This is a genomic window from Lentzea sp. NBRC 102530 (assembly GCF_030269365.1).
Lineage (GTDB): Bacteria > Actinomycetota > Actinomycetes > Mycobacteriales > Pseudonocardiaceae > Lentzea.
The window spans coordinates 57,348-112,322 of record NZ_BSTF01000014.1 but is presented as its reverse complement, the minus strand read 5'-3'; the positions used below and the strand labels follow the sequence as shown (position 1 = coordinate 112,322).

General features: G+C 69.9%; 60 protein-coding genes (1 of these 60 cut by a window edge). 33 read left to right on the top strand and 27 right to left on the bottom strand.

Translation table 11 applies throughout. From position 1 onward, the window contains the following. The first annotated feature begins 153 nt into the window (after nucleotides 1-153). Nucleotides 154-1,545 (top strand): WS/DGAT/MGAT family O-acyltransferase, encoded by a 1,392-nt coding sequence (locus QSK25_RS32390; RefSeq protein ID WP_285643937.1) that lies wholly within the window; start codon nucleotides 154-156, stop codon nucleotides 1,543-1,545. After that, entirely contained in the window at nucleotides 1,542-2,033 is a 492-nt protein-coding gene (locus QSK25_RS32385) for a DUF6912 family protein (RefSeq protein WP_285643936.1), read from the top strand. Before QSK25_RS32390 ends, QSK25_RS32385 begins: the two co-directional genes overlap by 4 nt. Here QSK25_RS32385 and QSK25_RS32380 read toward each other — a convergent pair. Continuing rightward, the gene (locus QSK25_RS32380; RefSeq protein WP_285643934.1) at nucleotides 2,030-2,857 is read right to left on the bottom strand and encodes a GNAT family N-acetyltransferase; all 828 of its coding nucleotides are present in this window, start codon (nucleotides 2,855-2,857) and stop codon (nucleotides 2,030-2,032) included. The two genes, QSK25_RS32385 and QSK25_RS32380, sit on opposite strands and share 4 nt — an antisense overlap. A 2-nt stretch (nucleotides 2,858-2,859) precedes the next feature. After that, a complete protein-coding gene (locus tag QSK25_RS32375; protein ID WP_285644157.1) occupies nucleotides 2,860-3,237 on the bottom strand; it encodes a VOC family protein in 378 nt (125 codons plus the stop codon). 45 nt (nucleotides 3,238-3,282) lie between these two features. Between QSK25_RS32375 and pruA the strand changes: the two genes are divergently transcribed. Beyond that, nucleotides 3,283-4,914, top strand: coding sequence for an L-glutamate gamma-semialdehyde dehydrogenase (gene pruA / locus QSK25_RS32370; protein ID WP_285643933.1), 1,632 nt, complete (start codon nucleotides 3,283-3,285; stop codon nucleotides 4,912-4,914). On the opposite strand, the gene QSK25_RS32365 is transcribed toward pruA, so the two are convergent. From QSK25_RS32365 to aroA, 4 genes are read right to left on the bottom strand one after another with little or no spacing between them, the layout of a single operon-like run. Then, a complete protein-coding gene (locus tag QSK25_RS32365; protein WP_285643932.1) occupies nucleotides 4,908-5,636 on the bottom strand; it encodes an NAD-dependent epimerase/dehydratase family protein in 729 nt (242 codons plus the stop codon). The genes pruA and QSK25_RS32365 overlap by 7 nt on opposite strands. A gap of 36 nt (nucleotides 5,637-5,672) precedes the next feature. After that, nucleotides 5,673-6,140 carry a hypothetical protein gene (locus QSK25_RS32360; RefSeq protein ID WP_285643931.1) on the bottom strand — a complete coding sequence of 156 codons (468 nt, stop codon included), beginning with the start codon at nucleotides 6,138-6,140 and terminating at the stop codon, nucleotides 5,673-5,675. 29 nt (nucleotides 6,141-6,169) lie between these two features. Further along, complete coding sequence (gene rsgA / locus QSK25_RS32355) at nucleotides 6,170-7,168, bottom strand: ribosome small subunit-dependent GTPase A (RefSeq protein WP_285643929.1); 999 nt, start codon at nucleotides 7,166-7,168, stop codon at nucleotides 6,170-6,172. Nucleotides 7,169-7,171: 3 nt separating this feature from the next. Next, the gene (gene aroA / locus QSK25_RS32350; RefSeq protein ID WP_285643926.1) at nucleotides 7,172-8,440 is read right to left on the bottom strand and encodes a 3-phosphoshikimate 1-carboxyvinyltransferase; all 1,269 of its coding nucleotides are present in this window, start codon (nucleotides 8,438-8,440) and stop codon (nucleotides 7,172-7,174) included. An 85-nt stretch (nucleotides 8,441-8,525) separates the two neighbouring features. Here aroA and QSK25_RS32345 point away from each other — a divergent pair, with 85 nt between their 5' ends. Genes QSK25_RS32345 through QSK25_RS32335 form a run of 3 tightly spaced genes read left to right on the top strand, consistent with a single transcriptional unit; the run spans nucleotide 8,526 to nucleotide 10,411 of the window. After that, complete coding sequence (locus QSK25_RS32345; protein WP_285643925.1) at nucleotides 8,526-9,215, top strand: SOS response-associated peptidase; 690 nt, start codon at nucleotides 8,526-8,528, stop codon at nucleotides 9,213-9,215. Continuing rightward, the gene (locus tag QSK25_RS32340; protein WP_285643924.1) at nucleotides 9,212-9,823 is read left to right on the top strand and encodes an alpha/beta hydrolase family protein; all 612 of its coding nucleotides are present in this window, start codon (nucleotides 9,212-9,214) and stop codon (nucleotides 9,821-9,823) included. Before QSK25_RS32345 ends, QSK25_RS32340 begins: the two co-directional genes overlap by 4 nt. A gap of 42 nt (nucleotides 9,824-9,865) precedes the next feature. Continuing rightward, nucleotides 9,866-10,411 (top strand): DinB family protein, encoded by a 546-nt coding sequence (locus QSK25_RS32335; RefSeq protein WP_285643923.1) that lies wholly within the window; start codon nucleotides 9,866-9,868, stop codon nucleotides 10,409-10,411. Nucleotides 10,412-10,448: 37 nt separating this feature from the next. Here the strand turns inward: QSK25_RS32335 and QSK25_RS32330 are convergent, their stop codons facing one another. Further along, nucleotides 10,449-13,106 (bottom strand): hypothetical protein, encoded by a 2,658-nt coding sequence (locus QSK25_RS32330; RefSeq protein WP_285643921.1) that lies wholly within the window; start codon nucleotides 13,104-13,106, stop codon nucleotides 10,449-10,451. Between the two features lie 153 nt (nucleotides 13,107-13,259). Between QSK25_RS32330 and QSK25_RS32325 the strand changes: the two genes are divergently transcribed. After that, the gene (locus QSK25_RS32325; RefSeq protein WP_285643919.1) at nucleotides 13,260-13,586 is read left to right on the top strand and encodes a DUF4232 domain-containing protein; all 327 of its coding nucleotides are present in this window, start codon (nucleotides 13,260-13,262) and stop codon (nucleotides 13,584-13,586) included. Here the strand turns inward: QSK25_RS32325 and ybaK are convergent. Further along, the gene (gene ybaK, locus QSK25_RS32320) at nucleotides 13,583-14,059 is read right to left on the bottom strand and encodes a Cys-tRNA(Pro) deacylase (protein ID WP_285643917.1); all 477 of its coding nucleotides are present in this window, start codon (nucleotides 14,057-14,059) and stop codon (nucleotides 13,583-13,585) included. The two genes, QSK25_RS32325 and ybaK, sit on opposite strands and share 4 nt — an antisense overlap. 50 nt (nucleotides 14,060-14,109) lie before the next feature. Here ybaK and QSK25_RS32315 point away from each other — a divergent pair, with 50 nt between their 5' ends. Beyond that, entirely contained in the window at nucleotides 14,110-14,784 is a 675-nt protein-coding gene (locus tag QSK25_RS32315) for a sigma-70 family RNA polymerase sigma factor (protein WP_245821883.1), read from the top strand. Further along, nucleotides 14,781-15,041: a mycothiol system anti-sigma-R factor gene (gene rsrA, locus QSK25_RS32310; protein WP_352236629.1), complete on the top strand. Its 261-nt coding sequence runs from the start codon at nucleotides 14,781-14,783 to the stop codon at nucleotides 15,039-15,041. Before QSK25_RS32315 ends, rsrA begins: the two co-directional genes overlap by 4 nt. 65 nt (nucleotides 15,042-15,106) lie before the next feature. Here rsrA and QSK25_RS45635 read toward each other — a convergent pair whose 3' ends face one another. Then, nucleotides 15,107-15,181, bottom strand: a complete 75-nt coding sequence (locus QSK25_RS45635) for a 50S ribosomal protein bL37 (protein WP_369809028.1) — start codon at nucleotides 15,179-15,181, stop codon at nucleotides 15,107-15,109. Between the two features lie 126 nt (nucleotides 15,182-15,307). On the opposite strand from QSK25_RS45635, the gene QSK25_RS32305 reads away from it, so the two are divergent. Continuing rightward, nucleotides 15,308-16,786, top strand: a complete 1,479-nt coding sequence (locus QSK25_RS32305; protein WP_285644156.1) for a PAS domain-containing sensor histidine kinase — start codon at nucleotides 15,308-15,310, stop codon at nucleotides 16,784-16,786. 142 nt (nucleotides 16,787-16,928) lie between these two features. Here QSK25_RS32305 and QSK25_RS32300 read toward each other — a convergent pair whose 3' ends face one another. Next, nucleotides 16,929-17,183: a WhiB family transcriptional regulator gene (locus tag QSK25_RS32300; protein WP_015104912.1), complete on the bottom strand. Its 255-nt coding sequence runs from the start codon at nucleotides 17,181-17,183 to the stop codon at nucleotides 16,929-16,931. A gap of 245 nt (nucleotides 17,184-17,428) precedes the next feature. Next, nucleotides 17,429-18,361 (bottom strand): diacylglycerol/lipid kinase family protein, encoded by a 933-nt coding sequence (locus QSK25_RS32295; protein WP_285643901.1) that lies wholly within the window; start codon nucleotides 18,359-18,361, stop codon nucleotides 17,429-17,431. A gap of 253 nt (nucleotides 18,362-18,614) precedes the next feature. Between QSK25_RS32295 and QSK25_RS32290 the strand changes: the two genes are divergently transcribed. The 3 genes from QSK25_RS32290 to QSK25_RS32280 all read left to right on the top strand — a co-directional run bounded on the left by QSK25_RS32290 (nucleotide 18,615) and on the right by QSK25_RS32280 (nucleotide 20,786). Beyond that, entirely contained in the window at nucleotides 18,615-19,034 is a 420-nt protein-coding gene (locus tag QSK25_RS32290) for a hypothetical protein (protein ID WP_285643899.1), read from the top strand. Between the two features lie 82 nt (nucleotides 19,035-19,116). Further along, on the top strand, nucleotides 19,117-19,830 hold the full coding sequence (locus QSK25_RS32285) for a S1 family peptidase (RefSeq protein ID WP_285643897.1): 714 nt from the start codon (nucleotides 19,117-19,119) through the stop codon (nucleotides 19,828-19,830). 110 nt (nucleotides 19,831-19,940) lie between these two features. Beyond that, entirely contained in the window at nucleotides 19,941-20,786 is an 846-nt protein-coding gene (locus QSK25_RS32280) for an SAM-dependent methyltransferase (RefSeq protein ID WP_352236626.1), read from the top strand. Between the two features lie 73 nt (nucleotides 20,787-20,859). Here the strand turns inward: QSK25_RS32280 and QSK25_RS32275 are convergent, their stop codons facing one another. The 3 genes from QSK25_RS32275 to QSK25_RS32265 form a co-directional block, all read right to left on the bottom strand. Beyond that, nucleotides 20,860-21,285, bottom strand: a complete 426-nt coding sequence (locus QSK25_RS32275; RefSeq protein WP_285643893.1) for a DUF5684 domain-containing protein — start codon at nucleotides 21,283-21,285, stop codon at nucleotides 20,860-20,862. A gap of 127 nt (nucleotides 21,286-21,412) precedes the next feature. Continuing rightward, nucleotides 21,413-21,883: a GNAT family N-acetyltransferase gene (locus QSK25_RS32270; protein ID WP_285643891.1), complete on the bottom strand. Its 471-nt coding sequence runs from the start codon at nucleotides 21,881-21,883 to the stop codon at nucleotides 21,413-21,415. Continuing rightward, a complete protein-coding gene (locus QSK25_RS32265; RefSeq protein WP_285643889.1) occupies nucleotides 21,883-22,479 on the bottom strand; it encodes a histidine phosphatase family protein in 597 nt (198 codons plus the stop codon). Before QSK25_RS32265 ends, QSK25_RS32270 begins: the two co-directional genes overlap by 1 nt. A 68-nt stretch (nucleotides 22,480-22,547) precedes the next feature. On the opposite strand from QSK25_RS32265, the gene QSK25_RS32260 reads away from it, so the two are divergent. Both QSK25_RS32260 and QSK25_RS32255 read left to right on the top strand, forming a co-directional pair. Beyond that, a complete protein-coding gene (locus QSK25_RS32260; RefSeq protein ID WP_285643887.1) occupies nucleotides 22,548-22,709 on the top strand; it encodes a hypothetical protein in 162 nt (53 codons plus the stop codon). A 292-nt stretch (nucleotides 22,710-23,001) separates the two neighbouring features. Beyond that, the gene (locus QSK25_RS32255; protein ID WP_285643885.1) at nucleotides 23,002-25,662 is read left to right on the top strand and encodes an alpha/beta hydrolase family protein; all 2,661 of its coding nucleotides are present in this window, start codon (nucleotides 23,002-23,004) and stop codon (nucleotides 25,660-25,662) included. Here the strand turns inward: QSK25_RS32255 and QSK25_RS32250 are convergent. Continuing rightward, the gene (locus tag QSK25_RS32250; RefSeq protein ID WP_285643881.1) at nucleotides 25,646-26,512 is read right to left on the bottom strand and encodes a helix-turn-helix transcriptional regulator; all 867 of its coding nucleotides are present in this window, start codon (nucleotides 26,510-26,512) and stop codon (nucleotides 25,646-25,648) included. The two genes, QSK25_RS32255 and QSK25_RS32250, sit on opposite strands and share 17 nt — an antisense overlap. A gap of 152 nt (nucleotides 26,513-26,664) precedes the next feature. Here QSK25_RS32250 and QSK25_RS32245 point away from each other — a divergent pair, with 152 nt between their 5' ends. Then, nucleotides 26,665-27,501 carry an oxidoreductase gene (locus QSK25_RS32245; RefSeq protein ID WP_285643879.1) on the top strand — a complete coding sequence of 279 codons (837 nt, stop codon included), beginning with the start codon at nucleotides 26,665-26,667 and terminating at the stop codon, nucleotides 27,499-27,501. Here QSK25_RS32245 and QSK25_RS32240 read toward each other — a convergent pair. Together QSK25_RS32240 and QSK25_RS32235 are read right to left on the bottom strand one after the other, a co-directional pair. Further along, nucleotides 27,495-27,908, bottom strand: coding sequence for a tetratricopeptide repeat protein (locus QSK25_RS32240; protein WP_285643877.1), 414 nt, complete (start codon nucleotides 27,906-27,908; stop codon nucleotides 27,495-27,497). The genes QSK25_RS32245 and QSK25_RS32240 overlap by 7 nt on opposite strands. Further along, nucleotides 27,839-28,132: a hypothetical protein gene (locus tag QSK25_RS32235; protein WP_285643875.1), complete on the bottom strand. Its 294-nt coding sequence runs from the start codon at nucleotides 28,130-28,132 to the stop codon at nucleotides 27,839-27,841. Before QSK25_RS32235 ends, QSK25_RS32240 begins: the two co-directional genes overlap by 70 nt. 82 nt (nucleotides 28,133-28,214) lie before the next feature. On the opposite strand from QSK25_RS32235, the gene QSK25_RS32230 reads away from it, so the two are divergent. Together QSK25_RS32230 and QSK25_RS32225 are read left to right on the top strand one after the other, a co-directional pair. Then, entirely contained in the window at nucleotides 28,215-28,802 is a 588-nt protein-coding gene (locus QSK25_RS32230) for a cadmium resistance transporter (RefSeq protein ID WP_285643873.1), read from the top strand. 52 nt (nucleotides 28,803-28,854) lie between these two features. Then, a complete protein-coding gene (locus QSK25_RS32225; RefSeq protein ID WP_285643871.1) occupies nucleotides 28,855-29,202 on the top strand; it encodes a DUF4333 domain-containing protein in 348 nt (115 codons plus the stop codon). Here the strand turns inward: QSK25_RS32225 and QSK25_RS32220 are convergent. Together QSK25_RS32220 and QSK25_RS32215 are read right to left on the bottom strand one after the other, a co-directional pair. After that, nucleotides 29,132-29,611, bottom strand: a complete 480-nt coding sequence (locus tag QSK25_RS32220) for an aquaporin (protein ID WP_285643869.1) — start codon at nucleotides 29,609-29,611, stop codon at nucleotides 29,132-29,134. The genes QSK25_RS32225 and QSK25_RS32220 overlap by 71 nt on opposite strands. Further along, nucleotides 29,608-29,964: an ArsR/SmtB family transcription factor gene (locus QSK25_RS32215; RefSeq protein WP_285643868.1), complete on the bottom strand. Its 357-nt coding sequence runs from the start codon at nucleotides 29,962-29,964 to the stop codon at nucleotides 29,608-29,610. The genes QSK25_RS32220 and QSK25_RS32215 overlap by 4 nt, the downstream gene beginning before the upstream one ends. A gap of 78 nt (nucleotides 29,965-30,042) precedes the next feature. Here QSK25_RS32215 and arsM point away from each other — a divergent pair, with 78 nt between their 5' ends. Next, complete coding sequence (gene arsM, locus QSK25_RS32210; protein WP_285643866.1) at nucleotides 30,043-30,834, top strand: arsenite methyltransferase; 792 nt, start codon at nucleotides 30,043-30,045, stop codon at nucleotides 30,832-30,834. 11 nt (nucleotides 30,835-30,845) lie between these two features. Here arsM and QSK25_RS32205 read toward each other — a convergent pair whose 3' ends face one another. Together QSK25_RS32205 and sodN are read right to left on the bottom strand one after the other, a co-directional pair. Further along, nucleotides 30,846-31,601 (bottom strand): class I SAM-dependent methyltransferase, encoded by a 756-nt coding sequence (locus QSK25_RS32205; RefSeq protein WP_285643864.1) that lies wholly within the window; start codon nucleotides 31,599-31,601, stop codon nucleotides 30,846-30,848. A gap of 233 nt (nucleotides 31,602-31,834) precedes the next feature. Next, a complete protein-coding gene (sodN, locus tag QSK25_RS32200) occupies nucleotides 31,835-32,242 on the bottom strand; it encodes a superoxide dismutase, Ni (RefSeq protein ID WP_030476597.1) in 408 nt (135 codons plus the stop codon). Nucleotides 32,243-32,339: 97 nt separating this feature from the next. Between sodN and QSK25_RS32195 the strand changes: the two genes are divergently transcribed. Beyond that, complete coding sequence (locus tag QSK25_RS32195; protein WP_285644155.1) at nucleotides 32,340-32,621, top strand: S24 family peptidase; 282 nt, start codon at nucleotides 32,340-32,342, stop codon at nucleotides 32,619-32,621. A gap of 3 nt (nucleotides 32,622-32,624) precedes the next feature. On the opposite strand, the gene QSK25_RS32190 is transcribed toward QSK25_RS32195, so the two are convergent. After that, the gene (locus QSK25_RS32190; RefSeq protein ID WP_285643862.1) at nucleotides 32,625-33,224 is read right to left on the bottom strand and encodes a dTDP-4-dehydrorhamnose 3,5-epimerase family protein; all 600 of its coding nucleotides are present in this window, start codon (nucleotides 33,222-33,224) and stop codon (nucleotides 32,625-32,627) included. Between the two features lie 335 nt (nucleotides 33,225-33,559). Here QSK25_RS32190 and QSK25_RS32185 point away from each other — a divergent pair, with 335 nt between their 5' ends. Further along, the gene (locus QSK25_RS32185) at nucleotides 33,560-34,756 is read left to right on the top strand and encodes an NAD(P)-dependent malic enzyme (RefSeq protein WP_285643860.1); all 1,197 of its coding nucleotides are present in this window, start codon (nucleotides 33,560-33,562) and stop codon (nucleotides 34,754-34,756) included. Nucleotides 34,757-34,981: 225 nt separating this feature from the next. Continuing rightward, nucleotides 34,982-38,161, top strand: coding sequence for a bifunctional diguanylate cyclase/phosphodiesterase (locus QSK25_RS32180; protein WP_285643858.1), 3,180 nt, complete (start codon nucleotides 34,982-34,984; stop codon nucleotides 38,159-38,161). Here the strand turns inward: QSK25_RS32180 and QSK25_RS32175 are convergent. Next, the gene (locus QSK25_RS32175; RefSeq protein ID WP_285643856.1) at nucleotides 38,123-39,673 is read right to left on the bottom strand and encodes a bis-aminopropyl spermidine synthase family protein; all 1,551 of its coding nucleotides are present in this window, start codon (nucleotides 39,671-39,673) and stop codon (nucleotides 38,123-38,125) included. The two genes, QSK25_RS32180 and QSK25_RS32175, sit on opposite strands and share 39 nt — an antisense overlap. Before the next feature lie 133 nt (nucleotides 39,674-39,806). On the opposite strand from QSK25_RS32175, the gene QSK25_RS32170 reads away from it, so the two are divergent. Genes QSK25_RS32170 through QSK25_RS32160 form a run of 3 tightly spaced genes read left to right on the top strand, consistent with a single transcriptional unit; the run spans nucleotide 39,807 to nucleotide 42,197 of the window. Beyond that, a complete protein-coding gene (locus QSK25_RS32170; RefSeq protein ID WP_285643854.1) occupies nucleotides 39,807-40,889 on the top strand; it encodes an ABC transporter ATP-binding protein in 1,083 nt (360 codons plus the stop codon). Continuing rightward, complete coding sequence (locus tag QSK25_RS32165) at nucleotides 40,886-41,524, top strand: ABC transporter permease (protein ID WP_285643853.1); 639 nt, start codon at nucleotides 40,886-40,888, stop codon at nucleotides 41,522-41,524. The genes QSK25_RS32170 and QSK25_RS32165 overlap by 4 nt, the downstream gene beginning before the upstream one ends. A gap of 7 nt (nucleotides 41,525-41,531) precedes the next feature. Beyond that, nucleotides 41,532-42,197 (top strand): ABC transporter permease, encoded by a 666-nt coding sequence (locus QSK25_RS32160; protein WP_285643851.1) that lies wholly within the window; start codon nucleotides 41,532-41,534, stop codon nucleotides 42,195-42,197. A 28-nt stretch (nucleotides 42,198-42,225) separates the two neighbouring features. Here the strand turns inward: QSK25_RS32160 and QSK25_RS32155 are convergent, their stop codons facing one another. Beyond that, complete coding sequence (locus tag QSK25_RS32155) at nucleotides 42,226-43,422, bottom strand: RNA-guided endonuclease InsQ/TnpB family protein (protein ID WP_285643849.1); 1,197 nt, start codon at nucleotides 43,420-43,422, stop codon at nucleotides 42,226-42,228. 80 nt (nucleotides 43,423-43,502) lie between these two features. On the opposite strand from QSK25_RS32155, the gene QSK25_RS32150 reads away from it, so the two are divergent. Next, nucleotides 43,503-44,402, top strand: coding sequence for an ABC transporter substrate-binding protein (locus tag QSK25_RS32150; protein WP_285643847.1), 900 nt, complete (start codon nucleotides 43,503-43,505; stop codon nucleotides 44,400-44,402). Nucleotides 44,403-44,433: 31 nt separating this feature from the next. Here QSK25_RS32150 and QSK25_RS32145 read toward each other — a convergent pair whose 3' ends face one another. The 3 genes from QSK25_RS32145 to QSK25_RS32135 all read right to left on the bottom strand — a co-directional run bounded on the left by QSK25_RS32145 (nucleotide 44,434) and on the right by QSK25_RS32135 (nucleotide 46,677). Beyond that, nucleotides 44,434-45,306, bottom strand: coding sequence for a haloalkane dehalogenase (locus tag QSK25_RS32145; protein WP_285643845.1), 873 nt, complete (start codon nucleotides 45,304-45,306; stop codon nucleotides 44,434-44,436). A gap of 126 nt (nucleotides 45,307-45,432) precedes the next feature. Further along, nucleotides 45,433-45,855, bottom strand: a complete 423-nt coding sequence (locus QSK25_RS32140; RefSeq protein ID WP_285643843.1) for a MarR family winged helix-turn-helix transcriptional regulator — start codon at nucleotides 45,853-45,855, stop codon at nucleotides 45,433-45,435. A gap of 36 nt (nucleotides 45,856-45,891) precedes the next feature. Next, nucleotides 45,892-46,677: an IclR family transcriptional regulator gene (locus QSK25_RS32135; RefSeq protein WP_285643841.1), complete on the bottom strand. Its 786-nt coding sequence runs from the start codon at nucleotides 46,675-46,677 to the stop codon at nucleotides 45,892-45,894. Nucleotides 46,678-46,790: 113 nt separating this feature from the next. On the opposite strand from QSK25_RS32135, the gene QSK25_RS32130 reads away from it, so the two are divergent. The 7 genes from QSK25_RS32130 to hutI all read left to right on the top strand — a co-directional run. After that, nucleotides 46,791-47,318 (top strand): SigE family RNA polymerase sigma factor, encoded by a 528-nt coding sequence (locus QSK25_RS32130; RefSeq protein ID WP_285643839.1) that lies wholly within the window; start codon nucleotides 46,791-46,793, stop codon nucleotides 47,316-47,318. Beyond that, nucleotides 47,315-48,250 (top strand): hypothetical protein, encoded by a 936-nt coding sequence (locus tag QSK25_RS32125; RefSeq protein WP_285643837.1) that lies wholly within the window; start codon nucleotides 47,315-47,317, stop codon nucleotides 48,248-48,250. The genes QSK25_RS32130 and QSK25_RS32125 overlap by 4 nt, the downstream gene beginning before the upstream one ends. Nucleotides 48,251-48,323: 73 nt before the next feature. Next, nucleotides 48,324-49,829, top strand: coding sequence for a histidine ammonia-lyase (hutH, locus tag QSK25_RS32120; protein WP_285643835.1), 1,506 nt, complete (start codon nucleotides 48,324-48,326; stop codon nucleotides 49,827-49,829). Continuing rightward, nucleotides 49,829-51,469 carry a urocanate hydratase gene (hutU, locus tag QSK25_RS32115; protein WP_285643833.1) on the top strand — a complete coding sequence of 547 codons (1,641 nt, stop codon included), beginning with the start codon at nucleotides 49,829-49,831 and terminating at the stop codon, nucleotides 51,467-51,469. Before hutH ends, hutU begins: the two co-directional genes overlap by 1 nt. Next, on the top strand, nucleotides 51,469-52,638 hold the full coding sequence (locus QSK25_RS32110; RefSeq protein ID WP_285643832.1) for an allantoate amidohydrolase: 1,170 nt from the start codon (nucleotides 51,469-51,471) through the stop codon (nucleotides 52,636-52,638). Before hutU ends, QSK25_RS32110 begins: the two co-directional genes overlap by 1 nt. Next, a complete protein-coding gene (locus tag QSK25_RS32105) occupies nucleotides 52,635-53,909 on the top strand; it encodes a formimidoylglutamate deiminase (protein ID WP_285643831.1) in 1,275 nt (424 codons plus the stop codon). Before QSK25_RS32110 ends, QSK25_RS32105 begins: the two co-directional genes overlap by 4 nt. Then, on the top strand, nucleotides 53,906-54,975 hold the 5' portion of the coding sequence (gene hutI / locus QSK25_RS32100; protein WP_285643829.1) for an imidazolonepropionase. The gene runs 64 nt beyond the window's last position; only the first 1,070 of its 1,134 coding nucleotides appear in the window; its start codon is at nucleotides 53,906-53,908; the stop codon falls past the right edge of the window. Before QSK25_RS32105 ends, hutI begins: the two co-directional genes overlap by 4 nt.

Sequence of the window (54,975 nt, the reverse complement as noted above, 5' to 3'; positions counted from 1 at the left end):
TGCCGGTGTATTCGTGGTCAGACGGGTGTGTCGTGGTGCCGCCCCCACGTCGTCGTACTGGTTGTCCGGGGGCGTGGGGGCGGTGCCGCGACGCGCCCTGCTGGGCGCGGATACGCCGTCCACGTCCCGAGTCACGCCACTAGGCTGGGCCGCATGCCGGACCGACTGTCAGCGCTGGACGCCTCGTTCTTGTACATGGAGGGCTCCACGACGCCGATGCACGTCGGTGGCGTGGCCGTCTTCCGCAGGCCCAAGGCGGGCTTCGACTACGACAAGCTCGTCGATCTCATCGAGCAGCGCCTGAGCCTCGTGCCGCGCTACCGCCAGAAGGTCGTGCACGTCCCCGGCCGCATCGCGCGCCCGGTCTGGGTGGACGACCCGGACTTCGACGTCACCTACCACGTGCGCCGCAGCGCCCTGCCCAGGCCGGGCAACGACGGCCAGCTGCACGATCTGGTCGCGCGCCTGATGTCGCGGCCGCTGGACCACTCCCGCCCGCTGTGGGAGATCTACCTGGTCGAAGGCCTGGAGAAGAACCAGACGGCGGTCATCACCAAGACCCACCAGGCCATGATCGACGGCATCGCGTCGCTGGAGATCGGCCAGGTCATGCTGGACGTCTCGCCCACGCCGCGCACCAACGTCGAGAACCTCTGGATGCCGCAGCCCGAACCGGGCTCGCTGCAGCTCGTGGCCGACGCCGTCACCGACATCGTGCAACGGCCCGGCGAGCTCGTGGAGAACGCCCGCAGCGCCGTCCTCGACACGGTCAACACCGTCGAGAAGGTCTTCAACGCGTTCGGCATCCTCGCCCAGGCCGTCCGCACCGCCGCGACGCCCGCGCCCGGCACGCCGTTGAACGTCCGCATCACCTCGCCGCAGCGCCGGTTCGCCGTCGCGCGCGCCCAGCTCGACGACCTGCGCGCCATCCGCAAGGCGCACGGCGGCACGGTCAACGACGTGGTGCTCGCGGCCCTGTCCGGAGCCCTGCGCAACTGGCTGCTCAGCCGCGGCGAGAACGTCACCGGCAGCACCACGATCCGCGCGATGGCACCCCTGAGCGTCCGCGAGGCCGACCCGGACTCCGGCAACAACGTGAGCGCGTACCTGGTCGACCTGCCCGTCGGCGAACCCAACCCGGTCGTGCGCCTGCACCACGTGAGCCACGCGATGCGCGCCCACCAGGAGTCCGGTCAGTCCGTCGCCGCCGACGCGCTGGTGAAGGTCTCCGGCTTCGCCCCGCCGACGCTGCACGCGCTGGGCGCGAGGGTCGCCAGCTCGTTCAGCCGCCGGCTGTTCAACGTGATGATCACGAACGTTCCCGGCCCGCAGGTGCCCCTGTACGCGGCAGGGGCGAGAATGACCGAGATCTTCCCGGTCGTCCCGCTCGCCAAGAACCAGGCGCTGGCCATCGGGGTGACGTCGTACGACGGCGGTGTGTACTTCGGGCTGAACGGCGACCGCGACGCCATGTCCGATGTGGACGTTCTCGCGACCATGGTCGAGGAGTCGGTGGAGGAACTGATGGGGACGGCGAGCGCATGAGGGTCTACATCCCGGCCACGGTGCCGATGCTGCGCACGTTCGTCGACAGCGGCGAACTGGCTCCGGTGACCGGTACGGCGTTCGCGCTGACGCCGGCGTTGCGCGAGTCCTACGCGGCGGGCGACACCGAGGAACTCGAGTACGCGGCGATGCTCGACGCCGCACGGGCCTCGTTGCGGCTGCTGGCGGCCGACGAGAAGGCGGAGCCCCGGCGCGCGGTGCTCGCGGTCGACGCGGACGACGTGACGCTGCGGCCCGACCTCGACTTCTCGGTCGTGAAGGTCGGCGGCTCGTTCACGCTGAAGGACGTCGCGTCGGTGCACCTGGACACGGCGGAGGCCGAGCAGGACGTGCGCGCGGCCGTCGAGGTCGTGGACGCGGCGGACATGGGCGACCCGGACGCCGAGTTCACCCTGGGCAGCGCCGAGGACCACGAACTGGCCTGGTACGCGGCGCAGGAGCTGCCGTTCGTGCTGGAACTGCTCTAGTCACGCCGCTGGTCGTGCACCTCGGGCAGCGCGGTGAACCCCGCTGCCCGATAGGTGGCGACCGCGCCGGCGTTCGACGAAGGCGTGCACACGAGCGCGCTCGACGAACCCAGCTCCCGCAACGCGGCCGCGCCGGCGACGGTGATCGCCGTGCCGAACCCCTTGCCCCGGTGGTCGCGGTGCACGCCCATCGGTTCGATCAGCCCCGGCCTGCCGGGCCCCGCCGACCACACGACGATCGCCGCCACGGCGACGCCCCGGTCCAGAGCGACCAGGCTGCGGGCGTCCGCGTACGGCGAACCGGTCGCCATCGCGTGCCAGCGCTCCTCGGTGAACGTCGACTTCTCGAACGACGCCCGGATCACGGCGGCGTGCACGTCGGCCCGGTCGTGTCCGATGACGTCGACCGACACGCCGGGATCGATAAGCTGGGCACCGAGATCGAGGCGCAACGGCGTCCACGGCACGTCGGACTGCCAGCCGCGCTCGAACATCAGCTCCTGGAACCGCGTGCCGCGCGGGGATTCGACGTAGACCGTCCCGGCGGGAAGGACACCGCGTTCGGGAGTGCAGATGTCGTCCGCCAGCCGCTCCGCCAGTTCGGAGTCCTGCCGCAGTTCGGGCGCGATCGTGCACCGCAGCAGGTCGGCGCCGTCCAGCAACCCGACGGCGGCGATCTTCCCGCCGACGCGCCAGACCCGGACCGCGTCCTCGGCCGCCTTCGCCCCGAAACGGCGGTACCAGCCGAGATCACCGGGGTGGAGCTGGAACGGCTGGTCGTCGCGCTGCCATTCCCGCAACGCGCGCACGGCCTCGTCGAACACGGTCACATTCCTTCCGCGGGCTCCCAGAGCTCGATCCGGTTGCCCTCGGGATCGACGCACCAGCCGAACATGCCGAACTCCGAGTCCTCGGTGTCGGGCAGCACCTCGACGCCGCGCGCCTTGAGCTTGGCCATCAGCGACGCCAGGTCGTCCACCCGCAGGTTCAGCATCGTGCGCTGGTGGGGTTCGCCGATGTAGTCCGTGTCGTGCGCGAACAACGCCATCGTCGTCGTACCGGGGTGCTCGTTCGTCGCCGTGTCGAGCCAGTGGAAGGTGACGGTGCCCTTCTCGCTCATCGGCACGCCCAGGTTGTCGCGGTACCAGGCGGCCAAGCGCGCAGGGTCTCTAGAACGCAGGAAAACCCCGCCGATGCCTGTCACCCGCGCCACCCGACGGACCCTACTACCGCGTGCCACGATGGGGGAATGGACGCTGTCACGTCTGCACCCGAACCGGTCAACGAGCCCGTGCGCACCTACGCACCCGGCAGCGCCGAACGGGCCAGTCTGAAGGCACGCATCGATGAGCTCGAAGGCACCACGCACGAGCTGACCATGACCATCGCCGGTGAACAGCGCATGGGCGGCGGCGAACGCCTGAACGTCGTGCAGCCGCACGACCACAGGCACGTTCTCGGTGTCACGGCCCAGGCCACCAACTCCGACGTCGCCGACGCCATGCGGGCCGCCCAGCACGCCGCACCGGGCTGGCAGGAGCTGCCGTTCGACGAACGCGCCGCCGTGCTGCTGCGCGCGGCCGACCTGCTCGCCGGTCCGTGGCGCGACACGCTCAACGCCGCCACGATCCTCGGCCAGTCGAAGTCCGTGCAGCAGGCCGAGATCGACGCGGCGTGCGAGCTCATCGACTTCCTGCGCTACAACGTCCACTTCGGCCGCCGCATCCTCGAAGAGCAGCCCGTGTCGTCGCCGGGCGTGTGGAACCGGATGGACCACCGTCCGCTCGACGGGTTCGTCGTGGCGATCACGCCGTTCAACTTCACCGCCATCGCGGGCAACCTGCCGCTCGCGCCCGCGTTGATGGGCAACACGGTGCTGTGGAAGCCGTCGCCGACGCAGCAGCTGGCCGCGCACTTCACGATGCGGCTGCTCGAAGAGGCCGGGCTGCCACCGGGCGTGATCAACCTCGTGACCGGTGACGGGCAGGCCCTGAGTCAGGTGGCGTTGCGGGACAGGTTCTTCGCTGGCCTGCACTTCACCGGTTCGACCCGCACGTTCAAGGCGTTGTGGCAGACCATGGCGGGCAACCTCGACAACTACCGCGCCTACCCGCGCGTGGTCGGCGAGACCGGCGGCAAGGACTTCGTGCTGGCACACGCTTCCGCTGATCCGCGGGCCCTCGTCACGGGCCTGGTGCGTGGTGCTTTCGAGTACCAGGGCCAGAAGTGCTCGGCGGCGTCCCGCGCGTACGTCGCCCGGTCGTTGTGGGAGGGCGGGGTCCGCGAGCAGCTGCTCGACGTCACGAAGTCGTTGTCCTACGGCGATGTCACGGACCTGTCGGCGTTCGGCGGTGCCGTGATCGACGCACGCGCGTTCGCGAAGCACGAGGAAGCGCTGCTGATGGCGTCCGCGTCCACTTCGGTCGAGGTGCTGGCGGGTGGCACGTGCGACGACTCGACGGGCTACTTCGTCGCCCCGACCGTCCTGCTCGGCACCGACCCGCACCACGACATCTTCACGACGGAGTACTTCGGCCCGATCCTCGCCGTGCACGTCTACGAGGACGCGGACTTCCCGAAGATGATGGAAACCATCGACACGTCAACGCCGTACGCGCTCACCGGTGCCGTGTTCGCCCGTGACCGCGTTGCCGTCGAACAGGCTCATCGCGCGCTGCGGTTCGCCGCGGGCAACTTCTACGTCAACGACAAGCCGACCGGCGCGGTGGTGGGGCAGCAGCCGTTCGGCGGGTCACGCAGTTCCGGCACCAACGACAAGGCGGGCTCGATCTACAACCTGCAACGGTGGACGAGCCCGCGTGCCATCAAGGAGACCCTGGTGCCGCCCACGGACCACAGGTATCCGCACATGGGTCAGTGACGGGGCTGCCAGCCGGTGGCCTCGGTGAGCTTCGTGCTCACCACCCGCTGCGACCTGCCGAAGACCTCGAACGACGCGGCGAACCTGCCGAAGAACTTCGGCAGGCGCGTGATCCCGCTGTCGCGCTTGAGAACCGGCGTACCGACGTTGTAGATCCCGGCGGGCGCGTCGAGGGCGGCGATCGCGGCCGCCGCGGCGTCCGCGGGGTGCACGACCGTCATCCAGCCGTCGCCGACGAGCACCGGCGGCGACTGCGCCTGGCCGCCGATCAGCAGGCCGTAGCGCAGGAACACGCCGCCGGGGTGCCTGAGCACGTTGTGCTGCGCCGTGACCGAGCTCGCGATGTGCCCGACGGGCTTCAGCGGCGCGTTCTCGTCGAGTTCGCGGTCACCGCCGTCCGCGTAGACGAACGAGATGCCCTCCTGCACGATCCGCCCGACACCGGCCCTGGTCGCCGCCTGCACCAGCGCGGCGCTGCCCTCGGTGCGGATGCGGTCGTTCTCCGCCCACGCGCTGGCCAGCACGGCCTTGGCGCTCAGCGGGATGCGGGTCGCGAGGTTGATGACGGCGTCGTAGCCCGTCAACGCCCGCGCGAGCCGGTCGGCGTCGAACATCGAGGTCGTGTGCCGGTCCAGCACCCCGACCTCGTGTCCCGCCGCCTCCAGCTGGGGCACTGCTTCCCGTCCGAGGACGCCCGACGCACCGATCACGAATACCTTCATGACCATTGGACGGGACAGCGCGTCAGGTTGTGACGGCTACTTCGGCAGCCTTTCGAAAGCCCTGACGGCGAGGCCCTGGACGACGTGCCCGACGGCGTTGCGATCGGTGCTGCGCTGCACGACCTGGAACCGGACGAGCTGCCGTTCCCGCACCTCCAGAACGGCGTCGCAGGTCACGACACCTGAGGAGTCCTTGCACCTGGTGGTCAGCGGACGGTTGTTGCTCTCGCCGGGGCCGCCCGCGATCGCGCTGCCGTAGCCGCCGTCCTTCAGCAGCCCGCCCGACTCGTCCGCGAAGGCCGCCTCCACCAGCGTCAGCTTCGCCGTCAGCGAGTCGAACGTGAAGTCGCAGGTCTGCCCCGACCTGGCCGGGGTGCCGTCCAACGAGCCCGCGTCGCCGTCCGCGAGCACCGTGCAGGGGTCGACCGTCCTGAACTCCGGGGCGGACGGTCCGGTCGAGCAGGCGGCGAGGGCGAGGAGCAGCACTGGAGCCAGTCGGATCATGCCTCGAGTCTTCCTCACGACGCCGTCGCTCAATCCGTGTAGTCGTCGAGGCCCGCGCGCGAGGCCAGCAGCCGCCGCAACGACGTGAGCCGGCCCGGCGCGTCCGGCACCAGTTCGTCCAGCATGCAGTCCGGGTCCTCGGGCGCGCCGAGGTGACCGCAGCCGGGCGGGCACTCCTCGGCCGCCTCCGCGAAGTCCGGGAACGCCTTCACGATGTCGTCCGGCGTGATGTGCGCGAGGCCGAACGAGCGGATGCCCGGCGTGTCCACGACCCAGCCGCCGCCCGGCAGCCGCAGCGCCACGGCCTGGGTCGAGGTGTGCCGGCCCTTGCCGACGCCGGACACCACGCCCACCGCGCGGTTCGCGTCCGGCACGAGTTTGTTGACCAGCGTGGACTTGCCGACGCCGGAGTGGCCGATCAGGCAGGAGACCGTGTCGGCCAGGCGCGCGCGGAGTTCGGCGGGCTCCTCGTCGGAGCGCGTCACGACCACCGGCACGTCGAGTTCGGTGTAGAGCGCGAGCAGCGAGTCCGGGGAGGCCAGGTCCGACTTCGTCAGGCACAGCACCGGTTCCAGGCCGCCCGCGTACGCGGCGACCAGGCAGCGGTCGATGAAACCCGTGCGCGGCGGGGGATCGGCGAGGGCCACGACCATGATGAGCTGGGAGGCGTTGGCGACGACGACCCGTTCGAACGGGTCGGTGTCGTCCGCGGTCCGGCGCAGCACCGAGGTGCGTTCCTCGACGCGCACGATGCGGGCCAGCGTGTCCGGCTGGCCCGACGTGTCACCGACGATGCCCACCCGGTCGCCGACCACGACGGGCGTGCGGCCCAGTTCGCGCGCACGCATCGCCGTGACGACGACGTCGGAGTCCAACGCGCACGTCCACCGGCCCCGGTCGACGCCGATGACCATCGCGGTCTCGGCGTCGGCGTGCTCCGGCCGTCTCTTGCTGCGCGGCCGCGTCCCCTTGCCGGGGCGCACCCGCACGTCGGACTCGTCGAGCTTGCGCCAGTCCCGCTTGCCCACGGTCTACGCGCCCCCGGTGAGCATGGCGTCCCACATGCCCGGGAAGTCCGGGATGGTCTTGGTGGTGCTGCCGATGTCGTCCACCTCGATGCCCGGCACCACCAGGCCGATGATCGCGCCCGCCGTCGCCATCCGGTGGTCGGCGTAGGCCTGCCACACCCCGCCGTGCAACGGCCTCGGGTCGATGACCAGGCCGTCCTCGGTCTCGGTGGCGTCGCCACCGACCGCGTTGATCTCGTTGACCAGCGCGGCGATCCGGTCCGTCTCGTGGCCGCGGATGTGCGCGACGCCGCGGATGGTCGTGCGGCCCTCGGCCAGGGTGGCCAGTGCGGCGACGGTCGGCGTCAGTTCGCTCTCGTCGTGCAGGTCGATGTCCACACCGGACAGCTTCGCGGGGCCGCGCACGGTCAGGCCGCGCTCGGAGACCTCGACGGTGCACCCCATGCGCTCCAGGATCCCGCGCACCGCGTCGCCCGGCTGGGTCGTGGTGGCGGGCCAGTGCGGGACCGTCACCTCGCCGCCGGTCACCGCGGCCGCCGCGAGGAACACCGTCGCGTTCGACAGGTCCGGCTCGACGTGCCAGGTCCGCGCCTTGATCACGCCGGGCTCGACGCGCCACGTCGTGGTGCCGTCGGTCTCCACCTCGACGCCGACCGAGCGCAGCGTCTGGACCGTCATGTCGATGTGCGGCAACGAGGGCACCGGCTTGCCGGAGTGCCGGACCGTCACGCCCTCGTCGAACCGCGCGGCCGACAGCAGCAGGCCCGAGACGAACTGCGACGACCCCGAGGCGTCGATCGTCACCTCGCCACCGGGCACCGAACCCGTGCCGTGCAACGTGAACGGCAGCGAGTCGCCGTCGACCTCCGCGCCGAGCGACCGCAGCGCACCCAGCACGGTGCTCATCGGCCGGATGCGGGCGTGCGGGTCGCCGTCGAACCTGATCTCGCCCTCGGCCAGCGCGGCGGCGGGCGGCAGGAAGCGCATGACCGTGCCCGCGAGGCCGCAGTCGACGTCGGCCGGACCGCGCAGCAGCCCGGGCAGCACGTCCCAGCCGCCGTCCTCGCGGTCGGTGAACCCGATGCCGAGCGACGTCAGCGCCTTCGCCATCAGCACCGTGTCGCGGCTGCGCAACGGGGCGTGGACCGTCGACGGCCCGTCGGCCAGCGCCGCGAGCACCAGGACGCGGTTCGTGATCGACTTCGAGCCGGGCACCGGCACGGTCGAGTGGACTGGGCCGGACGCGCTGGGGGCTGACCAGTGCTGAGTCATGCGGCAATGATCCCGCACGCCGACCGGGCAGGCTCGCACAGGTGTTCCCGGCGTGGGACGATTGGGACTTCGGAGGTGATCGGTTTTGTGTGGTAGGTACGCCTCCACCAAGGACCCGGCGCTGCTGGCGGCCGAGTTCGACGCGGTGGACGGGACCGGCGACGAGGCACCGGGTGCGGACTACAACATCGCCCCCACCAAGCACGTCATGGCCGTGGTCGAGCGCAAGCCGGAAGACGAAGACGTGGAGCGCAGCGTCCGCGTCATGCGCTGGGGTCTCGTGCCGCACTGGGCCAAGGACCTGTCCGGCGCCGCCAAGATGATCAACGCGCGGGCCGAGACCGTTCTCAGCAAGCCCGCGTACAAGCAGTCGGTCACCAAGCGGCGCTGCATCATCCCCGCAGCCGGGTGGTACGAGTGGCAGGCCGCCGAGGGGCGCAAGCAGCCCTACTTCATGACGCTCGGGGACGACACCTCGCTGGCGATGGCGGGCATCTGGTCCGTGTGGTGGAAGGACGACGTGCCGACGGTCACGTGCGCGGTGCTCACCACGGAGTCCACCGGCGCGCTGACCGAGATCCACAACCGCATGCCGTTGCTGCTGCCGCAGGACCGCTGGTCGGCGTGGCTCGACCCGGCGTCGCTCGACCCGTCCGGGCTGCTGGCCCCGGACGAGTCCCTCGTCAAGGCGCTCGAACTGCGCCCCGTCTCGACGGCGGTGGGCAGCGTGAAGAACAACGACCCCTCCCTGCTCGAACGCGTAGACCTGTCGTGACCACGCTGTTGGTGGACACGCCGCACGGCCCGGCCAGGGCCTCCCTGCACTGTGCCCACGAACCGCGTGCCGCCCTCCTCCTCGGCCACGGTGCCGGCGGCGGGGTGGAGGCCCCGGACCTGGTCGCCGCGTGCCACGCCGCCAACGCGGTGGGCGTGCACGTGGCTTTGATCGAACAGCCCTACCGCGTCGCGGGCCGCCGTGCCCCGGCTCCGGCGGGCCAACTCGACACGGCCTGGATGTCCGTGGTCGAGGACCTCGGCGAACGCTGGTTCGACGGCCTGCCGCTGGTGTTCGGGGGCAGGTCGTCGGGCGCCCGCGTGGCCTGCCGCACCTCGGTCGAGGGCCAGGCCGTCGCCGTGCTCTGCCTGGCGTTCCCGGTGCACCCGCCGGGCAAGCCGGAGAAGTCCCGGATGGCGGAGCTGGACGGCGTCGAGGTCGCGACCCTGGTCGTGCAGGGCGAGAACGACCCGTTCGGCCAGCCGCCCGGGGCCACGCACCGCGAGGTCGTGCTGCTCAAGGGCGACCACTCGCTGAAGGCCTCGGTGGCCGACGTGGGCCGGTCCGTGGGCGAGTGGCTGGACCGCGTGCTGCGCCCGCTCGACTAAATCGCCTGCTCGAAGCAGAGCACGGCATTACTGTGCCGCCCCATGACGCTTCTCGATGACCAAGGCAGGCCCGAACCCCCGACGGACGGCGACGAACTCGCCACCCTGAACGGTTTCCTCGACTTCCAGCGCGCCACCCTCGCGTGGAAGATCAGCGGCCTGACCGCGGCCCAGCTCGCCGAGACCACCGCCAAGTCCGAGATGACCCTGGGCGGCCTGGTCAAACACCTCGCCTACGTCGAGCAGCAGTGGTTCCACGTCGTCCTGCACGACCGCGAACCCCTCGAACCGTGGGCGAGCGTCGACTGGAAGGCCGACTACGACTGGGACTGGCACTCGGCGGGGGACCACACGCCCGAGGAGCTCACCGCGCTCTGGCAGGCCGAGGTGGACCGCGCCCGCGCGGCCGTCGCGGAGGCCCTGCAGGCCGGCGACCTGGGGCAGCCGGCGAAGCGCAAGCCGTGGCGCGGTGACGACCGCACGGTGAGCCTGCGCTGGATCCTCACGCACATGGTGGAGGAGTACAGCCGCCACAACGGCCACGCCGACCTGCTCCGCGAGGCGATCGACGGCCAGACCGGCGAGTGAGCCGCACCGGTCGTGCACCGGTGCGGCTCGGCAGCGCCTACTCGTCCTCGGGGCCCGCCACGAAGAACGTGTAGTAGCGGGTCAGCGACCTCTGTCCGTCACTGCTGCGGTGCCGGACGCTGATCTCGTGGTAGCCGCTGGTCGTCGGCGCCCACCGGAGCACACCGGTGTCGTCCGCGGCCGCGGTGACCGTGCCGCGGACCTCCCCGTCCCAGTTCGAGATCGTGTACTCGTAGCTCTCGACGTCGAACGAGTTCGGGTGGAACGTGAAGGTGCCCTCGACACCGACCTCGCCGCCCGTGTCGTACTCGGGGAAGTCCGTCGAGGTGATCCGCGGCTGGCTGTACACGCTGAACGAGTGGTACTCGTTGCGCGACGACCTGCCCTCGGTGTCCCGGCTGAACACGACCCACTGGTAGGACTCCGACTCGCGCGGCGGCGTCCACACGAACTCCGCCCTGCCGTCCGGCCCGGCCGGCACGACGACCTGCGGGCCGTAGTTCAGCGAGTAGACGAACTCCTTCACGTTCGGCTGCTGCGCGGTGAAGGTGATCTTGCCGGGGTACCGGCCGCGGTCGTTCTGGCCGTAGAACTCCGAGGTGATCACCGGCTTGTCCTCGACCAGCAGGTCCTGCGCACGCGTGCCGGTGTCGACGCCGGCCGCGTTGGTCGCGAACACCCACACGAAGTGCTCGCCGCTGAGCACCGGCGTCCACGGCACGGACGCCTTGCCGGCGGCGTCGGCGGTGACGGTCCGCCGCGTCGCGTCCTCGTCGGTCCAGTACGTGTACAAGACCGGGTTGCGCATGATCGTGCTGAACGCGAGCTGACCGGTCTGGCCCGCCTTCTCCGCGCCGGTCCGCGCGACGGTGGGCTCGGCGCTGTCGACCCAGAGCGACACCTGGCGCTCCAGCGTCGGCTCCGCGTCGCCGCTGATGCTGCGCACCCGCACCGCGCTGTGGCCGGGCACCGCACGCCACGTCACCGCGGCCTTGCCCTCGGCGTCGGCGGAGACCCTGGTCCACTGGCCGCCCCAGCCGATCTGCCACTCGTACGCGGTCACGCCGGCCGCCTTGGGCGAGAACGAGAGCGTGACGTCGGTGCCGATCGCGATCACCTGGCCGCCGTCGTGCGTGACGATCGGGGTGTCGTCGACGCGGAAGCGGTACTCGTGCGGGATCGACAGCTCGCCGGACGCGCTCTTGTTCGCGACGAACAGCGTGTTCCAGCCACCGGCGGTGGGGGCGAGGGTGACGGACGCCTTGCCGTCGGCCCCGGCCGCGACCGTCTGCGTGGCGCCGTCGTTCAGGCGGTACGTGTACTCGACGACGTTCGGGATGCCCGGCGTGAAGGCGAAGACGCCCGGCTTGCCGACGCCGCCCTCCGGGGTCGCGTACTCGCCGCGCGGATAGACGTTCGACCACACGTCCGGCCGGTTCTCCCGGACGTAGAACGTGTAGCCGCCGGTCTGCGACCTCATCCCGACCTTGTCGATGCTGGTCACGTAGAGGTAGTGGTGGTTCGCCTCGGTCGGGGACCACGTGACGGTCGCTTTGCCGTCCGGGCCGACGGGCACGCGTTTCGGGTTCACCGAACCGTACGGCGAGACGGTGTACTCGAACTCCACGACGTCGTCGGAACCGTTGACGTCGAAGGTGAACGTGCCGGGCGTGCCTGGAGCACCCTTGTAGCCGAACTCCGACTGGTGGTAGACGTCACCGACGGCGCCCGGCTTGGCCGGCGGGGTGCGGTCGACGGTGAAGTAGCAGGTCTGGCTCCACGCGGAGACGTCCGTGCCGTCCTCGCCGCGCACCTGCCACGCGTACGTGACCTCGCTCAGCTCGGCGGAGCGGAGATAGGTCAGCGCCCGTCCCCCGTGGACCTCGGAGACGAGCTCGCGCCGCTCGCCGGGGGCGGCCACCGGCCACACGGCGAACCGCGCGCTGACCTCGTCGCCGGCGTCCTCGTCGGCGAGGTCAGCCTGCGGGATGACCGACGAGACGTCGTTGAGCGCGAACGGGTTCAGGCGCTTGCCGGGCGACGTCGTGTCGCACCCGAGCGTGCCGGTCGTCGACAGGGCGGCCGGCGTCGACGGCGCGGTGTTGTAGGTGACGGCGAGCTTCACGTCGTTCGCGAAGTGCCGGTGGTACCTCGGGTCGTGCTCGAGCTTCGCCGGCACCCGCAGGGCGACGGTGAAGGTCTGCTCACCCCGTGCGACGGCCGCCCTGATCGCGGCGGACACGTCGAACGAGACGTTCTCGACGAGGCAGCCCGTGGCCGGCTTGCCCGCGGAGCCGAGCAGTTCCAGCTCCTTCGGCTGCCGCAGCCACGACTGACCGCGGTACGGCTCGGTGCGCCACAGCTCGACCGCACGCCGGTTGCAGTCGTCCGCCTCGGTCTCCTTCGCGGCCACGGCGGCGGAGAGGACGTTCTTGCCGCGGAACTCCGCGACGTCGAAGGTGAAGTAGGAGCGGGTCCGGTGCCATCTTCGGTCCGTCCACGTTCCGATGAACGCGTCGGAGTCCGGGTCGGCGTGACCGGCGTTGGGCGTCCCCAGGTCCGTGTAGCCCCAGCTCGACCTGGTCAGCGTCTTGCTCGGTACGAAGTCGTCGGCAGCCGCCGCGGGCAGAGCTGTGACCGCTGTGGTCAGGCTCGCCAGCACGGCCGCGGACGTGAGCACGGCAAGCGTGCGCATCCGCATCCCCCATCAGATGAAGTTGGTGTGAAGCCACATCATCTGCACAAATGCGCCAACGCGTGCCGTTGTTGCGAAAAAAGTTCAGGCATTGGTCGAACCGGGGAACGGGCGCGGGACAACCGATCCCGGCTCGGCGGCGTTCATGTGGATGTGGACGAACACCAGATCAGGCTCGTCGCGGCGGACGGGGTGTCGTGCGTGCTCGGCGGGAGCCTGAGCGACGTGCGCTTCCTCGACGCCGACGGCCAGGACCTCGGCATCGACCCGGAGATCCAGCCGGGGGACCACGTGGAGGTCCAGGCCGGCGGGCACCGCGAGGCCGCCGTCCACGTGGCCTCGCAGATCCACGGCCCGCGGGAGAACCCGGCCTCCGTCCGCTTCACCCTGCCCGGCTCCGGCGACCCGGTGACGGTCGCGTGGCCTTCGAACCTCAGCCCGGTCGTGCGCTTCGGGAGCATCACCGCGCCTGTGAACTAGGTGCTGATCGAGGCCACCACGGCACCGGTCAGCCGCACCAGCTCGGACGGTGCGATCTCCACCTCGAGACCGCGCCGTCCCGCACTGCAGAACATGGTGTCGAACTCCAACGCCGAGGCGTCGACCACGACCGGCAGCCGTTTCTTCTGACCCAGCGGCGAGATGCCGCCCGCGACGTACCCGGTGGCGCGTTCCGCGTCGGCGACGACGGCCATCTTGGCCTTCTTGCCCTTCAAGGCGGCAGCGAGGCCCTTCAGGTCGAGCTGCGCGGTGACCGGCACGACCCCGACCGCGAGCTTGCCGTCGACCTCGGCGACCAAGGTCTTGAACACGCGCTGGGGCACCAGCCCGAGAGCCTCGGCCGCCTCCAGCCCGTACGACTCGTGCCGCGGGTCGTGCTCGTACGAGTGCAAGGTGTGCGCCACCCGCTGCTTGTCCAGCAGCGCTGTGGCGGGGGTCCCACGTCCGGCCATGCGGAATTACTACCAGCCCCTCCGTTGTTGGTCAGAACGTGGCAACGAACATGCTCGAGCGGTCACGCGTAAAGTCAGTCCCGACCCAGAACCTGTGGGAAGGGAGCGCGGTGCCCGCCACCGGCACGACAGAGACGACGGCGGAACGCGCTGCGCGTTTCGAGCGCGACGCTATGCCCATGCTCGACCAGCTGTACTCGGCCGCCCTGCGCATGACGCGCAACCCGGCGGACGCCGAGGACCTGGTGCAGGAGACGTTCCTCAAGGCCTACTCGGCGTTCGCGTCCTTCTCGGAGGGCACGAACCTGAAGGCCTGGCTGTACCGGATCCTGACGAACACCTACATCAACGGCTACCGCAAGAAGCAGCGCCAGCCGATTCAGCAGCCGACCGACGAGATCACGGACTGGCAGCTGGCGCAGGCGGAGAGCCACACCTCGTCCGGGCTGCGCAGCGCCGAGGTCGAGGCACTCGACAACCTGCCCGACAGCGACGTGAAGGAAGCTCTGCAGCGGTTGCCGGAGGAGTTCCGGATCGCGGTCTACCTCGCCGATGTCGAAGGCTTCGCGTACAAGGAGATCGCAGACATCATGGGCACCCCGATCGGCACGGTGATGTCCCGGTTGCACCGGGGCCGTCGCCAGCTCCGCGACATGCTCGCGGACGTCGCACGAGACCGCGGTTTCCTCCGTAGCGGCAACGGCAGCAACGGAGACGCGTCATGAACTGCGGCGAACCCCACGACACCGACTGCTCAGAGGTGCTGAGCGAGGTCTGGCTCTTCCTGGACCAGGAGTGCGACCAGGGCCGCCGCGAGGCCCTGCAGACCCACCTCGACGAGTGCCACCCGTGCCTCGAGCAGTTCGGGCTGGAGGAGCACCTCAAGGCGCTGCTCGCCCGCAAGTGCGGCGGCGACTACGCCCCGGCGGACCTGAAGGCGCGCATCCGGGCCACGATCGTGGAGATTCGCACCGAGGACTGACGAAGTCCCCTCAGCAAGACAAAAGGCCCTGGTCACCGCGTGGTGTCCAGGGCCTTTCGCAGCACTCAGGCGTTGGGGCGCTTGCCTCGGTTGGCGCCGCCCTTTTTGCGGTCGCGGCGCTTGCGAGCACGCTTCGACATGGGTGTCTCCTAGGATCAGAACTTGCTTCACCGGCGTCGGCTGGGCCGACCCGCCGTGCACCGATTTCATCGGTCGGACCAGCCGACCGATCGAACACAGCTTCCGTAGTTTCTCATGGAGGAGTTCTGAGCACGCTCACGGACCTGCTGGCCGAGCACACCAAGATCTCCGGCGCCGCCGTCGACCACCTGCAGCTGGTCGTCGCGGAGTGGCAACTCCTCTCCGACCTGTCGTTCGCCGACTTCGTCATGTGGGTGCCGCTGGAGGACGACAAGTTCCTCTGCGTGGCCCAGGCCCGTCCCACGACGGCGCCGACGGCCCACCCCGAGGACGTCGTCGGCAGCGAGGTCGACAGCGAGGAGCACCCGCAGCTGCGCCGGGCCATGGACGAGTCGCGGATCTGCCGCGAGGAGGACCCGCGCTGGCACCTCGGCGTGCCGGTGCGGCGCGAGACCATCCCGGTGCGGCTGGGCAGCCAGGTCATCGCGGTCCTGAGCCGCAGCACGAACCTGGCGGTGCCGCGCGTGCCGTCGCCGTTGGAGATCTCGTACCTCGGCAGTGCGGCCGACCTGTGCCAGATGATCGCGGACGGCACGTTCCCCGCGCCCGAACCCTCGCCGGACGTGCACACCAGCCCGCGCGTCGGGGACGGCCTGATCAGGCTCGACCCGTCCGGCGCGGTGGTGTTCGCCTCGCCGAACGCGCTGTCGGCGTACCACCGCATGGGGCACGCGTCCGACCTGGTCGGTGTGCACCTGGCGCCGCTCACCCGCAGCCTGATCGGCGACCCGTTCGACGCCACGGAGGTCGCCCAGCGCATCCGGCAGGCGCTCGAAGGGCAGCCGTCGATGCGCATGGAGGCGGAGTCACGGCGCGGTGCGGCGGTGTTGTTCCGATCTTTGCCTCTTAGGCCACGCGGGCAGGCCGCCGGCGCCATCGTGCTGTGCCGCGACGTCACCGAGGTGCGTCGCCGTGACCGCGCGCTGATGTCCAAGGACGCCACGATCCGCGAGATCCACCACCGCGTGAAGAACAACCTGCAGACCGTCGCGGCCCTGCTGAGGTTGCAAAGCCGCAGGTTGAGCAACCCGGAGGCGAAGGAGGCACTCGCGGAGTCGGTCCGTCGTGTGACTTCGATCGCACTCGTGCACGAGACGTTGTCGATGTCCGTCGACGAGCGGGTCGACCTCGACGACGTGGTCGACAAGGTCATCCCGATGATGAGCGACGTGGCGGTCACCGAGACCCAGGTGAGCGTGCGCCGGGAGGGCGGGTTCGGCATCGTCCCCGCCGAGATCGCCACCCCGCTGGTGATGGTGCTGACCGAGCTCGTGCAGAACGCCTTCGAGCACGCCTACGCCCCTGGCCAGCGCGGAGAGGTCGTCGTGCACTCCGAGCGGTCCGCGAAGTGGCTCGACGTGACGATCACCGACGACGGCAAGGGACTGCCGCAGGGGTTCTCGCTGGAACGCACCGACCGGCTCGGTCTGCAGATCGTTCGGACCCTCGTCGATTCCGAACTGAGAGGCTCGTTGAGCTTGCGGCGCAGGCCCCGAGGCGGTACAGAGGCGGTCCTGCGCGTGCCGCTCAGGGGGCGGCGCTAAACTAACGCCGTGCACACGTGACGATCAGCCTCAGCGGTCTCACGTGGTCATGCGGGAGGGTGTGCAAACAAAAGAAGAAGCCCGACACCTGGCACGGTGTCGGGCTTCTTCTTTATGCAGCTTTAAGAGGCTAACTGCCTGCTCAGGCGTTGCTGCGGGCGCGCGTGCGAGCGTTGCGGCGCTTGAGGGCGCGGCGCTCGTCTTCGCTCATCCCGCCCCAGACGCCGGCGTCCTGGCCGCTCTCGAGCGCCCACGCGAGGCAGTCGGAGACGACGGGGCAACGGCGGCAGACGGTCTTCGCCTCGGCGATCTGAAGCAGCGCGGGACCACTGTTCCCAACGGGGAAGAACAGCTCGGGGTCCTCGTCGCGGCAGATCGCGCGGTGGCGCCAGTCCATTGGAACTACTCCTCAGCTAGGCGCGCACAAGGGCACGCCGGTTGTCAGCGGTCGTTTTTGGGGTGCTTGTGAATGCTTTCACGAACGGCAGAGATGTCAAGGGGTAAGCACTGACCCGGTGAGTGAACTCACCCAAAAGATCGACAGCGTTCACCTGGGGTTTCACGCTCTGCTGTCACTCGACTGCAGTACATCGCAGGTGGGTACCGAGACGGTCACGAACCGATCACGGACTGTAAAGTTCCTTACACAGCAACAGTCAACGCATCGGGTACCGCCCGGAACTCCACCGCGGTGGTCGTTCCGAGGAAATCACCGTCGACCTGGAGGTTCGCGGGCTCCTCGCACTTCACTCTGACATAACCCACGTCATCGCGCCGAACGAGTTTCGCGCCCTTCGGATTCCCGGTGGCGAGAACCTGCGCGATGTAGCGCCCGACCGTGGGTACCCGCAACGTGCTCAACGCACTCAGGCCGAGTCCGCCGTCGAACGACGTGCTGGGGTTGAGCTGGATCGCCTTGTCCCCGAAGTACGTCCACGGGTCGGTGTTCGACACGAACACCATGCCGACGTCGTCGAACGCCTCGCCGGGAACCTCGACGGTGAAGTGCTGCGGCTTGCGGACGTTCTGCGCGTAGGCCTTCAGGGCGACGGACAGGTACAGCGCGGGACTCGCGTTGCGGCCCTTGGCGCGCTTCTGCTCCACGCCCGCGACGACGTCCGCGTCGAGGCCCATGCCCGCGTTGAAGGTGAACCAGCGGCCGTCCTCGATGACGTCCGCGAAGACCTGCCCGAGCCCGATCCGGCGCCTGGTGCCGTGCTCGATCGACTGCAGGAGGACGTGCGTGGCCTCGACCGGGTCGCGCGGGATGCCGAGCGCGCCGGCGAAGACGTTGGCCGAGCCGCCGGGCACGACCCCCAGCATCGGCCTCTCGGGACGGGGGCCGCCGCGCAGGATGCCGTTCACCACCTCGTTGACCGTGCCGTCGCCGCCGTGGGCGATGACCAGGTCGAACCCGCCTTCCGCGGCCTCGTGCGCGGCGTCGGCCGCATGGCCCCGGTACGAGGTCTGGACGACCTCCAGCTTCACGTCGCTGGCGAGTGCGTGCGCGAGTACGTCACGGCCCGCCGGCGTCGTTGTAGTCGCCTGCGGGTTCACCACGAGAAGAGCGCGCACTACTTGAGAGTAAGACAGTGCGTGACCGTCAGCCGCGCGCATGTCCTCCCTCAGGGTGGCTCCAGCCTCACGAAAGTGGCGCAAATCTCCCTTCCGTCGCGCGTCGCGTCCGCCCCGCAGACGAGTGCACCCCGGACGACCGCCGGCTCGCTGAAGGCCCCTTGATCTTCCCGCGCCGGACGTGCTTCCGAGGACCTCCAACCGGGTGGCCTACGATCCGTGACCAGGTACAGAACGTGAGGAGAGGTCGCTCGTGACCACTGCGATCCCGGCGCCTCCGCGGCCGGTCCGCATCGCCGCCGTGCTCACCTTCCTGCAGGGGCTGGGCGGTGTCGGGCTGGGTCTCGCCCTCGTCGTCCGGGTGATCGGGGGAGCGCACCCGGCGGGCCCGATCCTCGGCGCGGCCGGTGTCCTCGTGATCTGGTTCGGCGCGGTTCTGCTCGCGACCGTGATGCTCTTCCGCGGCCACCACGGCGCCCGCACGCCCGTGATCGTCACGCAGCTGCTGCTGCTCGGGTGCGCCTGGTACGCCTACGGCCCGTCGGAGCAGCAGCTGCTCGGTTCACTGGGCGGCATCTACTGCGTCGTCGTGCTCGTCTTCCTGTTCACCAACGACGGCCGCCGCTGGGCGATGGGCGAGCCGGACGTGAACGAAGGTGACAAAGCCGACTAACGGAGGGTGGTCAGCCTCACACCAACGAGTGAAGCTGTGCGTGGTTGCTTAACCACTCCCTGCACATACGAGGTGACCAACCATGCGTGTTATGACTGCGATCGCGGGTGCCTTCCTGGCGGCATTCACCCTCGCATCCCCGACGGCTTCGGCTGCGCCCGAGGACCCGGGCATGTCGCCGATGATCATCGGTGGCGGCAACGCCTCCAACTTCCCGTACGCGGCCCGTCTCTTCGTGAACGGCCGTGAGAACTGTTCCGCGACGAAGATCGCTCCTCGGTGGATCCTGACCGCCGAGCACTGCGTGGCGTCGTCCGGCACGTACACGTTCCGCGCGGGCAGTCTGGACCAGACCTCCGGCGGCCAGCTGGTGACCGGTACCCGGATCATCAAGCACCCGTCGGCCGACCTGGCGCTCGTGCAGGTCAGCACCAACATGAACGCGCCGTTCTCGCCGCTCGCCGGCTCCTCGGACGGCGTGGCCACCGGCCAGACGGTCCAGCTCTACGGCTGGGGCGCCACCTGCACCAACCAGCCGGAGATCAACTGCCAGTCGCGGTACCTGAAGGTCGCCAACACGCGGGTCACGAACCCCAACGGCACCGACTACCGCGGCGGCCGGGCGATCTCCGTGCAGCGCATCGACGGCATCGCCGCCGGTGGTGACTCGGGCGGCCCGATGTTCGGCGCCGGCAAGCAGATCGGTGTCGCGTCCACCTCGGACCGTTCGACCCGCTCCAACTACACCCGCATCGCCACCTACCGGTCCTGGATCACCAGCAACGCCGGTGTGTGAAACCCTGCTTGACCAGCGGTAACCCTGCGATGGCCCTCGGCTCCTGCCGGGGGCCATCACCCTACGTGACCACGAATGGTGGATGGACACGAACGGAGTAGCCGGTTACCGTGCCCCCAGCGTTCGCGCCGCTCGGGAGCAGGGTGAGGTGCGCAGTGCAGGACGGCCCGCAGCGGGTGACGACAACCGGCGCTTCAGAGCGCCCGAACATGGCTCGGCTCTTCGACTACTACCTGGGCGGAGCGCACAACTTCGCGGTTGACCGCGCGCTCGCCGAGGACAGCATCGCGAAGTTCCCCGTGGCCGAGATAGCCCGCACGATCAGGTCGTTCTCGCGTCGTGTGGTGCGCCTGTGCGTCGAGGAGTACGGCATCCGCCAGTTCCTCGACCTGGGCAGCGGCATCCCGACCGCCGGCAACGTGCACGAGGTCGCGCAGTCGATCGACCCGTCCTGCGGTGTCGTCTACGTCGACCACGACCCGGTGACCGTCGCCCACGCCCGCACGATGCTGCGCGACAACCTCAACGCCGCCATCGTACAGTCCGACATCAGCGACGTCGGCGCCGTGCTGAGGCACCCGGAGACCCGTCGCCTGATCGACTTCACCCAGCCGACGGCCGTGCTGATGGTCGGCGTCCTGCCGTACGTCGTCGATGAGCCCGCGGGCGTCGTGGCGCGCTATCGGGCCGCGTTGACCGAGGGCAGCATCGTCGCTCTGACACACCTCACGAAGGACGTGGAGCCGGAGCTCGTCGGCCGGCTGGTAGACCTCGGTGACGACATGGGGTCGAAGCTCGTGCCGCGCTCCAAGCAGGACGTGGAGGAGTTCCTCTGCGGCCTGAAACTGCTCGAACCCGGCCTGGTGCTCGCCGCCCACTGGAGGGCGGACGGCGAGCTGCCCGGAACGTCCGCGGCCGCCGACGCGTCGACCTACGGCGCCGTCGGGATGGTCTGACGACCAAGGCGAAGGCCGGGCCCGAAGCACAGGGGTGGCTTCGGAACCCGGCCTTGGTGCTCGCTCAGGCGGTTCAGCCCTTGTAGGCGCCCTGGGTGGCGAGAGCCGCCGCCGGGCCGCGGTACTGCGCGTTGCCGAAGCCGAGGATGGCGTAGCCGACGATGCTGAACAGCCACAGGGCGACGATGCCGAAGACGGCGTCCTTGCCGAACGACTTCGCGATGTCGATCGACATGATCGCGAGGACGATCACGTTCACGCCGGGGATCAGCAGCAGCACGGTCCACCAGCCCGGGCGGCCGGCGATCTGCGTCAGCACGTACAGGTTGTAGATCGGGACGATCGCAGCCCAACCGGGCTGGCCGGCCTTGGTGAACGTCTTCCACATGACGACGATGCCGACGACGGCGACGATCGCGAAGATGACGCCGAAAACGGCGAGACCGCCGAGAATCGCGGTGGTGTCGGCCTCGGTGAGCGTCGGCTGGTTCGGGTCCACGGTCTTTCCTTCTTTCCACGCTTGCTTTTGTGCCGGGGGATCGGCGAGCGGGGACGCTGCCAGGACCGTGGACCCGTCCTGTGTGGAATACCTCTTTCGTGAGCCTTTCGAGACCTTACGTAGACATTCAGTCGGCAGCGAGTGCGGACAGTGCTTCTCCGCTCACGCGCATGGTCGTCCACTCGTCCATCGGTATGGCGCCCAACGACTTGTAGAACCCGATGCTCGGTTCGTTCCAGTTGAGCACCCACCACTGCAGGCGCGTGTAGTTCTTGTCGACGCACTCCTGGGCAAGCGCTTGCAGCAGCTTCTTGCCGAGGCCGTTGCCGCGCTGGTCCGGCGTCACGTAGAGGTCTTCGAGGTAGACGCCGTGCACGCCGTCCCACGTCGAGAAGTTGAGGAACCACAACGCGATCCCGACGACCTGACCGTCCACTTCGGCCACGTGGCCGAACAGCGCGGGCTGGTCGCCGAACAACGCGGTGTGCAGCTGTTCCGGCGTGAGGTGGCACTCGTCCGGCGCCTTCTCGTACAGCGCCAGTTCGTACACGAGCCCAACGGCCGCGTCGACGTCGCGCGGCTCGATCCGTCGGATCATCACGCCTCCCAGGCAGGCACGTTGAGCCTGCGCACCTGCGGGTCGCCCCGCTCGTCGCCCAGCTGGCAGGTGCCCGCCGGGTCCAGTCCGAAGTGGACGCCCTGGTCCGGCGCCAGCCCGAGCCACGCCGCGATCAGCACGCGGCTGAAGTGCCCGTGACCGACCAGCACGACGTCGCCGCCGGGCAGGATCTTGCGCACCTCGCCGAGCACCTTGCGCGCCCGCTCCTGCACCTCCGCGTGCGTCTCCCCGTTCGGCATCGGGTGCGACCACACGGTCCAGCCGGGCACGCGCTCGCGGATCTGCGGCGTGGTGATGCCCTCGTAGTCGCCGTAGTCCCACTCGGCGAGGTCCTCGGTGGTCGCGTTCACCTCCAGCCCGGCGAGCGCGGCGGTCCGAGTGGCGCGCTGCCGGGGGCTCGTCAGCACGAGAGCGGGCGCCTGGTCCGTCCCTCGCAGCCGGGCGAGCGTGGCGCCCGCGCGGCGTGCCTGCTGCTCGCCTTCCGGCGTCAGCTCGATGTCAGTGCGTCCCGTGTGCCTGCCGCTCTCGGACCACTCGGTCTGGCCGTGCCGCAGCAGGTAGAGGTGGGTGCTCACCCCGTTGATCCTAAGGAGTGACGGGGAGCACGTTTGGAGTAGTCCACCATCGAGGTACCCCGCTCGCCATGACCGCCGAGAGCCGCGACCACGGCGCGCCGGACGACGTGAACGCCCAGGAGATCCGCGAGGCCTTCGGGGTTCGCGTGGCCCGCATCCGGGCCGAGCTGACCTCGACGTGGAACAAGCTGAGCCAGAACGAGCGCGACGGCGACCACGACGGCCGGTGAATTTCCCGGTCGTTCGCGCAAAGAAATTTCGTCTGCGTCCGAAATGCGTGCGCATTGCGGCGAGATCTGGTTTCCTGGGAAGTCTGCGTCCCTCCAGGCGCTGCGGAATTGATCGACAGTCACGGTGTTGAAGGCCTTTGACGAGGGACATTGCTCTTCGTTGGGCCGAACGGCGTAATACTCACGGCTGTTTCTCGTTTTAATTGGCAGATTCCCGGCATGAATGGGTGCCGTTGTTGTGTCGCGTCGATAGAACGGAGTGGACCCGTCCTTTCAGAGGGGGACCCACACCATGCGTCGCACAGCCGCGCTGTTAGTACCTGTTCTGCTGTTCGGAGTCCTTCCGGCGCTGCCCGCGTCGGCCGCTCCGGGCACACCGGCCACCCCGGGCTGGAGCGTCTCCGGGAACGTCGTCCGCTGGACCACGCCCACGTCGGTGCCCTTGCGCGACGCCGGCGTGGAGTTCTGGGAGGGCGACCGGTTCCTCGGCCGCGCCCAGGAGTCCGCGAACCTGCGCACGTTCACGTTGCAGGCGGAGCTCACGGACCCGGCCGCGCTGCAGGTGAGGTCGGCCGGCAAGAGACTCGACGTCTTCGAACCGCCGGCGGCGAGCCTGTCCGCGCCGCAGTTGCCCGCGGTGCAGCCCGACGGCGGCGTCGATCCCGGCACACCGGGGCCGTACGCGACCACGACCGGTGAGTACGCGCTCGACCCGATCAAGCTGCCAGGGTACGCGGCACCGGTCGAGGTGGAGGGCGTCGTGGTGGCGCCGAAGGACGCGCCGGGCAAGCGCCCGCTCGCGCTCTTCCTGCACGGCAGGCACTTCACCTGCTACAGCAAGTCCGATCCGAACCGGATCTCGCTGAACTGGCCGTGCCCCAGCGGGTTGACCGCGGTGCCGAGCCACAAGGGGTACCTGAAGGCACAGCAGTTGCTGGCGTCGCAGGGATATCTGACGGTGTCGATCTCGGCCAACGGCATCAACGCACAGGACGCGGGGACGCCGGACGCGGGTGCGCAGGGACGGTCGTCGCTGGTGCGGCACCACCTCGCGAAGTGGGCGGACTGGGCCGCCGGACGGGGCGCGGTGCCCGCCGCGGTGCGGTCCGGGCCGGCCGCCGACATGTCGAAGGTGTTGCTGTACGGGCACTCCCGCGGCGGTGAGGGCGTCAACCGCGCCGCCACCGACAGCCTCACACCGCCGCCCGGCGACACGGGGTTCTCCGGGCCGGTGCGCTGGAACGTGCGCGGCACGGTCCTCGTCGGCCCGACGATCTTCGGCCACAACCCGGCGCCGGACGTGCCCTCGGTGACGTTCCTGCCCGGTTGCGACGGTGACGTGTCCGACCTGCAGGGTCAGGTCTTCGTGGACCAGACCCGCGGCTTGAGCAGGGGCGAGGCGTTCCACAGCGCGCTGTACGTGATCGGCGCGAACCACAACTACTTCAACAGCGAGTGGACTCCCGGCCAGGCCGAGGCGCCGGCGTCCGACGACTTCTGGCCCGGCGAGCAGCCCGATCCGCTGTGCGCGCCCGGTACGCCCACCCGCCTGACCGCCGAGCAGCAGCAGACGATGGGGGCCACGTACGTCGCGGCGGCCGCGAAGCTGTTCCTCGGCCGGGACGAGTCGGTGCTGCCGCTGCTCGACGGATCGGGCGTGCGCGCTCCGTCCGCCGACCCGGCCCGCGTGCTCTCGCACGCCGTCGGTGCCGACCGCAGGCCGTTCGTCGTGCCGGACGGTGCGACGGGTGTCTCCGGCAGCGCGCGCGTCTGCCAGGAGACGTCCCGTGACCCGGCGATCGGTTGTGGTGGCGCGCGTTCGCCGCACTTCGTCGGTTTCCGCGGTGCGGTGTCGCAGCCCGAACGCCTCGCGGTCGCGCTGAGGTGGACCTCGGCCGGGCAGGCCGGTGTGATCACGCCGGCCGAGCCGGTGTCGCTGGCCGGATCGCGCGACCTCGCCCTGCGCCTCGCCGTCGCGCCGAACGCGGCGGCGGCGAAGTTCGGCGTCGCGGTGACCGACCGCAACGGGCAGAAGCACTCGCTGGGTTCGGTGCCGGTGGCCGGTCTTCCCGGCAGCGATCGCACGAGTTCGTTGTGGGCGCAGGAAGTCCGCGTGCCGTTGCCGCACGGACTCGGCGAGGTCGCCTCGCTGGAACTCGTGCCGGAGTCGGCGTCCGGTGAGGCGTGGCTGATCGACGCCCACGGCTGGGACGAGGGGCTCGTCCCGGTGGTGCCCACGCGGCTCTCCCGCGTCGACGCGACGCTCACCGACGTGGTGGAGGGCGACTCCGGCACGCAGACCGGCAACGTCGTCATCACGGCCACCGGCAGCGGCACCCGCGAGTTCCGGCTCTTCTACAACGAGCCGGGCAACAAGCCCGCCACGAAACTGGTGACGCTGCGACAGGGCGAGCGCCAGGCCGAGGTGCCGGTGACGTGGACCGGGAACACCCGCTGGTCCTCCGACGTGCTGAACCCCGTTCAGGTGCAGGCGATCTCCAACGCGGTCGTCGGTTTCGCGACGGGCGGACTCCTCGTGCGCAACGACGACCCGATGCCGAAGCTGACGGTGACGCCGGTCGCCGACAGCGTCGCGGAGGGCGGCACGCTGAGGTGGAAGGTGACGCTGTCCGAGGTCGCCGACTCGTCGATCGGCCTCCACGGCACCCCGGTCGTGCCCGCGTCCGGCACCGAACTGTCCACAACGGACGTCGACCCGACCTGGCTGGAGCAGAACTCGGGTGAGAAGCCGTTGCCCTCGCGGCCGTTGTCGGCCACGGGACTCGGGCTCTACGTGTTCATCAACGCCGGCTCGACCTCGTTCGAGTTCGGGGTGCCGACGGTGGCCGACACCGAGACCGAGGGGGAGGAGCAGGTGCGGCTGAAGTTCGAGGGCTTCAACCCCACCGGTACCGGCTTCGAGGTGACCGGCAAGGTCACCGAGGGGGTGTGACGGTGCGCGGGTGGTCGCTCTCGCGGCCACCCGCGTCCTTCGTCGTCCAGCTGCTCAGCAACCGCAGCTTCTCCTCCGACGGCGACCCGGTGTCGGCGCTGTAGATGACGACGGTCTGGCCTTCCGCGTCCGGCAGCTGCAGGGTCTGCCAGTTGAGCTTCATGTCGCCGACGGCCTCGTGGAAGAACCGCTTGACGCCGTGCTGGTGCTCAGAGAGCCGGTAGTCCGCCCACATGCTCGCGAACTCCTCCGACCGCGTGCTCAGGTCGCCGACGATCCGCGCCACCGCCTCGTTGCCCCGTCCGGGCACGATCGACGCCCGCAAGGTGGCCACGATGTCCGAGGCGATCTCCGCCCAGTCCCGGTAGACGATCCGCGCCCTGGGGTTCAGGAACATCCACTTCGCCAGGTTCCGCCCTTCCGGCGGCATGGCCTCGAAGTCGTCCAGCAACGCCTTGCCGGCGTGGTTGATGCCGAGGACCTCCAGGTGCGGCCCGTGGATGACGGCGGGCACGTCGATCGCCCGGATCATCGACTGCACCGCGGGCCTGGCCCTCGCCGTGCTCTGGTGCCTCGTTCCGGGCTGGAGGAGGGAGCTGAAGTAGCGGCTCTCCACGTCGTCGAGCCGCAGCGCCCGCGCGACGGCCTCGACGACCTGCTCGGACACGTTGCGCGCCCGCCCCTGCTCCAGCTTGACGTAGTAGTCGACGCTGACCCCGGCGAGGATCGCGACCTCAGCCCGCCGCAACCCCTTGACCTTGCGCGGTGTCGTCGCCGCGGGCAGGCCCACGTCCTCGGGGCTCAGTGCCGCCCGGCGCGAGGTGAGGAAGTCGCGCAGTTCGATGGTCATGGTCCCGAGTATGGGGTTGGTCCGTGGTGGGCGGCAGCGCGTGGGTGGTACTGCCAGAGCCACGCTGAGGGGTACCAGTCATCCCGTTCTCTTCGGCTTCGTGGTGGGACGTAATGGAAAGCGTCAACAGCACCGCTTCCGAGGAGAACATCGTGTCTGTTTGGTTCGTCACCGGCGCTTCCCGCGGCTTGGGCCTGGAGATCGTGAAGGCGGCTCTTTCCGAAGGTCACTCGGTGGTCGCCACGGCCCGCGACCCGCAGTCGATCGAGAAGGCCCTGCCGGGCTACTCGGAGAGCCTGCTCGCGCTACCGCTGGACGTCACGTCCGAGAACGCCGCTCTCGCCGCCGTGCAGGCCGCCGTCGCCCGCTTCGGCACCATCGACGTCCTCGTGAACAACGCGGGCCGCGGCCTGGTCGGCGCGGTCGAGGAGACGAGCGACGCCGAGGCCCGTTCGGTCTTCGACATCAACGTCTTCGGCCTCCTGACCGTCCTGCGCGCCGTCACGCCCGTCCTGCGCGCGGCCCGTTCCGGCCGAATCCTCAACATCAGCTCGACCGGCGGCGTGGTCGCGTGGGCAGGCTGGGGCGTCTACAGCGCCACGAAGTTCGCGCTGGAGGGCATCACCGAAGCGCTGCGCCTGGAACTGGAACCCTTGGGCGTCCAGGTCACCTCGGTGCAGCCGGGCCCGCTGCGCACGGACTTCCTGGCGTCGTCCTCTTTGGGTCACGTTTCGCGCGTCATCGACGACTACGCCACGACCGGCGGCGCCTCGCGTGAGTGGGCCGCGTCGTCGCACGGCCAGCAGGAGGGCGACCCGGAGAAGGCCGCTCAGGCGATCCTGACCATCGCTGCTGCTGACGAGATGCCCGCGCGGCTGCCGCTGGGCACGTCCACGCTCGGCGACATCCGCACGAAGCTCACTGCCGTGGGCGACGAACTGGAGAAGTGGCAGGAGCTCTCCCGCTCAACCGACGTGGCGTCCTACTGAGCCTCTCGGATTCTCCGAGCTCGTTCCAGAAGGATTTCGGCCTCGTCCAGTTGGCCGAGGTCTTGCAGCAGCCCGGCGAGGTTGTTCAGGTACAGGGCCGATTGAGGGTGGTTGGGGCTGTGAGTTGCCTCGTGGATGGTGAGGGCGCGTTCGAGCAGGGGTTTGGCCGCGTTGAGTTGGCCGAGGTCTTGCAGCACCAGGGCGAGGTTGTTCAGACGCAGCGCGGTTACAGGGTGGTTGGGGCTGCGAGTTGCCTCGTCGATGGTGATGGCGCGTTCGAGCAGGGGTTTGGCCTTGTTGGGTTGGCCGAGGTCTTGCAGCACCAGGGCGAGGTTGTTCAAGCGGATGGCGATTGTGGGGTGGTTGGGGCCGTGGGCGGCTTCGTCGATGGTGAGGGCACGTTCCACGCCCTGGCCCGAATCTTGGTGGCAGGTTCGGGTTTCCCACCGGAGAACGCGAACTGGGCGAGGATGCCGGCCAGCACGAGCACGAGGAGCACCAGCCACGGCCGTGCCGGGTCGGCCTTGAACCACCCCGGGATCTCGTCCGAGGCGAAGTTCGTCACCAAGCCGACTGCCGCGGCCAGGACCGCGATGATGACGCCGTTGACGATCCGGCGACGGGGAGTCATACGACATCAATCGATCCGAAGGCCCGACCTGTTGCGTTTCAGCCCAAAATGAACGGCGCTCACCGCCCTGAAGGATGAACACGTGAACCTCGGCACCATCGGCCAGGCGGTCGGTCTGTTCGCCGTCACCAACGTCGACGACATCGTGATCCTCGCCCTCTTCTTCGCCCAGGGCGCGGGCCTGCGCCACACCACCCGCACCATCGCCCTGGGCCAGTACCTGGGCTTCGCGGGCATCCTCGCCGCCGCCGTCGCAGCCGCGTTCGGCGCCACCTTCCTGCCGGACGAAGCGATCCCGTACCTGGGCCTGCTGCCCCTCGTGCTCGGCATCAAGGCCGCCGTTCAAGCATGGCGGCACCGCAACGATCCCGATGAGGAACAGACGGCGAGAGGCCCGACGGTCCTCGCGGTCGCCGCCGTCACGTTCGCCAACGGCGGCGACAACATCGGCGTCTACGTTCCGGTGTTCGCCACCTCCAGCGGTGACATGGCGGTCTACGTGGTGGTGTTCCTGCTGCTGGTCGCCGTGTGGGTGGCGATGGGCCGGTACTTCGCGACGCGTCCGGCGGTCGCGCGCGTGCTGTCGAGGTGGGGTCACGTCGTGCTGCCGGTGGTGTTGATCGGCATCGGCGTGCTCATCCTCGTCGAGGGTGGCGCGTTCGGCCTATAACAGCGCCGATCGCCCTCCCCCGTCGGACCTGATCGGCTATGAAATGCCCGTGATGAGTCGGAGCGCACAGTTCGCGGTGGCCGCGTCTGCCGTGGTGGTCGCCGTTTGTGCCGTCGTGCTGACGGCGAAGGTCCTGTGGTTCTCCGGGCTGCCGGTCGAGGCGCGGCAGGAGATGACGTTCAACAGCGCCGAGCTCGCGAAGCGGGTGCAGCGGGTGCTGGGCGACCGGGGTGAGCTGCCGGGGATCAGCAGCGGGATGAGCTGCCCCGAGCACGTGGTGATCAGGTCGGGCAACGCGTTCGGGTGCTCGGTCGTGCACGACGACAAGGTCAAGACCGTGCGGATCGTGGTGACCGACGCGGAGGCGGGGACGATCCAGGTCGGGAAGCTCGAGGGCTAGCCCGACAGCTGCTCCGGCGCTGACCGCTCACACCGCAGTTGAACAGCGATGACGCCGCGACCGGCGAGGGCGCGATCCCGGCGAAGGTGTCCGTGAACGCACGCCCGGTGGTCACGATCGCACCGGCCGTCTGCGCCCCGACGTAGGCGCCGACCTCCTTGAGCGGCGCCGGTGCGTGAACCAGGAGGGGGAGCGTGACCACGGGGTTGAAGTGCGCCCCCGACACCGGCCCGAACAACGTGATCAGCACCCCGAGGCCGAGCACGGTGGCGAGTGAGTTGGCGAGCAGCTGCACGCCGACGTCCCGCGACAGCCCCGCGGCTTGGATGCCGGAGCCGACGACCACGGCCGCGAGCGCGGCGGTGCCGAGCGCTTCAGCGGTTGCCCGGCGTCCGAGCGTGCCGGTCATGCGTTCACGGAGGTGCGCAGGAACCCGGCGAGCCGGTCGAGCGTGGCGGGCAGTGCCCAGTAGTAGACCCAGGTCCCGCGTCGTTCGCAGTCCACGAGCCCGGCTTGCCGCAGCAGCTTGAGGTGGTGCGAGATCGTCGGCTGCGCCAGGTCGAAGGCCGGCGTCAGCTCGCAGACGCAGACCTCCCCACCCTCGCGGGACGCGATCATCGACAGCAGTCGCAGCCGCACGGGGTCGCCCAGAGCCTTGAAGACGGTGGCCAGCTCGACAGCCTGTTCGGCGTCCAGCGGAGCAGGGCTCACGGTGCCGCAGCAGCCGTCGGGCTTCACGATCTCCAGCTCTTGTTTCGACACACTTCTATCTTGACGTTCTTCGAATCAAGGCGCAAGGTTGCATCGACCAACATCGATACAACGAGTTGAGGGGCAGAGATGACCGAGTCGTCCACAGACCTGCGTGAGGTCGTGCGCCAGCGCTACGCCGCGGCAGCCGTGAAGGTGACCGACGGCGACACGACGTGTTGCGGACCCCAGCCCATCGAGACCGACGAGAACTTCGGCTCGACCCTCTACGCCGCCGACGACCGCGAAGCCCTGCCGGCCGAAGCCGTCGCCGCCTCACTCGGGTGCGGCAACCCGGCCGCCGTCGCCGAGCTGAACGAGGGAGAGCGGGTCTTGGACCTCGGGTCCGGAGGCGGGATCGACGTCCTGCTGTCCGCGCGGCGGGTCGGCCCCACCGGCAAGGCCTACGGCCTGGACATGACCGAGGAGATGCTGGCCCTGGCGTTGGCCAACACGGCGAAGGCGGGTGCGGCGAACGTCGAGTTCCTGAAGGGCGACATCGAGGCGATCCCGTTGCCCGCCAACACGATCGACGTCGTGATCTCCAACTGCGTGATCAACCTGTCGACCGACAAGCCCGCCGTCTTCGCCGAGACGTTCCGCGTCCTCAGGCCCGGTGGCCGCATCGGCGTCTCCGACGTCGTGTCGAACGACGACCTCACGCCCGAGCAGCGCGCCGAGCGAGGCAGCTACGTCGGGTGCATCGCCGGGGCGCTGTCGTTCACCGAGTACCGGGACGGCCTCGAAGCCGCGGGCTTCACCGACGTGGAGATCACCTCGACCCACGAGGTCGCCGACGGGATGCACTCCGCGATCGTCCGGGCGGTCAAGCCGGCCGATGCTCCCGCCGCCACGGTCGTCCCTGCCGTTGGCCGAGACTGAGAGCCCGTGGGCTACACCTTGCTCGCCACCACCGTGTAGTTCTCGGCCTCGGGGTCGAACGTGCTCATGTCCGTCCGGAGGCCGACCCGGTGCAACTCGGCTTCGAGTTCTTCGTAGCGGTAGGGCCAGCTCGACAGCAGTTCCGAACTCACCAGAACCGGCCCGGCCGCGTCGACCTGCGCGATCGCGATCTCGATGTGGTGCTCGTCCTCCCAGTTCGGCGCGATGTCCCAGCGGTAGACCACGACGGCATCGCGTCCGTTCCGGCGGACGAGTCGGTCACCGATGTCCAGCCGGGAACCCCTGGCCCTCACGAGTTCCCAGGTGCGGGAGGTGAGCACCAAGCGCCCGCCGCGGCGCAGCAGCCGTGACATCGACTCCAGGGCAGCGGCTCTGCCTCGCGCGCCCTCGGCGTGGTGCAGCGAGTTGCCGACGCAGAACACCACGTCGAAGGTGCCGTCGTCGAAATGGGCGGGCAACTCCTGCCAGTCCGCCCGCACCGTCCGGACGGATGCCCCGAACTCCTCGGCCAACTCCGCGGTCCGGCGAACCATCGCGTCGCTGGCGTCGGTCGCGGTGACGTGCATGCCAAGGCCGGCGAGGCCGACCGCCAACTGCCCGGTCCCGCACGAACAGTCGAGGACGTGAGCGTTCGGCGGCACGAGACGGAGGACGTCATCGAACGACGCGGCGAACTCGGCCGGAGTCAGCTTCGCGTCCGAGATGAGCCACTCGTACACCTCGGCAAGCGCGTTGTAGCTGCTCACACCTACGACCTCCGTCACGCGGCAGACTCACGGCGGTCGTCAGTACATCAGCGGGGCAAGTCGGTCACCAATGGTTTTCCGGAGGGTGACGCGAAGCACGAGCGCTCGGAGTGCCGTCCACTGTGGACTCGCTGGACCGTCCGGGGGCCGTCGAACAACCCCCCGAGGACGACGAACGACGCTGACCGACGAAACAGGTTCCGCTGGTCAGCGTCGTTTTCAGGGCTCTGAACTCAGCCCTGCTTGGTCTCCCAGAAGATCTTGTCGATCTGGGCGATCAGGTCGAGCAGGGCCTGGCCGCTGGCCGGGTCCATCGAACCCTTGGTGCCCGACGCACCCGCGGCCTTGGTGGCGCGGTTGAACAGGTCGTGCAGTTCGGGGTACTTCTCGAAGTGCGGCGGCTTGAAGTAGTCCGTCCACAGCACCCACAGGTGGTGCTTGACGAGCTCGCTGCGCTGCTCCTTGATCAGGACGGCGCGCTCCCGGAACTCCGGGTCCTCGTTGGCCTGGTACTTCTCCTGGACCGCCTTGACCGACTCGGCCTCGATGCGGGCCTGCGCCGGGTCGTAGACGCCGCAGGGCAGGTCGCAGTGCGCGGTGGCTTCGACGCGCGGGCGGAGAATGCGCGACACGAGTCGCATCGTTCCTCCCAGAATGAGAAAGACAGTGGATGCTCCGACAGGTAGGACCCTACTCCGGCTGCTCGAAGGGTGATCGTTGAGACCGCGCCTCTCCACCGTGCTCGTCCGGGGTCCGTCGATGGCACCTGCCCTCCGCCACGACGACATCGTGCTGGTCAGGTGGGGTGTGAAGCCCAAACCGGGGCAGATCGTCCTGGTTCGGTGGGCGAGCCGGCCGGGGCAGCTGTCGGTGAAGCGTGCCTCCCACGAAGTGGACGGCGGGTGGCACGTGGTGGGAGACAACCCGTTCGCGAGCACCGACTCCGAGCACCTCGGACCCGCTGAGGTGCTCGGAGTGGTCAAAGCTCGACTATGGCCGAGACCTGCGCTCCGGCCGTGAATCTCACGCCTTGAGCGAGGCGTACAGCGCGAGGCAGTCCTCGTAGCGGGGCAGGACGCCGGCCTCGTACGCCTCGGCCAGCGTCGGGGCGGCGGTGTCCTTCTCGGACAGCTTGAACTCGAGTTCGCGCGGCCACGGCAGGTCCAGGGCGGCGTCGAGCGGGGTGAGGCCGTGCTCGCCGGACGGGTTGTAGGGCGTGGAGCAGAGGTAGTTCATCGTGGTGTCGTCCTCGAGGGCGATCATCGCGTGGCCCAGGCCCTCGGCCAGGTACACCGCGTTGCACTTCGTGGAGTTCACCAACACGGCGTCCCACTGCCCGAAGGTGGGGGAGCCGACGCGGATGTCCACGATCACGTCGATGAACGAGCCGCGCGGGCAGAAGACGTACTTCGCCTGAGACGGCGGGACGTCCGCGTAGTGGATGCCCCGGATCGTCCCCGCGCGGGACACCGAGTGGTTCGTCTGGGCTACCCGGAGGGGGTGCCCGACCGCCTCGACGAAGGCGGCCTCCTGGTACGGCGAGACGAACACGCCGCGGTCGTCGGGAAATGTCCGGGGAGTGAACTCGAACGCGCCGTCAATTTTCAGCGAACTCGCCTGCATGCCGTCACTCTAAGGCGTCAATCTTTCTTGACCGATCGGGTGCTTCCTGCCAGCGGAAACTGACCGGTCGGTTCAGAAAACCGGACGGACGTCTTGCTACATGCCCTCTGACCTGCGGAAAAAGTGTGATCCCCGCCGCAGACAGCGACGCGGGTCCCTGCCACACTTCCCGTCACCCGCAGCACTCGGGCCGTTCTCCGACGCAACTCGTCGGAGGGCACGACCGAGTTTCCAGGCCCCGTGTACCCGGCGTGACAACGCTGGGCCGGTGCGCCGTTTGGTGATGAGCCCGATTTGAAGGGCCACTACGCCGCCCGCACCGCAGGAGGGACGCCGTGACAGCAGTGAACGAAGCCCGCATCGAGAACTCCGATCCGACGCAGTTGACGGACGAGGAGATCTTCAACGCGCACCTGGGCGGGAAGCTCGAGGTCGGCGCGACCGCCTCGCTCGCTGACCCGAAGGCGCTGTCCATCGCGTACACCCCTGGTGTCGCACGAGTGAGCAAGGCCATCGCGCAGGACGCGTCGCTGGCCGCGAAGTACACGTGGGCGCACCGCCTGGTCGTCGTCGTCAGCGACGGCACCGCGGTGCTCGGTCTCGGCGACATCGGCCCGAGCGCGTCGCTGCCCGTCATGGAGGGCAAGTCCGCGCTGTTCAAGACGTTCGGCGGCCTCGACTCCATCCCGCTCGTGCTCAACACGACGGACGTGGACGAGATCGTCGAGACGCTGGTGCGGCTGCGCCCGTCGTTCGGCGCGGTCAACCTCGAGGACGTCTCCGCGCCGCGCTGCTTCGAACTGGAGCAGAAGCTGATCGAGGCGCTCGACTGCCCCGTCATGCACGACGACCAGCACGGCACCGCCGTCGTGTCGCTGGCGGCGCTGAACGGCGCGAACACCGTCCTCGGCAAGAACATCGGCGACCAGCGGGTGGTCATCTCCGGTGCGGGCGCGGCGGGCATCGCGATCGCCAAGATCCTCATCGCGGCCGGCGCCGGTGACATCACGCTGCTCGACTCGCGCGGCATCGTCCGCACGGGCCGGGCCGGTCTCAACCCGATCAAGGAAGAGATCGCGGCGGTCACGAACTCCAGTGACCTCGACGGTGGCATCGACGTCGCCCTGCGCGGCGCCGACGTGTTCATCGGCGTGTCGTCCTCCAAGGTGTCCGAGGACCTCATCGCGAGCATGGCGCACGACTCGATCGTGTTCGCGCTGTCGAACCCGGACCCCGAGGTGCACCCGGACGTCGCCGCCCGGCACGCCGCGATCGTGGCCACCGGCCGCAGCGACTTCCCGAACCAGATCAACAACGTGCTCGCGTTCCCCGGCATTTTCCGCGGGGCTCTCGACGCGGGTGCGCGACGGATCACCGAAGGCATGAAACTCGCGGCCGCCGACGCAATTCTGGCCGTCGCGAAAGATGATTTGGGCCCAGACCGAATTGTGCCCTCCGCGCTCGACCCGAGGGTCGGACCCGAGGTCGCAGCGGCTGTGGCCGTGGCCGCGAAGGCCGACGGAGTCGCCTGATCACACGCCTGTATTCGCCACTCATTTGCAAGTTCACGGGAACCGGAACCACGAACGTGGCTTTTCGTTAACCCGTGCAGGGGTGGGCGATGACGCTCTGAAGCGCTACCGTCCCTCTCCTCGGGTGTTCACCCGAGGAGAGGGTTCGTGTTTGCCGCCGTTCGGGTGCCGTTGTCGTGCCCACCCGAATTGCCGCGGGCGGTGGATGCGGGAGAGGGTGGGTCGGTGCCCAAGTGGGTGGGACGCGCGACGGTGGTGAACGGCCGTGCACGGACGGCTGCCCCGGCGAACGGGAAACCTCCGATGACGCTCGACGGGCTGACCCTGCCCGACGCGCCGTCGTTGCTCGTCGACGCCAAGGGCGTCGTCATGCAGGCCAACCCGGCCGCCGTGGAGCTCGCGGGCGCGCAGGGAGCCGACGACCTCGTCGGGCACCCGCTCGGTGAGCTGCTCCTCGGCAACACCTCCGACCTGCGGCTGGCGCGCGTGGACGGCTCCGAACTGCCGGTGCGCGTCGCCCGCCACGCCGTACCGGGAACGGGCCTGCAGGCCGTCCTGCTGATCGACGTCTCCGACCTCGCCACGGCCGCGGACGCGTTGCGCGACGAACAGCGCCGCCTGCGCAAGGTGCAGCGGGTCGCCGAGCTGGGCTCCTGGGAGTTCGACCCCGGCACGGGCCTCACCGTCTGGTCGGACACGCACTACGCACTGCTCGGTCTCGAACGCGGCACCGTCGTGCCGGGCGCGCAGGCCGTCCTGGACGTCGTGCACCCGGACGACCACCACATGGTCGAGACGTACTGGCACGGTCGCGAGATCACCGGCGACCCGATCGACATCGAGTACCGGATCATCCGCCCCGACGGCCAGCTGCGGTGGATCCGCGGCGTCGCGGAGGCGAAGCTCGACGACGCGGGCGCCCTGGACAAGATCACCGGCTACATCCGCGACATCACCGAGGCGAAGCGCGCCGCGACCGAGCTCGCCCAGGAACGGGCACGGCTGCTGGAGGCGCAGCGCATCGCCCGCATCGGCAGCTGGGCGTACGAGACCGGCACCCGCGCCGTGCACCGCAGCGAAGTGCTGATGGAGATGTTCGCCGAGCTCGGCATGACGCCGGACGACGACCTGCTCAGCGGCGTGCACCCGGAGGACCGCGAGGCCGTGAAGGCGTTGCGGCACTCCTTGCTGCACGCGAGCGACGGCGAACCGGTCGAGATCGAGGTCCGCAGCGAGGTCGGCGAACGCGTCTACATGTGCCGCGCCCGAGCGGAGTTCGCGTCGTCGGGCAGCATCGAGCGCTACCACGGCACCATCCAGGACGTCACCGAGGCGCGTGCCCTCGAACGCCAGATGCGCGAGGACCGCCGAAGACTGGCGGACGCCCAGCAGGCCGCCCGCCTCGGCATGTGGGAGTGGAACCCGGCCAGCGGCGAGGTCGTCTGGTCCGACATGCTGCGCGACCTCTACGGCATCCCCGCCGAGGTCGCCGGCAGCTACCAGTACTACCTCGACCTCGTGCACCCCGAGGACCGCTCCTGGGTCGACGACCTGTGGCGCCAGCTCTCCGTCGACGAGATCGCCGTCCAGTGCGAGCACCGCGTCATGCGCCCCACCGACGGCGCGACGCGCATCTTCCGGTGCCACGGCATGATCGTGCACGACCCGCGCGGCAAGCGGCTCGCCGTCGGCACCGCCCAGGACGTCACCGAGCAGCGCGCCGCCGAAGCCCGCATGAAGCGTTCCTCGCAGCGCTTCACCGACCTCGTGTCCGTCACCCCCGTCGGCATCGGCCTGTTCGACGAGGGCGAGCGCCTGGTCGACGCCAACGACGCGTTGTGCGACCTGCTCGGCATGGAGCTCGAACAGCTGCGCGGCATGACCGCCGAACAGCTCACCCACCCCGAGGACACCTCGCCCGGCCTGCAGTGGGCCGCCGAACGCACGCAGAAGATCCCGCAGCGCATCCTGGTCCGCCCGGACGGCGAGAAGGTCTACTGCGAACTCCACATCGCCCTGTCCGTCCAGGACGACGGCCGCCGCTTCTGGCTGATCGTGTTCCTGGACATCACCGAACGCCGCCGCGCCGCCGAGGCGTTGCGCCACCAGGCCACCCACGACGAACTGACGGGCCTGCCGAACCGCGCGCTGGTGAAGGAGATCCTCGGCAAGGCGCTGGACGGCCCCGGCCGCTCCAAGGTCGCCGTGCTGTTCTGCGACATCGACAACTTCAAGCGCGTCAACGACTCCCTCGGCCACGACGCCGGCGACGAGCTGCTCGTGGCCCTGGCGCGGCGGCTGGAGGGCGGCCTGCCCGACGGCTGCACCGCCGCCCGCCTGTCCGGCGACGAGTACGTGATCATCTCCGAGGACATCGACTCGGTGGGCGGCGTCGACGCACTGGCCACCCGGGTCGCGTCCCTGCTGCGCACCGCCGTTCCGGTGCACGGCCAGCTGGTCCGCGTCTCGGCGTCGATCGGCGCCGCCGTCCCGAACGGCTCGCGCGCCAACGGCGCCGACCTGCTCCGCTTCGCCGACGCCGCGATGTTCGAGGCGAAGCGCGCCGGTGCCGGCCGGGTGTCGCTGGCCTCGGCCGCGCTGATCGCCTCCGCGGACCGCCAGGTGCACCTGGAGGGCCAGCTGCGCGACGCGTTGCAGCACGACGGCCTGGCGTTGCACTACCAGCCCGTCGTGGGCGTGGACGGTGCGGTGCTGACCGCCGAGGCCCTGGTGCGCTGGCCGCACCCCGACCGCGGCCTGCTGCCGCCGGACGTCTTCCTGCCCGTCGCCGAGCAGGGCGACCTGATGCGCGAACTGGACCGCTGGGTGCTGCGCACGGCGTTGCGCGAGGCCGCGACCTGGCCCGCGCCCGACGGCCGCCCGGTGTCCGTGGCGGTGAACCTGGCCGGTCTCGTGCCGGGTGATCCGGAGTTCGTGGACATCGTCTCCACCGCGATCATGGAGTCCGGCGTCCCGTGGGAACGTGTGGTGCTGGAGCTGGTCGAGACGGCCTTCGTCGACCTGCCTTCACGCGTGCGCCAGTCGATGGACGAACTGGTGAAGCGCGGCGTGCAGTTCGCCGTCGACGACTTCGGCACCGGCTACTCGTCGCTGGCCCGCCTGAAGGACCTGCCAGCGCAGATCATCAAGGTGGACCGGCGCTTCGTTTCGGGCGTGGGCAACGACTCCTCGGACTTCGCCGTCGCCCGTGCCGTCGTGGACATGGCCAGGGCGATGGGACGCAAGTGCGTGGCCGAGGGCGTGGAGACCGCGACCCAGTTCCACGTGCTGCGCGGGGTGGGCGTGGACGCGTACCAGGGGTGGCTGTTCTCGCGTCCGGTGCCGCCCAAGGAGTTCCGCGCCGTGCTAGCCCTCGGTCCGCTCCACATACCGCGCGCTGGCTGAGACCTCCGGCAGCAACGCCGCGATCCGGTGCTTCGGCAGGTCGATCAGCCGCAGCTCCAGGTCCTCCTGCACCACCGGGGCGTTGTCGATGATCTCGGCGGCCTGCTTCTTGGTCAGCACGCCCTGCGAGGCCGTGATCAACGCCTCGCGCCACACGTTGCGCAGCTTGCCGTGCGCCTTCATCAGCACCTCGCGCACGGCACGCTCGCCCAGCGACAGCGTCCCGGTCAGCACCTGATCGGCGACGACGATCGTCGTCCTGGCATCTGGGTTGTTGCGCAGGAACTTCAACCTGAACCGCGTCGCGACGAGTTCCTGCAGTTCCTTCTGCCCCGCCTCGGACGACACGGCGGGATGGTTGTTCGGCACCAGGCACGCGAGGCGGGCGGGCGACGACGCGAGCAACGTGCGCAGCAGCCACGGGCCGGGGTCCGCGGACAGGTCGACGGCGAGCGAGGCGGCGCCCTTGCCGACGGGCTCGGCCCAGCCCGCCGCGCGCGGCTTCGGGGGCGGCGAGGACTCGGGACGCGGTGCCAGGTCGGACAAAGCGGCCAAAGCCTCGGACGACGGCCCGAACGACTCGACGGACTGCGCGCCGTGCGTGTAGATGCGCGTGCCGCCGGACACCGCGCGGCGGCCCGTGGGACGGCACACGTAGAGGTCCGCGGCCGAGCCGATGGCCTGCGCGCCGTCGAAGCGGTGGAACGCCGGGAGGATCGCCTCGAAGACCAGGCCGAGCTTCTGGAGTTCCTGCTGCACCTTCAGGCCCAGGGCGGGCGTGCGGTCGGAGAAGCCGTAGGCGAGGAGCAGGCGGCCCGACGCGATGTCCTCCAGCGCCTCGATGCCGCGGCCGGCGAACAGGCCCATGCCCTCTGGCGTGTAGGGCGGGTCGCTGAAGACCAGGTCGGCCGACTCGAGAACGGCCTGCGGCAGCCCGAAACGCATGTCGCAGTGCAACGTCCGGATGTTCAGACCCCGTGCCGCCGCGCGGGAGTCGATGAACTCCAGCAGGCGCTCGTCCAGGTCCACGACCGTGATCGACACCGACGAGTTGACCGCGGCGACGGCCAGCGACGTCAGGTCGTGGTCGCCCAGGCACAGCAGGCGCCTGCCCGCGAGGTCGTAGACGGAGTCCAGCCACACGGCCCGGTTGAGAGCGGTCTCAGCCGTGGCCTGCACGTGGTCCAACGAGGACAACGGCGCGGGCACGTCCGCGACGTCCACGAGGATCTGGCGCAGCACGTCGGTGTGGTCGCGCACACCGGACACCCCGAACTCCGCGCGGTACGCGCCGACCAGGCCGGGGGCGATGCGGTAACGATCACCTGAAGATTCGGCGTCGTCGCCCAGGGCCTTCAGCAGGTCCTGCACGGTGCGGCGGGGTACCGCGGGCAGGCGCACGAGTTCTGCCAGCGGGTGCCAGTCCTCGCTGAGCAGGGACAACACCTCGCGGAGCTTGCGGGCGTGCACGCCGCGTTCCGCCACCAACTGCCGGACCTGATCGATCGTCACAAGCGGTAAACCATACGGGCTGTCACATCGTGGAACGCTGTGCCGGGGTACGCCGAACGAGTTAAGGTCTTTGGGATCTACATCCAGGGCGGTCCGAATCGGGGAGACCGTCACGACCGGAGGGATCCGAAGGGTGATCGAGTTCCGGGCCGTAACCAAGCGGTTCGAGGACGGGACCATCGCTGTCGACGAGCTCGACCTCACGGTCGAGGCGGGCACCATCACGGTGTTCGTCGGTCCTTCCGGCTGTGGCAAGACGACGTCCCTGCGCATGGTCAACCGCATGATCGACCCCACGTCGGGCACGATCCTGGTGGACGGCAAGGACGTCCTCACCGTTGATCCGCCCACGCTGCGGCGCGGCATCGGCTACGTGATCCAGCAGGCGGGGCTGTTCCCGCACCGGACCGTGCTGGACAACATCGCGACCGTCCCCCTTCTGTCCGGTTGGGACAAACGCAAGGCGCGCACCAGGGCCGCCGAGTTGCTGGAGATCGTCGGGCTCGACCCGAACTTCGGCAAGAGGTACCCGGCTCAGCTCTCCGGTGGGCAGCAGCAACGCGTCGGGGTCGCCCGCGCGCTCGCGGCCGACCCGCCCGTGCTGCTGATGGACGAGCCCTTCAGCGCCGTCGACCCGGTGGTGCGCGAGGACCTGCAGAACGAACTCCTCCGCCTGCAGGCGGAACTCGACAAGACGATCGTGTTCGTGACGCACGACATCGACGAGGCGCTCAAGCTCGGCGAACGCGTCGCGGTGTTCCAGAAGGGCGGGCACCTCGCGCAGTACGCGAAGCCGCAGGAGCTGCTGAGCGCGCCCGCCAACGACTTCGTCGCGTCGTTCGTCGGCAGGGACCGCGGCTACCGCACCCTCACGTTCCTGCACGCGGAAGTGCCCGTTCACCCCGTCGCGACGGCGAAGCTCGGCGAGCGGATCACGGTCACGGACTGGACGCTGGTCGTCGACGAGCAGAACCGGCCCAAGGGCTGGTTGTCCGGTGTGGACGGTGAGGTCGAGGTGAACGAACGGGACCTCGTCTCCGGCGGTTCGCTCTACGACGGCAGCAGCCTCAGGGGCGCACTCGACGCGGCGCTGAGCTCGCCGTCCGCTCTCGGCGTGGTGGTCGACGACGCCGGCGCGGTCTCCGGCGTGGTCAGGGCCGACGACGTGATCCAGGCGCTTGCGAAGGCCCGTGCCGCGGGTGAGGTCCCGAGGTGACCTGGATCTTCGACAACTGGGAGAGGTTCTGGGAGGTCACCGCGGTGCACCTCCGGCTCTCCGCGGTGCCGGTGCTGATCGGGTTCGTGCTCGCCATCCCGCTCGGGTGGTGGGCCAGCCGGTCGCAGACGGCGCGCACGGTGCTCTTCCCGTTCGCCAACATCCTCTTCACGATCCCGTCCATCGCGCTCATCGTGATCACGCCGGTGGTCATCGGCGTGAAGATCCTCGACGAGATCAACGTCATCGTGCCGCTGACCGTCTACACGGTCGCGCTGATGATCAGGTCCATCGCGGACGCGCTGTCCGCGGTGCCCGGCAACGTGATCGCCGCCGCGAACGCGATGGGCTACCGGCCGTTCAAGCGCTTCCTCACCGTCGACTTCCCGCTGGCGCTGCCGGTCACGATCGCGGGCCTGCGGGTCGCGACCGTGTCGAACATCAGCATGGTGAGCGTCGGCGCGCTCGTCGGGCTCGGCGGCTACGGCCAGCTCTTCACCGAGGGCTACCAGACCGACAACAGCCCGAAGGTCTTCGCGGGTCTCGTCGGGACGGTCGTGCTGGCGGTCCTCGCGGACGGTCTGCTGTTGCTCGTCGGACGGCTGCTCACGCCGTGGGCACGGGTGGGGAGGTGAGCTGAGCATGGGTGGCTGGCTCTTCGATCCCGCGCACTGGTCCGGCACGACCGGGATTCCGGTGCGGTTGCTGGAACATCTCGGCTACACGTTGCTGACGTTGCTCATCGCCGCGGTCATCGCGATCCCGCTCGGCGCGTTCGTCGGGCACACCGGCAAGGGCGGGTTCGTGATCGTCGGACTCTCCAACGCGCTGCGGGCGCTGCCGACCACGGCGGTGCTGATCCTCGTCGTGCTGTGGGCGGGCCTCGGCGACTTCCCGGTGTACGTGGCGCTGGTGCTGCTGGCGATCCCGCCGATCATGGCCGGCACGTACGCGGGCGTCCGGGCGGTCGACCCGTCCGCCGTCGACGCCGCGCGGGGCGTGGGCATGCGCGAGTCGGGTGTGCTGCTGCAGGTGGAGATCCCGAACGCGCTTCCGTTGATCTACGGCGGTTTCCGCGGTGCCGCGCTGCAGGTGGTCGCCACGGCCACCATCGCGGCCTACACCGGCGCCGGTGGACTGGGCAGGTTCGTCTTCGACGGCCTCGCCCTGCAGGATTTCGGTCAGATGCTCGCCGGCGCGGTGCTCGTGGCACTGCTCGCCGTTCTCGTCGACCTGGGGTTCGCCGGCCTGCAACGGCTGACGGTGTCGCCCGGGCTGCGTCCAGTGGGAACCGGAGGAAAGAATTGACTTCGTCTCCCTCGTGAGAAGGAGAATCCTACGGCTTGCGCCCCAGGGCTTTCTGCTTCGCTGCCGACCGCCCCGACCGGGAAGGTTCCCGTTGAGGTCTCACACCGGCTCCACAGACCGACACCGCCAGTCCGGCGGCCAGGATGTTGCGTGCCGCGTTCACGTCCCGATCATGGGTTGCACCACAGGCACAGGTCCACGCACGGACGTGCAACGGCAATCCAGCGGCGAGCGCCCCGCACTCCGAGCACAGCTTGGAGGACGGGAACCAGCGGTCGACCACGACCACCTCACGGCCGTACCAGTCAGCCTTGTACTCCAGCATTCGCCGGAACTGCCGCCAGCCCGCGTCGCTGATCGCGCGAGCGACGCTGCGGTTGCAGACCATCGCCGATACGGCCAGATCCTCGATCACGAGCGTTTGGTTCTCGCGCACGAGTCGAGTAGTGATCTTGTGCAGGTGGTCCGTGCGTCGATCCTTCATGCGGGCGTGTATGCGACCGACCCGAGTTCGCGCCTTGGTTCGGTTGTTGCTGTCCCGCTGTTTCCGGGACAACGCGCGTTGAGCCCTCGCGAGGGCGCTCCTGTCCCTGCGCTCGTGACGGGGATTGGCGATCTTCTCTCCGGTGGAAAGACTCAGCAGGTGCTCGAGGCCGACGTCGATTCCCACCGTCGAATCGGACGCAGGCAGAGGCACCACACCAGGGTCGTCGCACAGCAGGGAAACGAACCAGCGTCCGGCTGCGTCGCGCGACACCGTGACCGTCGAGGGAACTGCGCCCGCCGGCAGCGGCCGAGACCAGCGGATCTCCAGCGGTCTGGTCATTTTCGCCATCGTCAGCGTCCCGTCGCGCCATCGGAACGCCGAGCGCGTGTACTCCGCACTGAACCGGGACTTCTTGCGCGATTTGAATCGCGGATGCCTCGCCCGCTTCGCGAAGAAGTTGGCGAAGGCGGTCTGCAGATGCCGCAGCGCTTGCTGCAGCGGCACCGACGACACCTCGTTCAGGAAAGCCAGGTCGTCGGTGCGTTTCCAGGTGGTCAGCAACGCCGACGTTGCCGCGTAGCTGACTTGTTCACGTCGTTGGGTCCACGCCTCCGCGCGGGTCTGCAACGCCAGGTTGTAGACCAAACGGACACATCCGAACGTGCGCGACAGTTCTGCCGCTTGCGTTTCGTCCGGATGGAAGCGGTACCGAAAAGCCCGCTTCACCTGCCCATTCACCGTTCACAGTGTAACGAACCGCTGTCAGTGGTCCGATTCCTCCCCGCCCTGACGGACGGGGTTTCCTCGGAGGAGTTGAAATGAAGCGCATCGCGACAGCCGTCGCTGCGGTCATGCTGTTGTCGGCGTGCGGTGGAGATCCGCTGACCGGCGGGGCGAACAACGAGCCGGCCCCGACGGACACGATCGTCGTCGGCTCCGGCAACTTCCCGGAGTCCCGCCTGCTCGCGGAGATCTACGCGGAAGCGTTGTCGGGCAAGGGTGTCAAGGTCTCCAAGAAGCTGAACATCGGCAACCGCGAGCTGTACTACAAGGGTGTGCAGGACGGCTCGATCGACCTGATCCCCGAGTACACCGGCGTGCTGCTCAAGTACATCAACAAGGACGCGCAGGAAGTCGGCGCGGACGAGGTCTACGCGGCGCTGCAGAAGGCGTTGCCCAAGGGCCTCATCGTGCTTGAGAAGTCCTCCGCCGAGGACAAGGACGCGGTCGTCGTCACCAAGCAGATCGCCGCGCAGTACAGCCTCAAGTCGATCGACGACCTCGTGCCGTACTGCAAGGACCTCGTCTTCGGCGGCCCGCCCGAGTTCCAGAGCCGCCCGGACGGCCTGCCCGGCCTGAAGGCCAAGTACGCCTGCGAGTTCAAGGAGTTCAAGGCCCTCGACGTCGGCGGCCCGCTGACCGTCGCCGGCCTCAAGGACAACACGGTGCAGGCGGCCGACCTGTTCACGACGGACGCGGCCATCAAGGCCAACGAGTTCGTGGTGCTGGAAGACCCGAAGAACGTGTTCGCCGCGCAGAACGTGCTGCCGCTGATCAACGAGAAGAAGGCGTCGCAGCAGGTCCGCGACACCCTCAACGCCATCTCGAAGAAGCTCGACACCAAGCAGCTGCTGGAGCTCAACCAGAAGCTGTCGTCGCCGGACAAGCCGGAGCCGGAGAAGGTCGCCAAGGAGTGGCTGGCCTCCGCGGGCATCTGACCCGGAGCTGAGCAGCGCCGGTCAGCGGGCATCACGCCCGCTGACCGGCGTTTTTCGTTCCCAGGCCCAGGACGTCGTGCGCCCACGAGCCGACGGCGGCGGCGATCTCCTTCGGCTTGTCCTCCGGCGCGTGGTGCCCGGCCTCGCCCAGCGCCACGACGTCGAGCGCCGCGATGTTCGCGGAGCACCAGGCCGCCAGTTCGGGTGTGATGGCGAGCGTCGGCGACCCCTCGAACGTCAGCAGCAGCTTCGGCACGTCCGCGGACGCGGCCAGCCAGGCGCCGTAGGCCTCCATCCGCCCGATGAGCGCGGGCGGCTCGCCGTCGACCGGGAGCTGCCGGATCCAGGCCAGCACCGGGCGCCTGCTCTCCCGGTCGGGGAACGGCGCGAGGTACGCGGCCATGTCCTCGTCCGAGACCGGTGTCCGCACACCACCGGTGAACGCCTGGCGCACCACGGTGTCCTGGTCCAGGACCAGTTCCTCGCCGACGCCCGGCGTGCGGAGCCGGCGCGTCCGCTCCCGTGCGGCGGGCTGGAGTTCCTCGCTGCGCAACGGCTTCAGCATCGTCTCGAAGAACGCGATGCCCGCGACGCGGGCCGGGTGGCGGGCGGCCCAGTCGAACGCCAGCGCGCCGCCCCAGTCGTGGCCGACCAGCACGACCCGGTCGAGGGCGAGCGCGTCGAACCACGCGTCGAGGTAGCGGGCGTGGTCGTCGAACGAGTAGTCGATCTCGGGCTTGCCGGAACGGCCCATCCCGATGAGGTCGGGGGCGAGGCCGCCCAGCTCGGGTAAGACGTTGCGCCAGATGTGCGACGAGGCGGGATTGCCGTGCAGGAACACGAACGGCGCGGAGCTGTGCTGCTCGTGGTGCACGGTCGAGTCGAGGACGGGGACGACGGGCATCGGGTGCTCCTAGGGCCCTGTCCTGCAAGTCTGTCGGGCGGCAGTGGCGGCCGAGGGACCCGGAGGCGGCACCGCCTCCGGCTCGCTCACCCGCGCCTGCCACCTGACAGACTCGCAGGACAGGGCCTAGTCGAGGGGGACGGCGAGCAGGGCGAGCAGTTCGCCGGAGAAGGCGGACGTGCGGTCGCCGAGCGGCGTCAGCAGCCGGTCCATCAGCGCGCGGACCGTCGCGATCGCGGGCTCGACGACCTCGAGGCCGCGCGGGGACAGGGCGAGCCGCATGGTCCGGGTGTCGACGGTGTCGCGGACCCGCGTGATGAACCCGGCGGCCTCCAGCGAGCGCGCCAGCTTCGAGACGTACAGCGGTTCCAGGCCCGTGTGGTCGGCGAGTTCGCGTTGGGAGGGCCGGTCGAGGGCCGCCAACGACGACAGCACGACGTACTGCGCGTGCGTCAGCCCGAGAGGGTCCAACGCGCGGTCAACGGCCGTCCGCCACTTCATCGCCAAACGCCACACGAGGTGCCCAGGCGTCGGTTCCGCACTGCTCATGGCAGATACGGTACATGGCTACTATGTACATGGCGACTAACCGGCGGCCACGTGCCCGCCGATCCGCACCGTCAGTTCCTCGGCCGCCTTGCGCACTTCCTTCGCCAGGTCCGGCCACACCTGGCCGCAGGGCGTGTCGCACAGGTGCCGGAACGTCAGCGTGATCGCCGCGATCGGCCGTTCCCCGTGGTCGAACACGGGCGCCGCCACGGACGCGAACCCGGCCGTGACGTACCCGTCCTCCACCGACCACCCCTGCCGCCGCTCGGCCGTCAGCAACCGGCGCAGCGCGGGCAGGTTGTGCGGGCCGCGCCCGGTCCGGTCGACGAACGCCGCCACGGACGGGAACAGCGCGCGGACCTGCGCCGGAGGCAGGAACGCCAGCATCGCGCGGCCGGAGGCGGTGAGGTGCGCGGGCAGGCGCACGCCCACGTCGGACACGATCGACTGCGGCTGGCGGGGCTGCTCGCGTACCAGGTACAACGCCTCCGCGCCGTGGAGGACGCCCAGATGCGCGACCTTTTCCATCCGGTCGGCGAGCTTGCGCAACAACGGGCGGGCGAGGCGTTCCAGCGGGTCGTGGCGCAGGTAGGCGGAGCCGAGTTCGAACGCCGCGACGCCCAGGCCGTAGCGCTTCTCCTCGGGGAAGTGGGTCGCGAAGCCCGCCTCGGTGAGTTCGGAGAGCAGGTGGTAGGTCGTCGACCTGGGGAGATTCAGCTCGCGCGCCACCGACGCCGCGGAGACCGGGCCCGGTCGGCCGGCGAGCAACCGCAGGACCGCGAGGCCTCTCCGCAGCGCGGGAACGTCACTGCTGGTGCCCACAACAGTGATTTTCCCACGTGATGCAGCCCACGCCGTTACGACATCAGGGCACACTCAACAGAACAGGCCCGAGCTGCGTCATAGGGGTGTGACGGTTTTGAAGGGGGTCGGGATTGACACCGAGTTTCGATGACTTCGTGGCAGAACAGGTGACCCCGTTGCTGCGCTACGCCACCGTGCTCACGTGCGACCCGCACCTGGCCCAGGACGTGGTCCAGGAAGTCCTGCTGCGCGCGCAGCAGAAGTGGGACCGCATCGGTTCAGTCGACCTCCCTCACGCCTACGTCAAGCGCATGGTGACCAACGAGTACCTCTCGTGGCGCCGCCGTAGAGCAGCCAAGGACGTCGCCCTCTGCATGACGACCCTGGAGTCCGTCACCCCGCCCGTCGCGGACAAGACCCATCACTACGACGAGCGGGAAGCCATGTTGCAGCGGATCGCGAAGTTACCCCGCAAACAGCGGGCCGCCGTGGTGCTCCGCTACTACGAGAACTACGAGGACTCGGAGATCGCACAGATGCTCGGTTGTGCCGAGGGAACCGTGCGCAGCCACATCTCACGTGCGCTGGCCACACTCCGCATGGACCACACGCCGGAACCCGCTGGTGTCGGGTTGCGGCTCGGGGAGGGCCTGTCGTGAACGACACCGAACAGCGGATCAAGGAGGCACTCGGCCTGCTGGCCGAACGCACTCCCCACCCGGGACCGACGCTGAACGCCCTGCGCCGCAAGCGCAAGCGGCAGCGCAACAACATCTTCCTGCTCGCCACGGCCGGGGTCGCCGCGGTCGCCGTCCTGATCTTCGCGGGCGTCATCGCCAGCGACAGGTACGTGCCGCCGAACCCGAACGACGCGGGCGCCGCGCTGGTGCCGGCCGTGCCGGGAGCGCTGAAGTACCAGCCGCACTGGCTGCCGGAAGGGTTCGTCGAGGGTGGACGCACCGTCCAGGACGGCGTGACGACCAGGGTGTGGGTGCCGGAAGGGTCGCCGAGGAATGCCGCGAGCAACGGCGACAAGTCGATCGAGCTGGCCAGCGGCGCGAACCACGCGGAGACCGGCGGGTGGCAGGACGTCTCCGTCCGCGGCCTGCAGGGCAAGGCCAGGGTGGTGGACCTGCCCGCAGGTACCACCGCCGAGGTCCGGTGGAAGGCCCAGGACGCCCTCGTCGTCAGCGTCCGGGGCGTCAGCGGGGACCTGCGCGAGACGGCGCTGCGCATCGCCGATTCGGTGCGGGCCGACTCGAAGGACGTCTTCCAGCCGCCGTTCCGGCTGGCCGGCAAGCCGGCGACCGAGTTCTGGGGCGCCGCGGCCGACGAGTGGGTCGCGGACATCGAGACCGAACGAGCGCGGGTGGAGGTGTTCTCCGGTGTCGTGAGGTTCCAGGGGCGAGAAACACCGATCGCGGTGCGCGGCAAGCAGGGCTTCGTGGAGGACGGCGGGCTCGGCGTCCAAGAGGGGGAAGTCGGGATCATCGTGCATCCGGTGAACGGCACGCCGGTCGAAGAGCTCGTCGAGATCGCGAACCAGGTGGAACTCCTCCAGGCCGACACGGGCTGGATCCGCAAGAGGTAGCCCGTCTGGCATCCCAGACACCATCCTCCGCTCCGGGGTCGCTGAGTCGGCTCCGGAGCGGTCTGATGTCTGCATGCGACAACCGGTGGAGCTGGGTCCGAAGCCTCTGACCCTCGAGGACGTTCATGCCGTCGCCCGCGACGGCGCCCCGGTGGAGATCACCGCGGCGGCCCGTGAGGCGGTCACCACCGCCCGCGGCCACATCGAACAGCTCGCCACGGCCGAACGCCCCACCTACGGCGTCTCGACCGGGTTCGGCGCGCTCGCCGTCCGGCACATCCCGCCGGACCGCCGTGCCCAGCTGCAGCGGTCGCTGATCCGCTCGCACGCCGCGGGTTCCGGGCCCGAGGTCGAACGCGAGGTCGTCCGGGCGCTGATGCTGCTGCGCCTGCGCACGCTCTCCACCGGCCACACCGGTGTTCGCCTGTCCACTGTGGACGCCATGGCCGGGATGCTGAACGCCGGCATCACGCCGGTCGTGCACGAGTTCGGGTCGCTCGGCTGTTCGGGTGACCTCGCGCCGCTCAGCGCCAACGCCCTCGCGCTCATGGGTGAGGGCATGGTCCGCAACGCGGACGGCGAGCTCGTCACCGCCGCCGAGGCCCTCGCAGCCGCCGGCATCGAACCGGTGCAGCTGGCCGAGAAGGAAGGCCTCGCGCTGATCAACGGCACCGACGGCATGCTCGGCATGCTGTCGCTGGCGATCGCCGACCTGACGAAGCTGCTGGACATCGCGGACCTCACCGCCGCGATGAGCGTCGAGGCCCTGCTGGGCACCGACCGCGTCTTCGAACCGGAGCTGCACGCGCTGCGCCCGCACCCCGGCCAGAACCTGTCCGCGGCCCGGATGCTCGCGTTCCTGCGGGACTCCGAGATCGTCGCCTCGCACCGCGGCCCGGACTGCACCCGCGTGCAGGACGCGTACTCGCTGCGCTGCTCACCGCAGGTGCACGGCGCGGCCCGCGACACCGTGGCGTACGCCGCGACGGTGGCCGACCGCGAGCTGGCGTCCGTGATCGACAACCCCGTCGTGCTGGCGGACGGCCGGGTCGAGTCCAACGGCAACTTCCACGGCGCCCCGGTGGCCTACGCGCTCGACTTCCTGGCCATCCCGCTCGCGGACGTGGCCTCGATCGCCGAGCGCCGCACCGACCGCATGCTCGACGTCTCCCGCTCGCACGGCCTGCCGCCGTTCCTCGCCGACGACCCCGGCGTCGACTCCGGCCACATGATCGCCCAGTACACGCAGGCGGCGATCGTGTCCGAGCTCAAGCGCCTCGCGGTGCCGGCGTCCGTCGACTCCATCCCGTCCTCCGCCATGCAGGAGGACCACGTGTCGATGGGCTGGTCCGCCGCCCGCAAGCTGCGCAAGGCCGTGGACGGGCTCACCACCGTGCTGGCCATCGAACTGCTCACCGCCGCGCGGGCGCTCGACCTGCGCGCGCCCCTCAAGCCCGCCCCCGCGACGGCCGCCGCCGTGGCGAAGCTGCGCGAGACCGTCCAGGGCCCCGGCCCGGACCGCCACCTCGCGCCCGAGATCGCCGCCGCCGAGGCCCTCATCCGAAGTGGAGCCCTGTAATGGTCGTACGCGCTGATCGCGGCACCGAACTGACCGCGAAGAACTGGTCCACCGAGGCCGCGCTGCGGATGTTCCACAACAACCTCGACCCGGACGTCGCCGAGCGTCCCGAGGACCTCGTCGTCTACGGCGGCACCGGCAAGGCCGCGCGCGACTGGCCGTCGTTCGACGCCATCACCCGCGAGCTGAAGAACCTCGAAGCCGACGAGACGCTGCTGGTGCAGTCCGGCCGCCCGGTCGGCGTCATGCGCACGAACGAGTGGGCGCCGCGCGTGCTCATCGCGAACTCGAACCTCGTGCCGGACTGGGCGAACTGGCCCGAGTTCCGCCGCCTGGAGGCCGAGGGCCTCACCATGTACGGCCAGATGACCGCCGGGTCGTGGATCTACATCGGCACCCAGGGCATCCTGCAGGGCACCTTCGAGACGTTCGCCGCCGTCGCCACCAAGCGCTTCAACGGCACGCTGCGCGGCACCCTCACGGTCACCGCGGGCCTCGGCGGCATGGGTGGCGCGCAGCCGCTCGCCGTCACGATGAACGAGGGCGTCGCGCTCTGCGTCGAGGTCGATCCGCATCGCGCCCAGCGCCGCCTGGAGACCCGCTACCTCGACGAGATCGCCGAGGACCTGGACAGCGCCATCGAGCGCGTGCTGGCCGCCAAGGCCGCCGGTGAGGCCGTGTCCGTCGGTGTCGTGGGCAACGCGGCGGAGATCCTGCCGGAACTGCTGCGCCGTGAGGTCGCCGTCGACATCGTCACGGACCAGACCTCCGCGCACGACCCGCTGGCGTACCTGCCGGTCGGCGTCTCGCTGGAGGAGTGGCAGGACTACGCGGCCGCCAAGCCGGAGGAGTTCACCGAGCGCGCCCGCAGGTCGATGGCCGACCACGTCGAGGCCATGGTCGGGTTCCTGGACCGCGGCGCCGAGGTGTTCGACTACGGCAACTCGATCCGCGGTGAGGCCCAGCTCGGCGGCTACGAGCGCGCGTTCGCGTTCCCCGGCTTCGTGCCCGCCTACATCCGCCCGCTGTTCTGCGAGGGCAAGGGCCCGTTCCGCTGGGCCGCGCTGTCCGGCGACCCGGCCGACATCGCGAAGACCGACGCCGCGATCCTCGAGCTGTTCCCGGAGAACGAGCAGCTGCACCGGTGGATCAAGATGGCCGGTGAGCGCGTCGAGTTCCAGGGCCTGCCCGCCCGCATCTGCTGGCTCGGCTACGGCGAACGGCACCTCGCGGGCCTCAAGTTCAACGAGATGGTCGCCTCCGGCGAGCTGTCGGCACCGATCGTCATCGGCCGCGACCACCTCGACTGCGGTTCGGTCGCGTCCCCGTACCGCGAGACCGAGGCGATGGCCGACGGGTCCGACGCGATCGCGGACTGGCCGCTGCTCAACGCCCTGGTCAACACGGCTTCCGGGGCCACCTGGGTGTCGCTGCACCACGGTGGCGGCGTCGGCATCGGCCGCTCGATCCACGCCGGTCAGGTGACGGTCGCGGACGGCACCGAGCTGGCCGCGCAGAAGATCGAGCGCGTGCTCACGAACGACCCCGGCATGGGCGTCATCCGGCACGTGGACGCCGGGTACGACGAAGCGAAGACCGTGGCTGCGGACAAGGGCGTCCGCATTCCGATGGAGGGCTGATGCTCGACCAGATCGCGGACGTCGGCAGGGACCCGAAGCGCGGCGGTTACTCGCGCCACGGGTACGGCAAGCCCGAACTGGAGCTGAGGCACTGGTTCGTGGAACAGGCGGTCCGGCGCGGTCTCAACGTGGAGACCGACCAGAACGGCAACCTCTGGGCCTGGTGGGGTGAGCGCGGCGACAACGCGCTCATCACCGGCAGCCACCTCGACTCGGTGCCGGGCGGCGGCGCGTTCGACGGCCCGCTCGGCGTGACGTCGGCGTTGGAAGCCGTGGACCTGTTGCAAGCCAAGGGCTTCACGCCCGGCCGGCCGTTCGCGATCACGGTCTTCGCCGAGGAGGAGGGTGGCCGGTTCGGCGTCGCGTGCCTCGGGTCGCGCCTGCTCACCGGCGCCCTCCCGGCCGAGAAGGCGTTGGGGCTCAAGGACCCGGACGGCATCACGCTGGCCGAGGCCATGAAGTCCGCGGGCTACGACCCGGACCTGGTCGGCCGCGACGACAAGGCGCTCAAGCGCATCGGTCAGTTCGTCGAGCTGCACGTCGAGCAGGGCCGGGGGCTCACGGTCCCGGTCGGCGTGGCGTCCAGCATCCTCGCGCACGGCCGGTGGCGGTTCACGTTCTCCGGCGAGGGCAACCACGCCGGGGCGACGTTGATCGAGGACCGCCACGACCCGATGCTCCCGGCGTCCCAGCTCGTCCTCGCCGCCAGGAAGGCGGCCAGGGGTGGCGGTCGTGCCACCGTGGGAAGGCTCGTCCCCAACCCCGGTGGCACCAACGTCATCGCGTCCACTGTGGACGTCTGGCTGGACGCGCGGGACAGCGACGACGCGCGCACGCGTGCGATGGTCGCGGAGATCTCCGAGGCGGCTCATCAGGCCGCCAAGGAGGAGGGGTGCGAGCTGCGGATCACCGAGGAGTCCTACGGCGACACGGTGTACTTCGACAGCGCGCTGCGGGACGACATCGCCGGAGCGCTGGGTGGCGTTCCGGCGCTGCCGACGGGCGCGGGCCACGACGCGGGCATCCTCGCCGCGCACGTGCCGACGGCGATGTTGTTCGTGCGCAACCCCACCGGCGTGAGCCACGCGCCGGAGGAGTTCGCCGAGCAGGCCGACGTCGACGAGGGCGTGCGGGCACTGGCCGCCACGATCGAACACCTCGGCTCGTGAACTTCTGGTGCGAGCGGGCCTGGTTGCCCGCCGGGCTCGCCGAGCGCGTCCTGATCAGGGTCGAGAACGGCACGATCTCGTCGGTGTCCACTGTGGACACGATTCCGCTGGGCGTCCGGCGGTTGCACGGCATCGTCGTGCCGGGCTTCGCGAACGCCCATTCGCACGCGTTCCACCGGGCGTTGCGCGGCCGGACGCACGACGGCGGCGGCACGTTCTGGACGTGGCGCGAAGGCATGTACGCGCTGGCTTCCCGGCTGACTCCGCAGTCGTACTACCGGCTGGCCCGCGCGGTCTACGGCGAGATGGCGCTCGCGGGCGTCTCGGCCGTCGGCGAGTTCCACTACGTGCACGACAGGTCGAACGAGTTCGGGTACGCGCTGCGCGAGGCGGCGGCGGACGCGGGCATCCGGTTGACGTTGCTCGACACCTGCTACCTCGCGGGCGGCATCGACCAGCCCGTGAACGAGGTGCAGCAACGCTTCTCCGACGGCACCGCCGAGGCGTGGGCGTCGCGCGTGGCCGAGCTGAAGTCCGACGACGTGATGCGCGTCGGTGCCGCGATCCACTCCGTCCGGGCCGTGCCGCGGGCGGAGCTCTCCGTGGTGGCGCAGGCGTTCCCGGACGCGCCGCTGCACGTGCACCTGTCCGAGCAGCCCGCCGAGAACGAGGCGTGCCTCGCCGCGTACGGCCTGACGCCGACCGCGTTGCTGCACGAAGCCGGTGCGCTCTCGCCGCGCACGACGGCCGTCCACGCCACGCACCTCACGCCCGAGGACATCGCTCTGCTGGGCGAGCACGGCACCGGCGCGTGCTTCTGCCCGACCACCGAAGCGGACCTCGCCGACGGCATCGGCCCGGCCAGGGAACTGGCCGACGCCGGCAGCCCGCTGTCGCTCGGCAGCGACCAGCACGCGGTGATCGACCCGCTGCTGGAGTCCCGCGCGCTGGAGCACAACGAGCGGTTGAGGACGGGTCAGCGCGGCCGGTTCACGCCCGCGGAGCTGATGGAAGCCGCCACGAGGCACTCCGCGCTCGGCTGGGACGGCGGCCGGATCGGACCGGGCGCGCCGTGCGACCTCGTGGCCATCAGCTGCTCGACGCCACGCACCGCGGGTTCGTTGCCGCAGCAGGTCCTGCTGTCCGCGACGGCGTCCGATGTGGACACCGTGGTGGTCGGCGGGCGGGTGGTCGCGGCCGGAGGCGTGCACGAGACTTTGGGGGACGTCGGCAGGCTGCTGGCGGACGCGATCGAGGAGCTGTGGGCATGAGCGTGCTGATCACCGGCATCGGTGAGCTGACCACGAACACCGAGGTCAGCGGCGACGCGCTGGTCGTCGACGGCGACCGGGTCGCCTGGGTCGGTGACTCGGGCAGTGCTCCGGCGGCCGACGAACGGGTCGACGTCGAGGGCCGCGCGGTGCTGCCCGGCTGGGTCGACAGCCACACCCACCTGGTGTTCGCGGGCGACCGCACCGCCGAGTTCGGTGCGCGGATGGCGGGCAAGCCGTACACCGCGGGCGGCATCGCCGTGACGGTGAACGCGACGCGGGCGGCGTCCGACGAGGAACTGGCCGCCGTCGTCCGCAAGCACGTCGCCGAGGCGTTGCGGCAGGGCACGACGTTCGTCGAGACCAAGACCGGCTACGGCCTGAACGTCGCGGACGAGGTGCGCTCGGCCCGCATCGCCGCCGAGCACGCCGACGAGGTCACGTTCCTCGGCGCGCACCTGGTGCCTCCGGGGGCCGACGCCGACGAGTACGTCGACCTGGTCCGCGGCGAGATGCTCGACGCCGTCGCACCCCTCGTGCGCTGGGCCGACGTGTTCTGCGAGAAGGGCGCGTTCGACTACGACCAGTCGAAGGCCGTGCTCGTGGCCGCGCAGCAGAAGGGCCTCGGCCTGCGCGTGCACGGCAACCAGCTCGGCGAGGGCCCCGGCGTGCGGCTGGCCGTCGAACTCGGGGCCGCGTCGGTGGACCACTGCACCTACCTGTCCACCGAGGACGTCGACGCGCTGGCGTCGTCGGACACGGTCGCCACGCTGCTCCCGGCGTGCGACCTCTCGACCCGCCAGTCGCTGCCGCCCGCCCGCGCCCTGCTCGACGCCGGTGCGACGGTGGCGCTCGCCAGCAACTGCAACCCCGGCTCGTCGTACACCTCGTCGATGGCGTTCTGCGTGACGACAGCGGTCCTGCAGATGCGGATGACCGTCGAGGAGGCGGTCTGGGCGGCCACGGCGGGCGGCGCGCAGGCGTTGCGACGGGACGACGTCGGCGTCATCCGGCCTGGTGCGCGAGCTGATCTGCACGTCCTGGACGCGCCCTCGATCACCCATCT

Bases quoted from the DNA above. Each gene is read 5' to 3' on its own strand.
- rsrA (WP_352236629.1), top strand. From the start codon at position 14,781: ATGAACTGCGGCGAACCCCACGACACCGACTGCTCAGAGGTGCTGAGC.
- QSK25_RS32330 (WP_285643921.1), bottom strand. From the start codon at position 13,106: ATGCGCACGCTTGCCGTGCTCACGTCCGCGGCCGTGCTGGCGAGCCTG.
- arsM (WP_285643866.1), top strand. From the start codon at position 30,043: ATGACCGAGTCGTCCACAGACCTGCGTGAGGTCGTGCGCCAGCGCTAC.
- QSK25_RS32255 (WP_285643885.1), top strand. From the start codon at position 23,002: ATGCGTCGCACAGCCGCGCTGTTAGTACCTGTTCTGCTGTTCGGAGTC.
- QSK25_RS32390 (WP_285643937.1), top strand. From the start codon at position 154: ATGCCGGACCGACTGTCAGCGCTGGACGCCTCGTTCTTGTACATGGAG.
- aroA (WP_285643926.1), bottom strand. From the start codon at position 8,440: ATGACTCAGCACTGGTCAGCCCCCAGCGCGTCCGGCCCAGTCCACTCG.
- QSK25_RS32235 (WP_285643875.1), bottom strand. From the start codon at position 28,132: ATGACTCCCCGTCGCCGGATCGTCAACGGCGTCATCATCGCGGTCCTG.
- QSK25_RS32385 (WP_285643936.1), top strand. From the start codon at position 1,542: ATGAGGGTCTACATCCCGGCCACGGTGCCGATGCTGCGCACGTTCGTC.
- QSK25_RS32365 (WP_285643932.1), bottom strand. From the start codon at position 5,636: ATGAAGGTATTCGTGATCGGTGCGTCGGGCGTCCTCGGACGGGAAGCA.
- QSK25_RS32360 (WP_285643931.1), bottom strand. From the start codon at position 6,140: ATGATCCGACTGGCTCCAGTGCTGCTCCTCGCCCTCGCCGCCTGCTCG.
- QSK25_RS32140 (WP_285643843.1), bottom strand. From the start codon at position 45,855: ATGAGCAGTGCGGAACCGACGCCTGGGCACCTCGTGTGGCGTTTGGCG.
- hutH (WP_285643835.1), top strand. From the start codon at position 48,324: ATGCGACAACCGGTGGAGCTGGGTCCGAAGCCTCTGACCCTCGAGGAC.
- hutU (WP_285643833.1), top strand. From the start codon at position 49,829: ATGGTCGTACGCGCTGATCGCGGCACCGAACTGACCGCGAAGAACTGG.
- QSK25_RS32190 (WP_285643862.1), bottom strand. From the start codon at position 33,224: ATGCAGGCGAGTTCGCTGAAAATTGACGGCGCGTTCGAGTTCACTCCC.
- QSK25_RS32315 (WP_245821883.1), top strand. From the start codon at position 14,110: ATGCTCGAGCGGTCACGCGTAAAGTCAGTCCCGACCCAGAACCTGTGG.
- QSK25_RS32335 (WP_285643923.1), top strand. From the start codon at position 9,866: ATGACGCTTCTCGATGACCAAGGCAGGCCCGAACCCCCGACGGACGGC.
- QSK25_RS32160 (WP_285643851.1), top strand. From the start codon at position 41,532: ATGGGTGGCTGGCTCTTCGATCCCGCGCACTGGTCCGGCACGACCGGG.
- QSK25_RS32150 (WP_285643847.1), top strand. From the start codon at position 43,503: ATGAAGCGCATCGCGACAGCCGTCGCTGCGGTCATGCTGTTGTCGGCG.
- QSK25_RS32220 (WP_285643869.1), bottom strand. From the start codon at position 29,611: ATGACCGGCACGCTCGGACGCCGGGCAACCGCTGAAGCGCTCGGCACC.
- QSK25_RS32260 (WP_285643887.1), top strand. From the start codon at position 22,548: ATGACCGCCGAGAGCCGCGACCACGGCGCGCCGGACGACGTGAACGCC.
- QSK25_RS32300 (WP_015104912.1), bottom strand. From the start codon at position 17,183: ATGGACTGGCGCCACCGCGCGATCTGCCGCGACGAGGACCCCGAGCTG.
- QSK25_RS32250 (WP_285643881.1), bottom strand. From the start codon at position 26,512: ATGACCATCGAACTGCGCGACTTCCTCACCTCGCGCCGGGCGGCACTG.
- QSK25_RS32145 (WP_285643845.1), bottom strand. From the start codon at position 45,306: ATGCCCGTCGTCCCCGTCCTCGACTCGACCGTGCACCACGAGCAGCAC.
- QSK25_RS32270 (WP_285643891.1), bottom strand. From the start codon at position 21,883: ATGATCCGACGGATCGAGCCGCGCGACGTCGACGCGGCCGTTGGGCTC.
- QSK25_RS32225 (WP_285643871.1), top strand. From the start codon at position 28,855: ATGAGTCGGAGCGCACAGTTCGCGGTGGCCGCGTCTGCCGTGGTGGTC.
- sodN (WP_030476597.1), bottom strand. From the start codon at position 32,242: ATGCGACTCGTGTCGCGCATTCTCCGCCCGCGCGTCGAAGCCACCGCG.
- ybaK (WP_285643917.1), bottom strand. From the start codon at position 14,059: ATGGCCGGACGTGGGACCCCCGCCACAGCGCTGCTGGACAAGCAGCGG.
- QSK25_RS32110 (WP_285643832.1), top strand. From the start codon at position 51,469: ATGCTCGACCAGATCGCGGACGTCGGCAGGGACCCGAAGCGCGGCGGT.
- QSK25_RS32285 (WP_285643897.1), top strand. From the start codon at position 19,117: ATGCGTGTTATGACTGCGATCGCGGGTGCCTTCCTGGCGGCATTCACC.
- pruA (WP_285643933.1), top strand. From the start codon at position 3,283: ATGGACGCTGTCACGTCTGCACCCGAACCGGTCAACGAGCCCGTGCGC.